Source organism: Janthinobacterium sp. PAMC25594 (assembly GCF_019443505.1).
Taxonomy (GTDB): Bacteria; Pseudomonadota; Gammaproteobacteria; order Burkholderiales; family Burkholderiaceae_D; genus Janthinobacterium.
In genome coordinates this window covers 1,953,836-2,010,237 of record NZ_CP080377.1, presented here as the reverse complement: position 1 = coordinate 2,010,237, position 56,402 = coordinate 1,953,836, and the positions used below count along the sequence as shown (strand labels likewise).

Annotated in this window: 54 protein-coding genes (2 of these 54 running past the window's edge); 26 read left to right on the top strand and 28 right to left on the bottom strand. The window is 62.7% G+C overall.

Annotation, left to right across the window (positions count from 1 at the left end):
• Together KY494_RS08900 and nhaR are read right to left on the bottom strand one after the other, a co-directional pair.
• Positions 1-301, bottom strand: the 5' end (the start) of a protein-coding gene (locus KY494_RS08900) for a chloride channel protein (RefSeq protein ID WP_219890660.1). It extends 1,043 nt beyond the left edge of the window; only the first 301 of its 1,344 coding nucleotides appear in the window; its start codon is at positions 299-301; its stop codon lies off the left edge, out of view.
• 115 nt (positions 302-416) lie between these two features.
• Positions 417-1,316: a transcriptional activator NhaR gene (gene nhaR / locus KY494_RS08895; protein WP_219890659.1), complete on the bottom strand. Its 900-nt coding sequence runs from the start codon at positions 1,314-1,316 to the stop codon at positions 417-419.
• Positions 1,317-1,473: 157 nt separating this feature from the next.
• Here nhaR and KY494_RS08890 point away from each other — a divergent pair, with 157 nt between their 5' ends.
• Positions 1,474-2,436, top strand: a complete 963-nt coding sequence (locus KY494_RS08890; protein WP_308836424.1) for a TerC family protein — start codon at positions 1,474-1,476, stop codon at positions 2,434-2,436.
• Positions 2,437-2,500: 64 nt separating this feature from the next.
• Positions 2,501-2,902, top strand: a complete 402-nt coding sequence (locus KY494_RS08885; protein ID WP_219890658.1) for a TerB family tellurite resistance protein — start codon at positions 2,501-2,503, stop codon at positions 2,900-2,902.
• A 6-nt stretch (positions 2,903-2,908) separates the two neighbouring features.
• On the opposite strand, the gene KY494_RS08880 is transcribed toward KY494_RS08885, so the two are convergent.
• Positions 2,909-3,262 (bottom strand): YnfA family protein, encoded by a 354-nt coding sequence (locus KY494_RS08880; protein ID WP_219135713.1) that lies wholly within the window; start codon positions 3,260-3,262, stop codon positions 2,909-2,911.
• An 89-nt stretch (positions 3,263-3,351) separates the two neighbouring features.
• Between KY494_RS08880 and KY494_RS08875 the strand changes: the two genes are divergently transcribed.
• On the top strand, positions 3,352-4,620 hold the full coding sequence (locus tag KY494_RS08875) for a glycerate kinase (RefSeq protein ID WP_219890657.1): 1,269 nt from the start codon (positions 3,352-3,354) through the stop codon (positions 4,618-4,620).
• On the opposite strand, the gene KY494_RS08870 is transcribed toward KY494_RS08875, so the two are convergent.
• Positions 4,621-5,637, bottom strand: coding sequence for a zinc-binding alcohol dehydrogenase family protein (locus KY494_RS08870; RefSeq protein WP_219890656.1), 1,017 nt, complete (start codon positions 5,635-5,637; stop codon positions 4,621-4,623).
• A 105-nt stretch (positions 5,638-5,742) separates the two neighbouring features.
• On the opposite strand from KY494_RS08870, the gene KY494_RS08865 reads away from it, so the two are divergent.
• The 4 genes from KY494_RS08865 (at position 5,743) to KY494_RS08850 (ending at position 10,699) form a co-directional block, all read left to right on the top strand.
• On the top strand, positions 5,743-6,639 hold the full coding sequence (locus KY494_RS08865; RefSeq protein WP_219890655.1) for a LysR family transcriptional regulator: 897 nt from the start codon (positions 5,743-5,745) through the stop codon (positions 6,637-6,639).
• A 105-nt stretch (positions 6,640-6,744) separates the two neighbouring features.
• Complete coding sequence (locus KY494_RS08860; protein WP_219890654.1) at positions 6,745-8,292, top strand: DUF1800 domain-containing protein; 1,548 nt, start codon at positions 6,745-6,747, stop codon at positions 8,290-8,292.
• 10 nt (positions 8,293-8,302) lie between these two features.
• Positions 8,303-9,493 (top strand): DUF1501 domain-containing protein, encoded by a 1,191-nt coding sequence (locus KY494_RS08855; RefSeq protein WP_219890653.1) that lies wholly within the window; start codon positions 8,303-8,305, stop codon positions 9,491-9,493.
• 93 nt (positions 9,494-9,586) lie between these two features.
• The gene (locus KY494_RS08850) at positions 9,587-10,699 is read left to right on the top strand and encodes an AI-2E family transporter (protein WP_219890652.1); all 1,113 of its coding nucleotides are present in this window, start codon (positions 9,587-9,589) and stop codon (positions 10,697-10,699) included.
• Positions 10,700-10,805: 106 nt separating this feature from the next.
• Here KY494_RS08850 and KY494_RS08845 read toward each other — a convergent pair whose 3' ends face one another.
• Entirely contained in the window at positions 10,806-11,030 is a 225-nt protein-coding gene (locus tag KY494_RS08845) for a hypothetical protein (protein ID WP_010396348.1), read from the bottom strand.
• Positions 11,031-11,171: 141 nt separating this feature from the next.
• Between KY494_RS08845 and KY494_RS08840 the strand changes: the two genes are divergently transcribed.
• Genes KY494_RS08840 through KY494_RS08830 form a run of 3 tightly spaced genes read left to right on the top strand, consistent with a single transcriptional unit; the run spans position 11,172 to position 13,672 of the window.
• Entirely contained in the window at positions 11,172-11,930 is a 759-nt protein-coding gene (locus KY494_RS08840; RefSeq protein WP_258194757.1) for a phosphatase PAP2 family protein, read from the top strand.
• A gap of 5 nt (positions 11,931-11,935) precedes the next feature.
• On the top strand, positions 11,936-12,850 hold the full coding sequence (locus tag KY494_RS08835; protein ID WP_219890651.1) for a diacylglycerol kinase family protein: 915 nt from the start codon (positions 11,936-11,938) through the stop codon (positions 12,848-12,850).
• A 3-nt stretch (positions 12,851-12,853) separates the two neighbouring features.
• Positions 12,854-13,672, top strand: a complete 819-nt coding sequence (locus KY494_RS08830; RefSeq protein WP_219135705.1) for a metallophosphoesterase — start codon at positions 12,854-12,856, stop codon at positions 13,670-13,672.
• Between the two features lie 234 nt (positions 13,673-13,906).
• Here the strand turns inward: KY494_RS08830 and cls are convergent, their stop codons facing one another.
• Together cls and KY494_RS08820 are read right to left on the bottom strand one after the other, a co-directional pair.
• Positions 13,907-15,298, bottom strand: coding sequence for a cardiolipin synthase (gene cls / locus KY494_RS08825; RefSeq protein WP_219135704.1), 1,392 nt, complete (start codon positions 15,296-15,298; stop codon positions 13,907-13,909).
• A complete protein-coding gene (locus tag KY494_RS08820) occupies positions 15,295-17,406 on the bottom strand; it encodes a site-specific recombinase (RefSeq protein ID WP_219890650.1) in 2,112 nt (703 codons plus the stop codon). Before KY494_RS08820 ends, cls begins: the two co-directional genes overlap by 4 nt.
• Positions 17,407-17,723: 317 nt before the next feature.
• Here KY494_RS08820 and KY494_RS08815 point away from each other — a divergent pair, with 317 nt between their 5' ends.
• On the top strand, positions 17,724-18,833 hold the full coding sequence (locus KY494_RS08815) for a porin (RefSeq protein ID WP_219890649.1): 1,110 nt from the start codon (positions 17,724-17,726) through the stop codon (positions 18,831-18,833).
• Here the strand turns inward: KY494_RS08815 and KY494_RS08810 are convergent.
• The 3 genes from KY494_RS08810 to KY494_RS08800 form a co-directional block, all read right to left on the bottom strand.
• Positions 18,821-19,399: a DUF3617 domain-containing protein gene (locus KY494_RS08810; protein WP_219890648.1), complete on the bottom strand. Its 579-nt coding sequence runs from the start codon at positions 19,397-19,399 to the stop codon at positions 18,821-18,823. The two genes, KY494_RS08815 and KY494_RS08810, sit on opposite strands and share 13 nt — an antisense overlap.
• 67 nt (positions 19,400-19,466) lie before the next feature.
• A complete protein-coding gene (locus tag KY494_RS08805; RefSeq protein WP_219135700.1) occupies positions 19,467-21,014 on the bottom strand; it encodes a TerC family protein in 1,548 nt (515 codons plus the stop codon).
• Between the two features lie 84 nt (positions 21,015-21,098).
• Positions 21,099-21,374 (bottom strand): hypothetical protein, encoded by a 276-nt coding sequence (locus tag KY494_RS08800; RefSeq protein WP_219135699.1) that lies wholly within the window; start codon positions 21,372-21,374, stop codon positions 21,099-21,101.
• A gap of 285 nt (positions 21,375-21,659) precedes the next feature.
• Between KY494_RS08800 and KY494_RS08795 the strand changes: the two genes are divergently transcribed.
• Positions 21,660-24,506: a pitrilysin family protein gene (locus tag KY494_RS08795; protein ID WP_219890647.1), complete on the top strand. Its 2,847-nt coding sequence runs from the start codon at positions 21,660-21,662 to the stop codon at positions 24,504-24,506.
• A gap of 70 nt (positions 24,507-24,576) precedes the next feature.
• Here KY494_RS08795 and KY494_RS08790 read toward each other — a convergent pair whose 3' ends face one another.
• The 4 genes from KY494_RS08790 to KY494_RS08775 all read right to left on the bottom strand — a co-directional run bounded on the left by KY494_RS08790 (position 24,577) and on the right by KY494_RS08775 (position 26,820).
• Positions 24,577-25,257, bottom strand: coding sequence for an OmpA family protein (locus KY494_RS08790; protein WP_219890646.1), 681 nt, complete (start codon positions 25,255-25,257; stop codon positions 24,577-24,579).
• Between the two features lie 167 nt (positions 25,258-25,424).
• Positions 25,425-25,571: a lmo0937 family membrane protein gene (locus KY494_RS08785; protein ID WP_121670992.1), complete on the bottom strand. Its 147-nt coding sequence runs from the start codon at positions 25,569-25,571 to the stop codon at positions 25,425-25,427.
• 184 nt (positions 25,572-25,755) lie between these two features.
• The gene (locus KY494_RS08780; protein WP_219890645.1) at positions 25,756-26,001 is read right to left on the bottom strand and encodes a hypothetical protein; all 246 of its coding nucleotides are present in this window, start codon (positions 25,999-26,001) and stop codon (positions 25,756-25,758) included.
• 165 nt (positions 26,002-26,166) lie between these two features.
• The gene (locus tag KY494_RS08775; protein ID WP_219890644.1) at positions 26,167-26,820 is read right to left on the bottom strand and encodes a glycine zipper 2TM domain-containing protein; all 654 of its coding nucleotides are present in this window, start codon (positions 26,818-26,820) and stop codon (positions 26,167-26,169) included.
• 177 nt (positions 26,821-26,997) lie between these two features.
• On the opposite strand from KY494_RS08775, the gene KY494_RS08770 reads away from it, so the two are divergent.
• The gene (locus KY494_RS08770; protein ID WP_257572218.1) at positions 26,998-27,774 is read left to right on the top strand and encodes a Crp/Fnr family transcriptional regulator; all 777 of its coding nucleotides are present in this window, start codon (positions 26,998-27,000) and stop codon (positions 27,772-27,774) included.
• A 78-nt stretch (positions 27,775-27,852) separates the two neighbouring features.
• On the opposite strand, the gene KY494_RS08765 is transcribed toward KY494_RS08770, so the two are convergent.
• Positions 27,853-28,071, bottom strand: coding sequence for a glycine zipper 2TM domain-containing protein (locus KY494_RS08765; RefSeq protein WP_219135694.1), 219 nt, complete (start codon positions 28,069-28,071; stop codon positions 27,853-27,855).
• A gap of 182 nt (positions 28,072-28,253) precedes the next feature.
• The gene (locus tag KY494_RS08760) at positions 28,254-30,290 is read right to left on the bottom strand and encodes an AsmA family protein (protein WP_219890643.1); all 2,037 of its coding nucleotides are present in this window, start codon (positions 30,288-30,290) and stop codon (positions 28,254-28,256) included.
• Positions 30,291-30,550: 260 nt separating this feature from the next.
• Between KY494_RS08760 and KY494_RS08755 the strand changes: the two genes are divergently transcribed.
• From KY494_RS08755 to KY494_RS08725, 7 genes are all read left to right on the top strand, one after another.
• Entirely contained in the window at positions 30,551-30,955 is a 405-nt protein-coding gene (locus KY494_RS08755) for a DUF4398 domain-containing protein (protein ID WP_219135692.1), read from the top strand.
• 32 nt (positions 30,956-30,987) lie between these two features.
• On the top strand, positions 30,988-31,887 hold the full coding sequence (locus KY494_RS08750; protein WP_219135691.1) for an OmpA family protein: 900 nt from the start codon (positions 30,988-30,990) through the stop codon (positions 31,885-31,887).
• An 87-nt stretch (positions 31,888-31,974) separates the two neighbouring features.
• Entirely contained in the window at positions 31,975-32,511 is a 537-nt protein-coding gene (locus tag KY494_RS08745) for a ferritin-like domain-containing protein (protein ID WP_070224913.1), read from the top strand.
• A 58-nt stretch (positions 32,512-32,569) separates the two neighbouring features.
• Positions 32,570-32,872 (top strand): YqjD family protein, encoded by a 303-nt coding sequence (locus KY494_RS08740; RefSeq protein ID WP_034786336.1) that lies wholly within the window; start codon positions 32,570-32,572, stop codon positions 32,870-32,872.
• Positions 32,873-32,890: 18 nt separating this feature from the next.
• The gene (locus KY494_RS08735; protein WP_219135690.1) at positions 32,891-33,277 is read left to right on the top strand and encodes a phage holin family protein; all 387 of its coding nucleotides are present in this window, start codon (positions 32,891-32,893) and stop codon (positions 33,275-33,277) included.
• 182 nt (positions 33,278-33,459) lie between these two features.
• Positions 33,460-33,798 (top strand): hypothetical protein, encoded by a 339-nt coding sequence (locus KY494_RS08730; RefSeq protein ID WP_219890642.1) that lies wholly within the window; start codon positions 33,460-33,462, stop codon positions 33,796-33,798.
• Positions 33,799-33,963: 165 nt separating this feature from the next.
• Positions 33,964-35,118: a patatin-like phospholipase family protein gene (locus KY494_RS08725; protein WP_219135688.1), complete on the top strand. Its 1,155-nt coding sequence runs from the start codon at positions 33,964-33,966 to the stop codon at positions 35,116-35,118.
• 28 nt (positions 35,119-35,146) lie between these two features.
• Here KY494_RS08725 and KY494_RS08720 read toward each other — a convergent pair whose 3' ends face one another.
• From KY494_RS08720 to KY494_RS08710, 3 genes are all read right to left on the bottom strand, one after another.
• Complete coding sequence (locus tag KY494_RS08720; RefSeq protein ID WP_219890641.1) at positions 35,147-35,449, bottom strand: hypothetical protein; 303 nt, start codon at positions 35,447-35,449, stop codon at positions 35,147-35,149.
• A gap of 44 nt (positions 35,450-35,493) precedes the next feature.
• The gene (locus tag KY494_RS08715) at positions 35,494-35,646 is read right to left on the bottom strand and encodes a DUF3309 family protein (RefSeq protein ID WP_219890640.1); all 153 of its coding nucleotides are present in this window, start codon (positions 35,644-35,646) and stop codon (positions 35,494-35,496) included.
• Positions 35,647-35,713: 67 nt separating this feature from the next.
• A complete protein-coding gene (locus tag KY494_RS08710) occupies positions 35,714-36,160 on the bottom strand; it encodes a glycine zipper 2TM domain-containing protein (RefSeq protein WP_219890639.1) in 447 nt (148 codons plus the stop codon).
• A 269-nt stretch (positions 36,161-36,429) separates the two neighbouring features.
• Here KY494_RS08710 and KY494_RS08705 point away from each other — a divergent pair, with 269 nt between their 5' ends.
• The 3 genes from KY494_RS08705 (at position 36,430) to KY494_RS08695 (ending at position 38,647) form a co-directional block, all read left to right on the top strand.
• Positions 36,430-36,984, top strand: a complete 555-nt coding sequence (locus KY494_RS08705) for a hypothetical protein (protein ID WP_071078642.1) — start codon at positions 36,430-36,432, stop codon at positions 36,982-36,984.
• An 82-nt stretch (positions 36,985-37,066) separates the two neighbouring features.
• Complete coding sequence (locus tag KY494_RS08700) at positions 37,067-37,378, top strand: BON domain-containing protein (protein ID WP_219890638.1); 312 nt, start codon at positions 37,067-37,069, stop codon at positions 37,376-37,378.
• A 177-nt stretch (positions 37,379-37,555) separates the two neighbouring features.
• Positions 37,556-38,647 (top strand): AI-2E family transporter, encoded by a 1,092-nt coding sequence (locus KY494_RS08695; RefSeq protein WP_219135760.1) that lies wholly within the window; start codon positions 37,556-37,558, stop codon positions 38,645-38,647.
• A 55-nt stretch (positions 38,648-38,702) separates the two neighbouring features.
• Here the strand turns inward: KY494_RS08695 and KY494_RS08690 are convergent, their stop codons facing one another.
• A complete protein-coding gene (locus KY494_RS08690; protein WP_219135685.1) occupies positions 38,703-39,650 on the bottom strand; it encodes a YihY/virulence factor BrkB family protein in 948 nt (315 codons plus the stop codon).
• Between the two features lie 70 nt (positions 39,651-39,720).
• Entirely contained in the window at positions 39,721-40,749 is a 1,029-nt protein-coding gene (locus KY494_RS08685) for an OmpA family protein (RefSeq protein WP_219890637.1), read from the bottom strand.
• 478 nt (positions 40,750-41,227) lie between these two features.
• Here KY494_RS08685 and KY494_RS08680 point away from each other — a divergent pair, with 478 nt between their 5' ends.
• On the top strand, positions 41,228-46,984 hold the full coding sequence (locus KY494_RS08680) for an alpha-2-macroglobulin (protein WP_258194754.1): 5,757 nt from the start codon (positions 41,228-41,230) through the stop codon (positions 46,982-46,984).
• Between the two features lie 17 nt (positions 46,985-47,001).
• Positions 47,002-49,098 (top strand): penicillin-binding protein 1C, encoded by a 2,097-nt coding sequence (gene pbpC / locus KY494_RS08675; protein WP_219891535.1) that lies wholly within the window; start codon positions 47,002-47,004, stop codon positions 49,096-49,098.
• Here the strand turns inward: pbpC and KY494_RS08670 are convergent, their stop codons facing one another.
• From KY494_RS08670 to KY494_RS08650, 5 genes are all read right to left on the bottom strand, one after another.
• Entirely contained in the window at positions 49,099-50,301 is a 1,203-nt protein-coding gene (locus KY494_RS08670; protein ID WP_375143467.1) for a hypothetical protein, read from the bottom strand.
• An 85-nt stretch (positions 50,302-50,386) separates the two neighbouring features.
• Positions 50,387-50,719: a DUF2875 family protein gene (locus KY494_RS08665; protein WP_219890635.1), complete on the bottom strand. Its 333-nt coding sequence runs from the start codon at positions 50,717-50,719 to the stop codon at positions 50,387-50,389.
• A 110-nt stretch (positions 50,720-50,829) separates the two neighbouring features.
• Positions 50,830-53,148, bottom strand: coding sequence for a DUF3274 domain-containing protein (locus tag KY494_RS08660; protein WP_219890634.1), 2,319 nt, complete (start codon positions 53,146-53,148; stop codon positions 50,830-50,832).
• Between the two features lie 110 nt (positions 53,149-53,258).
• The gene (locus KY494_RS08655; protein WP_219135681.1) at positions 53,259-53,507 is read right to left on the bottom strand and encodes a hypothetical protein; all 249 of its coding nucleotides are present in this window, start codon (positions 53,505-53,507) and stop codon (positions 53,259-53,261) included.
• A gap of 53 nt (positions 53,508-53,560) precedes the next feature.
• Complete coding sequence (locus tag KY494_RS08650; RefSeq protein ID WP_219890633.1) at positions 53,561-54,241, bottom strand: hypothetical protein; 681 nt, start codon at positions 54,239-54,241, stop codon at positions 53,561-53,563.
• A gap of 162 nt (positions 54,242-54,403) precedes the next feature.
• Between KY494_RS08650 and KY494_RS08645 the strand changes: the two genes are divergently transcribed.
• Positions 54,404-54,922 (top strand): hypothetical protein, encoded by a 519-nt coding sequence (locus KY494_RS08645; RefSeq protein WP_219890632.1) that lies wholly within the window; start codon positions 54,404-54,406, stop codon positions 54,920-54,922.
• Position 54,923: 1 nt separating this feature from the next.
• Here KY494_RS08645 and KY494_RS08640 read toward each other — a convergent pair whose 3' ends face one another.
• Positions 54,924-55,250: a hypothetical protein gene (locus KY494_RS08640; protein WP_219890631.1), complete on the bottom strand. Its 327-nt coding sequence runs from the start codon at positions 55,248-55,250 to the stop codon at positions 54,924-54,926.
• A gap of 106 nt (positions 55,251-55,356) precedes the next feature.
• A protein-coding gene (locus KY494_RS08635; RefSeq protein ID WP_219135677.1) for a sigma-54 dependent transcriptional regulator crosses the window boundary here: on the bottom strand, positions 55,357-56,402 show its 3' portion. Its footprint extends 301 nt past the window's final position; 1,046 of the gene's 1,347 nt are visible here — the last part of the coding sequence; its start codon lies off the right edge, out of view; the stop codon is at positions 55,357-55,359.

Below are 56,402 nucleotides of genomic sequence, written 5' to 3'. Positions count from 1 at the left end.
CGGCCGGGTCCAGCGTCGCCATCACTTGCGGGATGCCGGAGCCGGCCGCGCCCATGGCGTAGCGGCGCGTCAGCCAGACCAGCAGGGCGGCGCAAGCTGGTGTCCACAGCAGGGCGAACCACCAGGCCTTGCCATTAAAAAAGAGAAACAGGTCCAGCGCTTCCTCCGCCAGCCACGTGAAGCCCACGACGACGAGGCCCGCGATGGCGGCCATGCCGACGACGACGGCGCGCGACCACCACAGGCGCGGGTTGGCAAATTCATGCTTGAAGGCAGAGGGGATGTCGTGCAAGTGCTTCATTGCGGCAAGTCCAGGAAGGGGCGCGCAGGGCGTCGGGGAGGCTTGCCATTATATAGATGTATTTGTTCAAATGTATTCGCGGGGTTTTAATTGTGGAACGTCAGTTGCAGAACTGCTACACGAACAGTTCGTGCCGCGCGCTCTGGCTGATGGCGATGGTGGCGGGGTGGCTCAGCCGGCGTTCCGTGGTAATCGCGTAGACTTGCTCGACGAGGCTGTCGACCCGCCCCAGCGCCACCACGGCGTACTGTTCGCACACCTGGGGCGCGATGACGGTGGGCGCGAAGAACAGGCCGGCGCCGGACTGGCCGAAGGCTTTCATCATGGCGCTGTCGTCGAATTCGCCCACGATGCGCGGATGCAGATGGTTGTCGCCCAGCCACTGCAGCAAGCGCCCGTAAATGGCGAAGTCTTCGCCCGGCAGCAGCAGCGGCGCACCATCGAGGCATAGCGGAAAGTCCCCCGTCAGGGTGGCGGCCAGCGCTGGCGTACCGAACAGGGTCATGCCGCTTTCGCCCAGCAAATGGTTAAAGCCGCGCACGCTCAAATGGGCGGGCATGGGGCGGTCCGCCATGATCAGGTCCAGCCGGTGCACGGCCAGGTCCGCCAGCAGGCTGGCGAGCCGGCCTTCGCGGCAAATGATGCGCAGCGGTTCGGCCAGGCCCAGCGCGGGCGCGACCAGGCGGCAGGCGATCAGTTTCGAGACGGAATCGGCGCAGCCCACGCGGAACGTCGTCGTCGCCGAGCGCGACTGGTCGCGCACGATTTCCAGCAGTTCATCGCCCGTGTTGAAAATGCTTTCTGCATGGCTGAGGATGCGCCGGCCCGTGTCCGTCAATTCCAGCTGGCGCCCGCTGCGGCGGAACAATTCCACGCCCAGGGTGTCGGCAAACTCGCTGAGCTGCCCGGAGATCGATTGCGGCGTCAGGTGCAGCTGTTCGGCCGCGCGCGCGATGCTGCCCGTCTTGGCCACCATCCAGAAATAGCGCAAGTGCTTGAAGTTAAGTGTCGACATGCTTTTCCCTGAAGCTAATACATCGAGTTTTTCGATGTATTCGTCAATTATATTCGATTTGTTCGATGTTTATATTCAGACTATGATGGCTGCTCAATTCATGCAAGGAGAGTGCCATGGGCATCAGGATAGAAACAGACAGTTGCGGAGGCCACCGATGAACGGCCTGGAGAGCATTGCAACGGCACCCATGTGGGCCGGCTTCATCGCCTTTGTCCTGGTGATGCTGGCGCTGGACTTGTTCGTTTTCGGCGGCAACAAGGCGCACAAGGTCAGCGTCAAGGAAGCGGCGACGTGGTCGCTCGTGTGGGTCAGCCTGGCCCTGCTGTTCAACGGCGGCCTGTGGTGGTATCTGAACGGCACGGCCGGACCCGAAATCGCCAACCAGAAGGCGCTGGAATTTTTCTCCGGCTACCTGATCGAGAAAGCGCTGTCGGTCGATAACGTGTTCGTCTTCCTGCTGATCTTCAGCGCCTTCCAGGTGCCGATCCAGTACCAGCGCCGGGTGTTGATTTACGGCGTGCTGGGCGCGATCGTCATGCGCGCCGTAATGATCATGGCCGGCGCATGGGTGGTAAGCGAGTTCAGCTGGGTGCTGTACCTGTTTGGCGCGTTCCTCTTGATTACCGGTATGCGCATGCTGGTGGCGGCCGACTCAGAGCCGGACGTGGCGAACAACCCCTTGCTGCGTTTTGCCCGCCGCCACTTGCGGGTAGCGGACGGCGACCACGGCGAGCGTTTCTTCGTGGCAAAAGGCGGCTTGCGCTATGTCACACCGCTGTTCCTGGTGCTGATCCTGATCGAGGTGACGGACCTGGTCTTCGCGGTCGATTCGATCCCGGCGATTTTCGCCATCACGACGGACCCGTTCATCGTCTTCACGTCGAACCTGTTCGCCATCATGGGCTTGCGTGCCCTGTACTTCCTGCTGGTGGATGTGGCTGACCGCTTCCACATGCTCAAGTATGGCCTGGCGATGGTGCTGGTGTTCATCGGCGCCAAGATGCTGATCATGCCGTGGTACCACGTGCCGGTGGAAGCTTCGTTGCTGGTGGTGGCAGTGCTGATCGTATCGAGTTGCGTGGCGAGCGTGTTCATCACCCGCAGCGACAAAAAGTAAATGCCGTACCGCGCGCCCTGCAATGGCGGGGCGCGCTTTTCAAACTCACAATGGAAGAAACATTATGCGTACGTATGAAACAAACAGTCCCCAGGCAGCGGGACGTATTCTGGCCTTGATGATGGTAGTCGATGGCAACCTGGCCAGCGCCGAGCTGCAAGCCATGCACCGCAGCAAGATCCTCGAGCATATCGACCTGGCGCCGGCCGCTTTTCAACAGTTGCTGCAAGACTTGTGCGACGACATGCTGACCTCGACCGTGCATGGCGCGGTACAGCTGGCCAATGGCGTGATCGACAGCCTGCTCGATGAAATCGATGACCCGGACTTGCGCCGCAAGCTGCTGCAAGCCATGTGGAAGATCGCCGATGCGGACGACTGGCTGGCCGATGGCGAAGCCGTGCTGCTGGCCCGCGCCAGCGCCGTGTGGTCGGCGGAAACGAACTTCCGCGCGCATGCCGGCTGATGCACATCAAGCCGTCTTGTGCCCCATGGCAATGACGGCGGCGCCAGCCAGGGCCAGGCCCACGCCAGCGATGTCCGTCCAGGCGGGCGTGATGCCGTCCACCAGCCACAGCCATCCCAGCGCCGTGGCGATATAGATGGCGCCATACGTGGCATACACCCTGCCGCTGGCGGCTGGATGCAAGGTCAGCAGCCACACGAAGATCAAGAGGCTGATAGCGGCCGGCAACAGCAGCCAGGCGCTGCCCTTGTTGCTCAGCCACAGCATGGGCAGGTAGCAGCCCAGCAGTTCAGCCACGGCCGTGACGGTAAACAGCCCGAAAGTGCGGGCAAGACTGGTCCATTCGATGGCGTCGCTCATGGTGTTCCTGTGATGTGGTCAAGGCGCCATTCTAGCTGCCGGGCTGCCGGCACTGCTATGATCGGGTTCGGATATCCGAGGAGAACACCATGACGACGACCCCGGCGCCGCGCGCCTTGCTGCAAGCCATGTTCCAGGCCGCCATCGCAGCGGCCCAGCCATCGCATTGCATACCGCCCCATCTGCCGCCCGCGCCCAAGGGACGGCTGATCGTCATCGGCGCCGGCAAGGCGTCGGCCGCCATGGCGCAAGCCGTGGAGCGGCACTGGCCGGGGCCGCTGTCGGGACTGGTGGTCACGCGCTACGGCTATGCCGTGCCGTGTGACCGCATCGAGATCGTGGAAGCGTCGCACCCCGTGCCGGACCAGGCCGGGATGGACGCGGCGCGGCGCATGCTGGATCTGGTCGCCAACTTGCAGGCCGAGGACACCGTACTGTGTTTGATTTCGGGCGGCGGCTCGTCGCTGCTGGCCTTGCCGCTGGACGGCATCAGCCTGGAAGACAAGCAAGCCTTGAACCGCGCGCTGCTGGCGTCGGGCGCCACCATCGGCGAAATGAATTGCGTGCGCCGCCATTTGTCCGCCATCAAGGGTGGCAGGCTGGCGGCCGCCTGCCATCCGGCGCAAGTCATCACCCTGGCCATTTCCGACGTGCCCGGCGACAAGCTGGGCGATATCGCTTCCGGCCCCACGGTGGGCGACGCGACGACGTGCGAGGACGCGCTGGCCATCGTGCGCCGCTACGGCATGGACTTGCCGGACAGCATACGCGCAACGCTGGAAAGCGGGCGCGGCGAATCCGTGAAACCCGACGACCCGCGCCTGGCGCGCACGCAGACGACCCTGATCGCCACGCCGCAGATGGCCCTGGAAGCGGCGGCAGCCGTGGCGCGCGCGGCCGGTATCACACCGTATATATTAGGCGACAGCCTGGAAGGCGAGGCGCGCGACGTGGGCAAAGTCATGGCCGGCATCGCGCTGCAAACGGCCATGCGGGGCCAGCCGTTTCCCGCCCCGTGCGTGCTGCTGTCGGGCGGCGAAACGACGGTCACCGTGCGCGGCAACGGGCGCGGCGGGCGCAACGTGGAATTCCTGCTGGCGCTGGGCATCGCGCTGGACGGACACGCGGGCATCCACGCGCTGGCCGGCGACACGGATGGCGTCGACGGCCAGGAAGACATCGCCGGCGCGGTTCTGGCGCCGGACACCCTGCGGCGCGCCTGGGCGCTGGGCACCAAGCCGCGCGACAGCCTCGACAACAACGATGGCCACGGTTTCTTCCAGGCGCTGGGAGATTCCGTGATTACTGGCCCGACCTTGACGAATGTCAATGATTTCCGGGCCATCCTGATTACCTGATTAATTAAAATTTTCCAGCACGATCTTGCCCTTGGCCGTATTGCTTTCCAGCAGGGCATGCGCGCGTTTCAAATTTGCCGCGTTGATCGTGCCAAAGCGCTCGGCCACGGTGGTCTTGATGACGCCTGCGTCGACCAGTTGCGCCAGCTCTTCCAGCAAAGCGTGCTGCTGCACCATGTCTTCCGTCTGGAACAGCGAACGGGTAAACATCAATTCCCAGTGCAAGGACACGCTCTTGCCCTTGAACTTGCGCACGTCAATGTGCTCGGGGTCGTCGATCAGGGCAAATTTCCCCTGCGGCGCGATCAGTTCGACGATTTGCTCGAAATGCTGATCCGTCTGGTTCAGGCTGATGACGTAATCGACTGGCGGCAAGCCCAGGCGCGTGATTTCGGCGGCCAGCGGCAGGCTGTGGTCGATCACGTGGTGCGCGCCCAGTTCTTTGACCCAGTCGGCCGTTTCCGCGCGCGAGGCCGTGCCGATGACGGTGACCCCCGTCAACTGCCGTGCCAGTTGCACCAGCACGGAGCCGACACCGCCCGCCGCGCCGATCACCAGCAGGGACTTGCCCGTGAGGCTCTTGTCGCGGCTGAGCTGCAAGCGGTCGAACAGCAATTCCCAGGCCGTAATGCTGGTGAGGGGCAGGGCGGCGGCCTGGGCGAAATCGAGGCTGGCCGGCATGTGGCCGACGATGCGCTCGTCGACTAATTGAAATTCGCTGTTGCTGCCGGGGCGGTTGATGGCGCCCGCGTACCAGACTTTATCTCCCGCCTGGAACAGGGTCACGTCGGGGCCGACGGCCGTGACGACGCCGGCCGCATCCCAGCCCAGCACTTCCGGCTGACCGTCTTGCGGCGCGCGGTTCTTGCGCACCTTGGCGTCGACGGGGTTGACGGAGATGGCGTGCACGGCGACGAGCAGGTCGCGCCCCGTGGCGACGGGCGTGGGCAGCTCGATGTCGAGCAGGGCGTCGGCATCGGTGATGGGCAGGCTGTGGTGGTAGGCGATGGCTTTCATGATTATCCTTGGTCAAGAGTGGGCAGGCGATGACGTATGATGGTTGCTTTCGCGTCCGGGAAAAAGAGGGCGCGTACCGAAACACTTTCAAAGGAATGCTGAAAATTGCTGCGACTCGATGACTTGCAGGTGTTTGTGCGCACGGCCGACCGGGGCAGTTTGTCGGCGGCCGCGCGCGAGATCGGCATTTCGCCCGCGCTGGCCAGCGCCGCCGTCAAGCGCCTGGAAGGGGAGCTGGGCTTGCGCCTGCTGGCCCGCACGACCCGTTCGCTGAGTTTGACGGCGGAAGGCACGCAATACCTGGAACACGCGCGCGAAGCCTTGCGCCTGCTGCGCGCGGGCCACGACGCGCTGCTGGCCGGCAAGGACAGTTTCGGCGGAACCTTGAAAATTGCCATGCCGTCCGACCTGGGCCGCAACCTGATGCTGGGCTGGCTGGACGAATTTCAGTCGCGCCACCCGAAGCTGCAGTACCAGCTCAGCGTCAGCGACCGCGTGGCCGACATGGTGCGCCAGCAAGTCGATATTGCCCTGCGTTACGGGCAGCAGGACGATTCGAGCATGGTCGCCATGCCGATCGCGCCCGCCAACGACCGCGTGCTGGTGGCGTCGCCCGCTTACCTGCGCGAGCACGGCCCCCTGCTGGCGCTGGAAGACTTGTCGCAACGTAATTGTCTGCGCTTCGCGCTGGAAGATGGCTTGCACGACCGCTGGACTTTTTATCGCTTGCCGCAGCGCGAGCAAGTCACCGTGCAAGTGAGCGGCAACCGCAGCGCCGACGATGCCGACCTGGTGCGGCGCTGGGCCGTGGCGGGCCTGGGCATCGCCTATAAATCGCGGCTCGACGTTGCCGGCGACGTGGCGGCCGGCCGCCTGCAGGTGTTGCTGCCCGAGGTGGCGGGCGAGGCCACGCCCTTGCAGCTGGTATGCATGCACCGGGCCCAGGTGACGCCGCTGGTGCTGCAGCTGCGCGATTTCTTGCGCGACAAATGTGCGGAATGATCAAAATAGCATTATTGATTACAACTCGTTGCAAATGGCAATCATGCGCAGGTCAAGCTGGGCGTACCCTCAGGTATTCTGCATGAAACCGCTTGAAGGATTGCCATGAGCCCGAACCGACTGTTGCCGACGACCTTGATGTGCCTGCTGTTGCTGGCCGGCTGCGCCGCGACGGCACCGCCGGCCGCGCAGCATGCCGCCGCCGCGCCCGACAATGCCGCGCAAGGCATCGCCATGCTGGAACGGGTCAGCTGGGGCGTGAACGGGGGCAGCGTGCGCCAGTTACAAAAGGAAGGCTGGAGCGCCTACCTGCAGACACAGTTGCATCCAGGAAAAATCAGCCTGCCGCCCGCCGTGCAGGCGCAGATCGACGCCATGACGATCAGCCAGGTGCCGCTCGATCAATTGGTGATGTCGATGGAGCAAAAGCGCAAGGAGTCGGCCGCCGTCATGGATGACATGGCAAAGCAGCAGGCGCAAAAGGATTACCAGCAGGAACTGAACCGCCTGGCGCGCGAGGCGGCCACGCGTTCGCTGTTGCTCGACGTGTATTCGCCCAACCAGCTGCAGCAGCAACTGAGCTGGTTTTGGCTCAACCATTTCAGCGTGCACCAGGGCAAGCACAACTTGCGCGCCATGGTGGGCGATTACGAGGCGAACGCCATCGCCCCGCATGCCCTGGGGAAATTTCGCGACTTGCTGGGCGCGACCGTCCACCATCCGGCCATGTTGCGCTACCTGGACAATGAAGCCAACGCCGTCAAACGCATCAATGAAAATTATGCGCGCGAACTGATGGAGCTGCACACGCTGGGCGTCAACGGCGGCTACAGCCAGGCTGACGTGCAGGAACTGGCGCGCATCCTGACGGGCGTTGGCGTCAACCTGGGACCGGATACGCCGAAGGTGAAGCCGGCGCTGCAATCGCAATACGTGCGCCGGGGCTTGTTCGAATTCAATCCGAACCGTCACGATTACGGCGACAAGCAATTCCTCGGACAAACGGTGAAGGGCAGGGGGCTGGCCGAACTCGACGAAGCGCTGGACCGCCTCAGCCGCAGTCCCGCCACCGCGCACTTTATCAGCGGCAAGCTGGCCCAGTATTTCGTCGGCGACAATCCTCCCGCGCCGCTGGTGGCGCGCATGGCCGCCACCTTCCAGCACAGCGACGGCATGATCGCCGACGTGCTGCAGACCATGTTCAACAGTCCCGAATTCAGGCAATCGCTGGGCAAGAAATTCAAGGACCCCATGCATTATGTGGTGTCGGCCGTGCGCCTCAGCTATGACGACAAGCCCATCCTCAACGCGGGCCCCATGCTGAACTGGCTTTCGCGCATGGGCCAGCCCCTGTACGGACGCCAGACGCCCGATGGCTATCCCATGACGGATGCGTCCTGGGCCAGTCCCGGCCAGATGACGACGCGCTTCGATATCGCCCGCACCATCGGTTCGGGCAGCGCCGGCCTGTTCAAGACGGATGGCCCGCAGCCGCAGGAAAAAGTGGCGTTTCCCCAGCTGGCCAGCGCCCTGTATTACCAGTCGCTGCAGCCAGGTTTGAGCCCCGCCACGCGCCAGGCGCTGGAGCAGGCCGCTTCGCCGCAGGAGTGGAACACGTTTCTTCTTTCCTCGCCAGAAATGATGCACCGCTAAAGGAATCGCCATGAACCGTCGTGACTTGTTGAAAGCCCTGGCCGCCGCGCCCTTGCTGTCGCATGCGGGCAGCTTGCTGGCCGCACCCGCCACGGATGCCCGGCTGTTGTTCGTCTTTTTGCGCGGCGGCTATGACGCGAACAATTTGCTGGTGCCGGTCGGCAGCGATTTTTACTATGCATCGCGGCCGAATATTGCCATTGCGAAACCTGGTACGGAAAACGGCGCGCTGACCTTGAATAGCGATTGGGCCTTGCATCCGGCCTTGCGCGAAACCATCTACCCCATGTTCAACGGCGGCGAGGCGGCCTTCATCCCGTTTGCGGGCACGACGGATTTGACGCGCAGCCATTTCGAGACGCAGGACAGCATCGAGCTGGGGCAGGAACTCGGCGGCCGGCGCGACTTCCGCTCGGGTTTTTTGAACCGGCTGGCGCAAAGCCTGAATGCCAATCAGGGTAATCACGCCATTTCCTTCACGGACCAGCTGCCCCTGATCTTCCAGGGCGGCGTGCAAGTGCCGAACATGGGGCTGCGCTCGGTGGGCAAGTCGGGCATCGATGCGCGTCAAAGCCAGCTCATCGCCGCCATGTACAAGGGCACGCCCTTGCAGCAGCCGGTCAGCGCGGGCTTTGCCGTGCGCGACGATGTGACGAAGGAATTGACGGGAGAGATGCAGGCGGCCAACCGCAACGCCATCAGTACCAAGGGTTTTGAACTGGAAGCGCAGCGTATCGCCCGCTTGATGAAGGACAAATACAATATCGGCTTCGTCGACGTGGGCGGCTGGGATACGCACGTGGGGCAGGGCGGCGCCAGCGGCTACCTGGCGGGGCGCTTCGATGAGCTGGGACGGGGCCTGGCCGCGTTTTCGCAGGAGATGGGCAGTGCATGGCGCAATACCGTGGTGGTGGTGGTCAGCGAATTTGGCCGCACCTTCCGCGAAAACGGCAACCGCGGCACGGATCACGGCCACGGCAGCGTGTTCTGGGTGCTCGGTGGCGGTATCAAGGGCAAGCAGGTGGCGGGCGAGCAGGTGGCGATTTCGCAGGCGAATCTGTTCCAGAACCGCGACATGCCCGTGCTGAATGAATACCGGGCCGTGCTGGGCGGCTTGCTGCGCCGCACCTTCGGCTTGACGCCAGCGCAACTCGATCACGTGTTTGCCGGCGTCAAGCCGGTGGAACTGGGGCTGGTGTGATGTAACGAACCTCCGTGTTACGCTACGCCTGCGCAACTGGCGCGTAACTAAGCCTCCGTCCCTGTTCCCGGTGCGGGGCACGAATGGAGTGGTATGACCGATACCCAGCGCGACATCGTCAGCGCAGGCTTTTCCCTGGCCTTGATTGCCGTGACGGCCTTCGTCATGCAGCGTTTCTTTTTGCCGCTCGTGTGGGCCGGCATCCTGTGCGTGGCCACCTGGCCCTTGTACCTGCGCGTGCGCGCGGCGCTGGGCCAGCGCACCATTATCGCGGCAGCCGTGCTGACCCTGGCGTTCGCCTGCATCTTCATCATTCCCGTGCTGTTCGGCGTGGCGCAGGCCGCGCGCGAAGTGCCCGTGCTGGCCAATTTTGTCGTCCATGCGAATACCGACGGCTTGCCCGTGCCGGACTGGGTGGCGCACATTCCGCTGGCCGGCAGCGCCATCGGCGACTGGTGGCTAGCCACCCTGAGCCAGCCCCACGGCCTCGGCCACTTCTTTGCGGGCAGCGCCGTGGGCGGCTTTCATTCCGCGCGCGACATCCTGAAAATCCTAGGCGCGGACGTATTCCACCGCCTGGTCGACTTCGGCCTGGCCTTTTTGTGCCTGTTTTTCTTTTACAAGGATGGTGAAGCGCTGACGCGTCAGATCACGGCTGTCGGCAGCCACTTCTTGCGCCCCGAACGGTGGGGCCGCTATGCGCAAAAGATCCCGACGGCCATCCGCGCTACAGTCAACGGCCTGGTGCTGGTGGGTCTGGCCGAAGGCGTGCTGATCGGTATCGCCTATGCGATTGCCGGCGTGCCGTCGCCGGCCCTGTGGGCGTTTGCCACCGGCATCCTGGCCATCATTCCGTTTGGCGCGCCGCTCGCGTATGTGTGCGCCGCCGCCTTGCTGGTCTTCCAGGGCAATGTGGGCGCCGCCATCGGCGTGGCCGCGTGGGGCACCGTGGTGCTGTTCGTGGCCGACCACTTCGTGCGTCCCGGCATGATCGGCAACGCCACCCGCCTGCCCTTCCTGGCCGTGTTGTTCGGCATTCTGGGCGGCGTGGAAACCCTGGGCCTCGTGGGTCTGTTCATCGGCCCCGTCGTGATGGTGCTGTTCGTCACGCTGTGGTACGAGGCAAATGTGTTCGACAAGCTGCCGCCTGCCAACGCTGTTGCCAATACACCTGCCAGCCCGGCCGCACCGGAACGCACGCAGTAATGAGGGGTTGGCCAGCGTTGCCGCTGGCCGGTACTGAGGCGTTCCCGGCGTGGCCGGACGAGCTGACTTTACAACAGGGTGCGAGCACCTTGTTTTAAAGTCATTCTTAATGCGCCTTGGATAAAATGAGGAGCCAACGGCGCATCAGCAGCACTTCAACATAGCCCGGCTCGATGCCCGTACCGCACTCGATCAAGGGATTGACGGTGTAGTAGCGCTTGCGGAAGTCGCGGCAGACGAGGATTTCGCGCTTGCCCATGCGGACGAGGAAAGAGCTTGGGGCGTATTCCAGGCCGAACCGTGAGCCAAAACCGCTATTCAATGTTGCCATGACAATTCCTTTGAGGGAGATGTGTTGAACGAGTCATCAGAATAGCATAACTACTGTATGAAAACACAGCTACTGTATGAATAAACAGTATTTTTTTACGGGTGTGGTTTTTTTGATCATCACCAGGGACATGAAAGAGAGATGAGTTTGCAAGAGAAAAATGACATGGGCATGACCACGGGCTGGACCACGAAACTGCGGCGCTTCGTCGAGGCGCGCCTGTCGCCCGAAGGCGAGCTGGGCCTGCATATGACGGTGGGCGTGGCGCTGATGCTGGTGGCCATCGTGGTGTTCCACGAGATCGCCGAAGCGGTGATGGGTATGGCCCAAATTACCGTGATCGACCTGCAGGTGGCGCAGTGGTTCAACCAGCATGCCGTGCCGTGGATCACCAGCTGCCTGCTGGTCGTCACGCACCTGCACGGCGTGATCGGCGCCATCACCCTGGCGACCCTGCTGGGCTGGTATCTGCACCGCAAGGGCGCCACCTACTGGTTGTTTACCCTGGTCATTACCATGCCGGGCGTCATGTTTTTGAACCTGCTGCTAAAGTACATTTTTGTCCGCGCGCGGCCCAGCTTTGACGAACCCATCCTGCAGACGGCCCTGAGCACGTACAGCTTTCCGAGTGGCCATACGGCCACCTCGACGGCCCTGTACGGCTTGCTGGCTGCCTACCTGATTTGCCAGACGGCGCCGGGCGCCTGGGGCAAGCGCATCGCCATCGCGCTGGGGGCCTTCCTGATGGCGGCGCTCGTGGGTTTCAGCCGCATCTACCTGGGCGCGCATTACCTGAGCGATGTGCTGGCGGCCATGGCGGAAAGCTATGGCTGGCTGGCCATCTGCATCGCCGGCGTGTCGACCCTGCGCCGCCGCCGGCATATCCGGCAAACCACATAAGGGGAATGATCCTGAGTAAAATTGCAGTCATCATCAACGGGGGCGCCGGCTGTGGCTATGCGCCCGATTGGGCGCAGCAGCTCGAAGCACAGTTCCTGGCCGTAGGCCTCGACGCCGCCATCACCCTGGCGCAAAGCGGCGCCGACATGATCGCCACGGCCGAGCAAGCCTTGCGCGATGGCGCGCCCATCGTCGTGGCCGGTGGCGGCGACGGCACCATCAATGCCGTCGCCTCCGTCGTTGTCGGCAGCGGCACGCCGTTTGGCGTTTTGCCGCTGGGCACCCTGAACCATTTCGCCAAGGATTTGAATATTCCTTTGGCGCTTGATGCGGCCATCGCCAATGTGGCGCACGGCGTGCCGCACCAGGTCGACGTGGGCGAGGTGAATGGCCGCATCTTCCTGAATAATTCCAGCCTGGGTCTGTATCCCGATATTGTGCGCGATCGCGAAAAGCAGCAGCGCCGGCTGGGACGTGGCAAGTGGCTGGCCTTCAGCTGGGCGCTGGTGGCGGCTTTGCGCCGCTATCCGTTTCTCAGCGTGCAATTGAAACTCAACGACGCCGTGCATGCGCGCCGCACGCCTTTCGTCTTCATCGGCAATAATGAGTATCTGATGGAAGGCTTGAATATCGGCGAGCGCGAACGGCTCGATGGCGGCCGGTTGAGCCTGTACGTGGCGCAGCGTCCGGGCCGCCTGGGCTTGCTGAAACTGGCCTTGCACGCGCTGTTCGGCAAACTGTCGCAAGCCAAGGATTTCGATATGCTGACGGCCAATGACCTGGAAATTGCCACGCAACACCGCCGCCTGCGCGTGGCCACCGATGGCGAAGTGACCATCATGAATACGCCGCTGCGCTACCGCATCCGTCCCGCCGCGCTGGACGTGATCGTGCCCGCGCGGGCGCCAGCCCAGGAGTAGGCCATGCGTACCCTCGTGCATTTATCCGATTTGCATTTTGGCAAGGTCGATGCGGCCCTGCTGGCGCCCCTGCGCTCCCTGGTCGAGCGCCTGGAGCCGGACGTCGTCGTCGTTTCCGGCGACCTGACGCAGCGCGCCCGCAGCGTTCAATTCCAGCAGGCGCGGGCTTTTCTCGACAGTTTGCCGGGGCCGCAGGTCGTGGTGCCGGGCAACCATGACGTGCCCCTGTATAACGTCTTTTCCCGCTTCCTGACGCCGCTGGTGAAATACCGGCGCCATGTGACGGACGATTTGTCGCCCGAATACGTGGACGAGGAAATCGCCGTGCTGGGCATCAACACGGCCCGCTCCCTGACGTTCAAGGATGGCCGCATCAGCCACGAGCAGATCGATGTGCTGCGTGAACGCCTGGGCCGTTTGCCGCCCGGTCTGACGCGCATCATCGTCACGCATCATCCATTCGACTTGCCCGAGCATTTCGACAAGGATGACCTGGTGGAGCGCGCGCCGCTGGCGCTGCAAATGTTTTCCGAATGTGGCGTGGACCTGTTGCTGGCCGGCCATTTTCACGCCAGCCATGCAGGCGACACCTCGGCGCGCTACAAGATCGACGGCTACGCCGCCCTGATGGTGCAGGCGGGCACGGCCACGTCCACGCGGGGCAGGGGCGAGTCGAACTCGTTCAATGTCATCCGCATCGAAGACAGCGGCATCCGGGTCGAGCGCTACAGCTGGAGTGACGAGAAGGCCGACTTTGAAAAAGTCAGCACGGAAGCGTTCGAGCGCCAGGGGGGCGTGTGGGCCAGCTTGCGGCCGCTGTAGGTCGGATTAGCGCGGCGAAGCCGCGCGTAATCCGACGCTATTGTTGGCTTTGGTGGTTTTCGTGATGGTGTCGGCTTACGCTGCGCTAAGCCGACCTACGCCGACCTACGCCGACCTGCACCGGTAGCAGGAGTGGCCGGCAAAATGGCCAGGGCTAGGCGCGTTGCCGAAGACAGTACGAATAGTACGGCGAGGCAATGCAACAACGCCCTGGACTTTTTGACGGCTACTCCCTTACAGCCAATAGTTCATGAAGCGCGCCGCCCATTCCTTCATGCGGTCCGAGATGGGCCGCGTTTCCCATTTCGCCCTGGTGATCTCTTCCGAGTCGCGCAAGTCTTCCTGGAAGGCGTTTTCCATTTCGCGGCCGAAGCTGTCGCCCAGCACGATCACGTTCAGTTCGCTGTTATGCAGGAAGCTGCGCATGTCGATGTTGGTCGAACCCACGGTCGACCAGGCGCCGTCGATGACGGCCGTCTTGGCGTGCAGCACGGCCAGTTTTAAATGAAAAATGCGGATGCCGCCGGCCAGCAACTGGTCGTACAGTGCGTGTCCCGCATGGAACACCAGGCCGCTGTCCGACACGCCGGGCAGCACCACGGTGACGTCCACGCCCCGCTTGGCGGCGGCCACCAGCGCATCGACCGTCTGCTGGTCGGGCACGAAATAGGCGGACGTGATGTGGATCGATTTCCTGGCTTCCTGGATGGCTAAAATATACGCCTTGTAGATTTCAAAGCCGCCGTCCGGTTCGCTGGCTACCACGCGCACCAGCTTGTCGCCCACTTCGGACAGCACGGGGAAGTAATTGGCGTCCGGCAAGTCGGCCTGGTCTTGCTGGGCCCAGGTGCGGATGAACAGCCACTGGAAGGCGGCCACGGCCGGGCCTTCCACTTTCACGTGGGTATCGCGCCAGCCCACGTCCTTCTTGTCGGTGGGTTTCGATTTCGAGCGGAACAGCGAGCTTTTCGCATAGGTATCGCTGATATTGACGCCGCCCGTAAACGCCGTCTTGCCGTCGACGATCAGCACCTTGCGGTGGTCGCGGTTGTTGATCTTCCAGTCGTCGCCCTTCAGCTTGGCCGGATTGACGGGGTTGAAGGCCACCAGGCGCACGCCGGCCGCGCGCATGCGCTCGAAAAACGCCTGTGGCACGCCGATCGTGCCCACGCTGTCGTAGATGACGTTGACCGTCACGCCCGATTGCTGCTTTTCGATGAGCATATCGGCAAATTTCATACCCAGCGGGTCCTGGTCAAAGATGTACGTTTCCAGGTTGATGCTGTGCTTCGCCTCGCTGATGGCCTGGAACATGGCGGCCATCGTTTGCGGGCCGTCAAACAGCAGGGTCACCTTGTTGCCCTTGATCAAAGGCACGCCCGTGGCCGCCTCTTCCAGCGCGGCCTGGGTTTTCAAGTCCATGCCGGACTTGGCCCAGCGCTTGTTGAGCAGGGCGGCGCGGCTGTTGACGTTCAGCAAGGCGCCCTTGCCCGTGATCACATTCGGCCTGGCCACGGGGGCCAAGGTGGTGTTGAGGTTCTTGACATTGGGCAGCGAGGCGCATGCAGCCAGGGTCCAGCACAGCAGTAGGGCGGTGAGGCAGGATTGCATGCGCCTGGTGGTCATTTTTGAGCCTTGGTCGTGGGTGACAGGTTTGCCGTATCATCGGCCAGTGCCAGGGGTGGCGGGTTTTTCGAACCGAAGAAGAAGACGATGGGCGAGCGCAGGAAGCGCTTGCCCAGAATCTTCAACAATTGCATGCCGTGCTTGAAGCGCACCTGGCGCGAACGCAGGGCTACCCACAGGGCCAGGCCGAAGCTGACCAGCAGGTTGGCCGTGCCTATGGCGAAGATGCCCGACAGCGACTTGACGGCCAGCTGCCAGCTCATGTTGTGGTCCAGTCCCACCAGCGCCGTGGCGAAGTTGGCGGCCGAGAAGGTGATGTGGCGTATATCGATGGGCAAGCCGATCAGGAAACCCAGGGTGCCGATGGAGCCCAGCAGGATACCGAAATAGAAATTCCCCATCAGGCCGCCCAGGTTGTTTTCCAGGTACAGGCCCAGCCGCTGCAAGCGATCCTGGCCGATGACGCGGCCCAGGCCGCGCAATTGCGCGATGCGCTGTGCCCAGCGCGTGTACAGCGCTTGGTTGTCATAGTAGCCGGAAATCAGGCCGGCCACGAACAGGCACACGCCGGCAATCATGGCGTAGAAAATGGCGGGGCTGCCGATGGGGTCGATATCGTGCAGCAAGTGCATGGCTTTTTCCGGCGACACCAGGTGGTGGCCCGTGATCGCCTTGTAGCCGAGCGCGATCAGCCACGCCGTGGGGATGGCTGTGGCCAGGTTGCCCAGCACGGCCATGTTTTGCGTGCGGAAGACCTTGTTGATCAGTTCCGCCATGCTGTCGAGGTCGATATTCCGGCCATCCTTGCTGTGCAGGCCGGCGGCGATGCGCGAGGCCGTCATGGCCGGCTGCTTGGTGGCCACCGTGAAGTGCAACAAGTGGATGAACATGAAGCCGATCGAGTAATTCATGCTGAACATGAACGCTTCGACCAGCGGCGCCGAGCGCAGATACGACATCAGGATCTTGAACAACGCCATGAAGCCGATGATCACGCCCGCGCCCGCGGACGAGAGGAACATGGCGCCCATCTCGCGCCGGTTTTCCGCGATGTAGTGCTCGCCCGTGCGGCTGGCGTTTTCCGTCACATTGCGCGCCAGCAAGTTGATATTGTCGGAAAACAGGTCGCTGACCTTGTATTTGTGGTTATGCGCGCGGATCAGTTCCAGCGCCAGCCCCACGGCGCCCGCGCGGCGGCGGCTGACCGGTTGCGGGTGCAGCAAGTCTTGCGTGGCGTCCACCGTGATGGCGGCGATATCCACGTTGCTCGATGCGGGCAGCTCGCCGCTCGTGTCGACGAGGAACAGCAGCTTGCGCAGGCGGTCGATGCTTTGCGCCAGCGCCACCAATAAATAGGTGAGGGGAATGCTGGTGCCCTGGTACAGCGCCTTCTTGCGGATCTTGGCGATGACGGCATCGCACTGGTCCAGCATCACCAGCAGGTGGCGCGCATCCTCGATGTGCTCGATGTTGCCTTGCAGTAAATTCGTGTAAGCGTCCAGGTAGGCGTTCACTTCCGTGTTCTGCACCATGAATGGCGACTGGAACACTTCGATTTCATTGTGGAAACGCGTCAGCTCCGGTTCCAGTCCCATGGCGCAGACGCGGTAGGACAGGGTGCGGATCGCGTCGAGTATGCCGGGCAGCATGATATTGCCATCGCCGACGGCCAGTTCGATGTCGTCGCTGGTGAGCACGTCGAACAGCTCCAGCCAGTCCGTGGCGGGCACATTGATGATCCACAAATAATCGGTCTTCAGGTACAGCACCTGGTCGAGCGCGTCGTTCAGGTATTCGTCGCCCAAGGCGGGCGGCAGCATGCGGTAGGCGATGCGGCGTTTCAATTCGGTGAAAAAACCGCTGTTCGACAGCACGCCGATGTCCGTGTACAGGCTGGCGTGGCGGCGCGCGGCCAGCACGCGCAGCACGTATTCGTGCAGGGCGCGCGCTTGCGCGGGGTTACCTTTGAGAAGCTGGCGCAGGGTGCGCACGTTGGCGATCGCGGTAGCGCTGTCGTGCGGGCGCTTGGGACGCAGTGAGTTGAATAATTCCACCAGCAAGTCGATATTGCTGGAGTTCGGGTCAATGCGTTCGAGGATAGCTAGCATGCAGAAAAACGGGCGAGCCGCTGTCGGTAAAACCAGTAGTGTACCGCCTGCGTCAAATCGCGCAACGTTCGCCACCGAACATTGCTTTGCGGCAGGGCCTGCTTTTCACGCCATTTTGTCGCAGATTGCCACAATCATGGTCACTCTTGCGTGTTGTCAGTGTGCGACTCTTTTCCCGGGACTAAGCTGAAGTTTCTGTGGCACAACGCACGGATGGCTGGACAAAAAGCGAGGATAAGGTAACACTAAGATCAGACACACAGCGCATGTCCTGATCAATACCGGGAAGTTTCACCCACGTCACCGAGATATTTATCATGAAGACCTCGTATTTTGCGCTTGCTGTGATAGGGATGGGGCCATTCGCGCTGGGCGCAACGGCCCAGGCCGCCGATGGCGCGGGCAGTGCCGCATCCAGTAACGTTGCCGTGTACGGCGTGCTCGACGCGGGCATCGTTGCCGAACGGGGCTGTGCCGCCAATTGCGCCGGCAGCAAGGTGTCCGGCGGCGTCGCGTCCGGCTCGCGCCTGGGGCTGCAGGGCCGTGAAGCGCTGGGCAATGACGTGTCCGCCGTATTTGCCCTGGAAGCGGGCGTGCAGAACGACACGGGCCAGTCGGAAGACGGCCGTCTGTTCGGCCGCCAGGCTTACGTGGGCCTCGACAGCCGCCTGGGCGCGCTGACTCTGGGGCGCCAGTACAACCTGCAATACCTGGCGCTCACCGATGTGGCCGACCCGTTCAAGGGCGGCATGGCCGGCAGCGCCAGCAACTTGGCCGGCTACAGCGTGAAACGCTACGACAATACCGTCAAATACGTGTCGCCTGCCTTGCGCGGCGTGTCCGCCAGCGCCATCTACAGTTTTGGCGAGTCGCCGTACAGCAGCGCCAACAACCGCGCGTATGGCGCCACCCTCGGCTATTCGGCCGGTGCCGTGAATCTCAGTGTGTCGCACCAGCGCAAGAACAACTTCATCCTCGCCTCCGGCACCTTGCCCGCCATCGACATGTCGTCGCGTAACACCCTGATCGCGGCAAATGTCGACCTGAAAGTGGCCACCGCCTTTGCCGCCGTGGGCGTGAACAAGGGCTATGGCAGCTCGCCGTGGGACCCCAGCAATGCGTACAGCTCGCTGGCCCTGTCGATGTCGTCCTCGGACAGCCGCGACACCTTGCTGGGCGTGTCCGTGCCCGCGGGCGGCTTCAAGCTGCTGGCGTCCTGGGTGCGCAAGGATGACCGCGACCTGGCCAACCGCGACGCCACGCAGGTCGCCGTCGGCCTTACGTATTCGCTGTCAAAACGTAGCGATTTCTACGCGTCCTACGCGAAGATCCACAACAAGAACGGCGCCCGCTACACGGTGGGCAATGCCAGCGATGCGGGACGCGGCGACGCCGCTTTTAATATGGGCTTCCGTCACGGCTTCTGAGCAGCAGCGGTTGATGGCGCAGGGCAGCCAGCTCCCAGCCACTTGCCGTTGCTCGTCACATTCACCTGTTCCGGCGTGCCGCGCGCGCTGGTGGTCACCGCCAGCTGCATGCTGAACGCCTGGTCGCCCGTGAACATGACCTGGCCTTCGCCGCTCGATTTCGGCTTCGTGCAGCTGAATGACACGTGCATGCCGCCCGCGATGTCGCTGTTCTTCGAGGTGCAGTCGCCGGGCTGGCCCGTGGGAATCTGCTTGCGCGCGGCCATGTCCGGCGTCACGCACGCCGTCACGCGCACGGCGCCGTCGGCGCCCACGGTGGGCATGGCCATGCCGCGGCTGGCGGCCATGCTTTCCAGCTGTTTGCGTTGATCGGGAGGAAGGTTGCCCAGTTGCTGCAGCACCATGGACATGGCGTTGTCGGTGGCGGCGTCGGGCGAGGCCATCTTGCTGTCGACTTGCCACAGGCCCGGCTTGATGGTGGCTGCCTGCGAGGCGGCCATGACATTGGCGTGGGCGCCCAAGGCGGCGCAGGCCAGCAGGGTCAGGCGTAGCAGGGATCGTTTCATGTTGGCATCTCCAAAAAAGGCAGACCCCAGCATACGGCATGGCAAGCGGGGCACGCTTGCCATTGTGTTACAAACTGTGATCGGGCTCGATGCGGCGCACGTCCACGCAGGTGATGCGGCGCTCGTCCGCTTCGACGATTTCATAACGCAGATCATCGAGCTCCAGCACTTCGCCCACGGCCGGCATGTTTTCGAAGTGCGCCAGCAGGAAGCCGGCCAGCGAGTTGTAGTCGCCGTCTTCGCTGACCAGGGACTCCGTCTCGAAGACTTGCTCCAGGTAATGCAGGTCGGTGGCGCCATCGATGCGCCAGTGGCCTGGGCCCAGCACCTCCACGTCGGGCAGCTCGTCCTCGTCGGGGAATTCGCCGGCGATGGCTTCGAGGATGTCGATCGGCGTGAGCACGCCTTGCACGGTGCCGAACTCGTCGACCACCAGCACCAGTTGGCCACGCGAGCGCTTCAGGGTTTCCATGGCTTTCAGCACGCCGGCCGCTTCCGGCACGACGACGGCTTCGCGCATGCTGGCCGGGTCGATCTTGCCATGCGAGACGAGGTCTTCGATCAGGTCCTTGCTGCGCGCGATGCCGGCCACATTGTCCAGGTCATCATTGCAGACAGGAATCATGCTGTGCGGTGTGTCGCGCAGCAGTTGCAGCATCTTCTCGCTGCTGTCGTTCAGGTTGACCCACGAGACGTCGCCGCGCGGCGTCATCACGGAGCGGATCGAGCGTTCGGCCAGGGTCAGCACGCCGCTGACCATGTTGCGCTCTTCCACGCCAAAGGCGGAGACATCGGGCATTGCCTTGACTTCATGCTCTTCGACGGCTTCGCGGCCCTTGCGCCCGCCCAGCAGGCTCAGTACGGCTTGCGCCGTGCGGTCGCGCAGCGGCGCGTTCGACTGCAGCTTGAGGAAGTTGCGGCGCGCCAGCTGATTGAAGAACTCGATGACAATCGAGAAGCCGATGGCGGCGTACAGGTAGCCTTTCGGAATGTGGAAGCCCAGGCCTTCGGCCACCAGGGAGAGGCCAATCATCAGCAGGAAGCTCAGACACAGCACCACGACGGTGGGGTGGGCGTTGACGAAGCGCGTCAGCACCTTCGAGGCGAGCATCATGACGACGATGGAAATGACGACAGCCGCCATCATCACGTACAGGTTGTCCACCATGCCGACGGCCGTGATGACGGCGTCGAGCGAAAAGACGGCGTCGAGCACGACGATCTGCGCCACGACCAGGCCGAAGCCGGCGTAGACTTTCGGGCCCGTCTGGGCATGCGTGACGCCTTCGAGGCGCTCATGCAGCTCGGTGGTGGCCTTGAACAGCAGGAACAGGCCGCCGACGAGCAGGATCAGGTCGCGCCCGGAAAACGAGAATGTCCCTAGGGAAAACAATGGCGTGGTCAGGGTGACCAGCCAGGAAATCAGCGAGAGCAGGCCCAGGCGCATGACAAGGGCCAGGGTCAGGCCCAGCACGCGCGCCTTGTCGCGCTGGTGCGGCGGCAGCTTTTCCGCCAGGATGGCGATGAAGATCAGGTTGTCGATACCCAGTACGATTTCCAGTACGACCAGCGTCAGCAGGCCGACCCAGATTGTCGGGTCAAATAACCATTCCATGTGTGTAACCTTGTAAAGTCAATCAATATAAAGCGTGCCCGGCGGCGTATTGCCCCGGGCCTGAATGCGCTGCGTGCTGCGGTGTCAGTGGCGGACGCGCGGCGGCCGGGTGGCCTGCCGCGCGTCCGCCTCGGCAAGTGCCCCCGGTCCCGCCTGCCAAATGATGGCGCAAAACGGCGCCCCTTGGCGCGAGGTCGGGTATAGCGTGATGGGGTCGTTGTCGCATTCGTCGGCGTCGCAGTTGTCACCGGGCAAATCCGCATGGGCGCCGGGGTCAAGGCAATCGGTGACGAAGGCAGGCGTGGCGGTAGTGCCGGCCGCGATTGCATGCTGGAATGGGGAAGGACTGGCGTAAGCCATGCTGGCGAACGCCTGGGGCAAGGCGATGAAAACAAAAAGGCAGAGCAGGACGAGAGCTCGTCTCATATACAGGCAGATAGTTCTGGAACCGTGCAGTATAACACGGGCATATAACAGCTTGATGACAGGGACTTGCGTAACTGATAAGTATGCCGTAAATTGTGAGAGCAATGATTTCCCTGGGCAGCGAAGACGCAGCGCGGGTCCATGGCAATTCTTGCGTTCGTATTCCATTGCGCCCGCTTTTGCGCTCGTCTAATAACGTAGTGTTACCAGGATTCTGACTTGAAACCTATTACCGCCCTCTTGCTTGCCGCCGGCATCCTCTCGCCGTCGTTCATCCTGGCCGCCACCCCGGTGGAAGCCGCACCGACCCAGAAAACCGGCAAGGCCGCACCGAATCGCGGCGCCGCCGTCAAGGTCACGTCCGTCGAAGGCATCACCGAATACCGGCTGAGCAATGGCTTGCGCGTGCTGTTGTTCCCCGATGCCAGCAAGCCGACGCTGACCACCAACATCGTCTACCTGGTCGGTTCGCGCCATGAAAACTATGGCGAAACGGGCATGGCCCACTTGCTCGAACACCTGCTGTTCAAGCCCAGCGCCAACTTCGGCGTCAGGAAGGGCACGAAAACCCCCGTCGAGATCCTGAATTCGACGGGCGCGCAGTTCAACGGCACCACCTGGTACGACCGCACCAATTACTACGCCACCTTCCCCGCCAACGACGACAACCTGCGCCAGATGCTGGCCATGGAAGCGGACCGCATGGTCAACGCCGCCATCGACCAGAACGACCTGTGGAATCCCGTCACGAAAAAAGGCGAAATGACCGTCGTGCGCAACGAGTTCGAAATGGGCGAGAGCGACCCGATCGGCGTGACCAGCGAACGCATCCAGGCCATCGCCTACGACTGGCACAACTATGGCAAGTCGACCATCGGCGCCCGCTCCGACATCGAACAGGTGAACATTCCCCGTTTGCGCGCGTTTTATCATAAATATTATCAGCCGGATAACGCCGTGCTGATGGTGGCGGGCCGCTTCGATGAAGCCAAGGTCTTGAAACAGATCAATGACCTGTTTGGCAAGATCCCGAAACCCACGCGCGTGATCGAACCCACCTACACGGCCGAGCCCGTGCAAGATGGCGAGCGCGCCGTGACGGTGCGCCGCAGCGGCGGCACGCAGTTCGTCGGCGCCGGCTACCACGTGGCGCCGTCCGGTAACCCGGACGCCGTCGCCATCGAGGTGCTCGGCCACGTGCTGACGGACGCACCGGCCGGCCGCCTGCACAAGGCGCTGGTGGAAACCAAGCTGGCCAGCAAGATCGAATACAACTCCGTGAGCAACCTGGAGCCGGGCTACAACCTGTTCGGCGCGCTGGTGCCCGTCGATGGCAACCTGGATGCGGCGCAAGCGGCCATGCTGAAAGTGCTGGAAGAGTTGAAATCGCAGCCGATCACGGAGGCGGAAGTGGCGCGCGTCAAGCAGCAACTGAACAAGCAGGTGGAACTGATCACCTCGAACACGGCGCGCATGACGATCGCCCTGACGGAGTCCCTGGCGGCCGGCGACTGGCGTTTGTTCTTCCTGCAGCGCGACCAGCTGGAAAAACTGACGACGGCGCAGGTGCAGGCGGCGGCCGAGAAATACCTGAAGAGCTCGAACCGCACCCTGGGCCGTTTCATCCCCACCGATGCGCCGGACCGCACCGTCGTGCCGGCCTATGCCGACGTGGCGCCGCAACTGGCCGGCTACACGGGACGCGCCGTGGTGGCGCAGGGCGAGATGTTCGACCCGAGCCCCGAGAATATCGAAGCGCGTACCCAGCGCTTCACCTTGCCGAACGGCTTGAAGGGGGCCTTGCTGCCGAAGAAAACCAAGGGCAGCACCGTCAGCGTCGTGCTGAAATTGCAGATCGGCAGCGAAGAGAGCTTGCGCGGCAAGGGGCAAGTGGGCAGCTACACGGCCAATCTGTTGTCGCGCGGCACGGATAAACTGTCGCGCCAGGAAGTGAAGGACAAATTCGACCAGCTGGGCACGCAAGTGGCCATTTCCGGCGACGCCGAGGGCGTGACCGCCATGCTGACGGGCAAACGCGAGAATTTGCCGGCCGCCATGGACCTGCTGGCGCAAGTGTTGCAAAAGCCGGCCCTGAACGAAACGGAATTCCTGGAATTGCAGCGCGAGCAGGTCGGCCGCGCGGAGCAGGAATTGCCTGAACCGCAGCCGCAGGCCGTGAACGCCTTCCGCCGCCTGCTCGACGCCACGCCGCCAGGCCATGTGCGCCATATCGGCACCTTGCCGGAAGAACTGGCGCAATGGAAAGCCATCAAGGTGGCCGATGTGAAAGCCTTCCATGGCGCCTACTATGGCGCGTCGAACGCCACCTTTACCGCCGTGGGCGACTTCGACCCGGCCGCGCTGAAGGCGCAGGTGGCCAGCCTGTACGGCAACTGGAAGGCGCAGCAGCCGTATGTGCGCATTCCCGACGCCGTCAAGCCCGTCAGCGGCGAGAAAGTCACGCTGGAAACGCCGGACAAGGCCAACAGCGTGCTGTTTGCCTTCCAGCCGATTGCGCTCAAGGATGATGCGTCCGGCTATCCGGCGCTGGTGATCGCCAACCACATGCTCGGTGGCGGCGCCTTGCGCAGCCGCCTGGCCGACCGCATCCGCCAGAAGGAAGGCCTGTCGTACGGCGTCGGCTCGCAAGTGAGCATCCCGTCGCGCGAGCCGGCCGGCTTCTGGTTTGCCTACGCCATCAGCGCGCCGCAAAACACGGCCAAGGTGGAAGCGGCCCTGCGCGAGGAAATCGCCAGGGCGCTGGCCGACGGCTACACGGAAGCGGAACTGGCCGAGGCGAAGAAGGGCTGGCTGCAATCACAGGAAGTGGGCCGCACGCAGGATAGCGGCCTGGCGCGGGAACTGGCCGGCTACCTGGCGCAAGACCGCACCATGGCCTACGACAAGGACCTGGAAACGAAAGTGGCAGCATTGACCCTGGCGCAAGTGAACCAGGGCTTGCGCGAGTACCTGAAGCCATCGGCCGTGTCGATCGTGACGGCGGGCGATTTTGCCAAGGTGGCGAAAGAGGGCGAAAGCGGCGCCAAGGCAACGACGTCGAAATAATCCGTTTTACATAGAAAAAACCCGCTGGCAAGTCACCTTGCCAGCGGGTTTTTTATTGATGCGTGTCAACTTAGCGTGGTGCTAATTCTGCAACATAGATTTCCACGCGGCGGTTGCGTGCGCGTCCGGCCGCATCCGCATTCGAGGCGATCGGCTCGCGGGCGCCGCGGCCTTCCGTGACGACGCGCGTTGGCGACACGCCGCGCATGGCCAGGTAGTCGCGCGTGTGGGCCGCGCGTTCCACCGACAGCGGTTCGTTGATGGAAGCGCTGCCCGTGCTGTCCGTATGGCCGATGATGCTGACCGTGGTGTTCGGGTTTTCATTCAGGGTGGCGGCAAAACGGTCGAGAATGGGGCGGAAGTTGCCCTTGATGTCGGCGCGGTTGGTGTCGAAGGAAATATCGCTTGGAATTTCCATTTTCAGGCGGTTATCGGCCGTCTGCGACACTTGCACGCCCGTACCCTGTGTCGCTTGTTCCATCGCGCGCTTCTGGTTTTCCATGCGGTTCGACCAGATATTGCCGACCACGGCGCCAGCTGCCGCACCGAGCAGGGCGCCGCCGGCCGTGCGGCCGCCGCTGCCGCCGCCGGTGGTGCCGCCGATCAAGGCGCCCAGGCCCGCGCCGATGCCGGCGCCCGTGGCCGTGCCACGTTGCGTCGAGGACATATCCGCGCAGCCAGTGGCGGCCAGCGCGAGGACCAGCATGCCGATCAGGGATTTGGCGCCAGGGCCGTTTTTGAATGCTTTCATGGATTTTCTCCTTGTTTTGTTATTGGGACATACCCAGGACTACCCGTACACGTTACTGCAAAATGAAGCTGCTTGCCAGTGCGTGCCCACTGTCGGTAAATGGCGGCAAAAGAGCGGCGCCCGTTTGCACGCGCGCCGCTCTTGTCAGGCCAGGCTAACGGCCTGGGCTATAAACCGCGCCCGCTGATCAGGCGCAACAGGATCATGATGACCGCGACTACCAGCAGGATGTGGATGAAGCCGCCAATGGTATAGGAAGTTACCAGGCCCAGCAGCCAAAGAATAATGAGTACGACGGCGATTGTATACAACATGATATGTCCTCCGAGAGTAATGTGTGGATGACGGCGACTGCCTTGCCCTTGCGGGCGCTGGCGCGTGGCGCCGTCATCGGTTTTTTGTCATTGCGCGGCGATTGGGTCGCTGAACGCTGATGCCATGACTAAGTGTCTACTTTGTTTCGCTTGAGTTCTGTACGCTGTCGTACACAAGGATCAACTATCGGGACCGGTCAGCGTGGTCGTCTGCCATGCCCGGTATCCAGGCCAGCATGCCGGCCATGCCGACGGCGCCCGCCAGGCAGCTGACCATGCCGCCCGTCAACAGCAGCATCACGCCGAACACGGGGGCGCTCGCTTGCAATGGCGCCAGGTCCAGCGCGCAGAAACCCAGCGCGGTGGCCAGAATGCCGGCCCCGATAAAGCCGAGCCAGATCCGCTTACCGCCTGCCTTGTCGTTTTCCATCGCAGCTCCTTGAAGATATTCGTTGAACTTTCCTGAGTGCATCATCTCGCGGGACGGCGTACTCATCTGTACGCCAACGAACATTGCCAAAAAGAAAACGCCCGGACGGGCCGGGCGTGTGTTCGATTTGCCACGCATGGCGGCAGCGATACCGCCGCGGTTCGCTTAGCCGATGGCGCGCAAGCCGCCGTTGACGACGCGCACACGGTCGCCCTGGCGCCAGTTCGGCGCGGCGCTCTGGTGCACGGTGCGCGTCTTGCCGTTGTCGAGGCGTACGACGATGTTGTAGCTGCGCGTGGCGCGCACGCTGCCTTCGATCTGGTTGCCGGCCACGGCACCGCCAACGGCGCCCAGCACGGTGGCCAGCTGCTTGCCGTGGCCGCCGCCCACCTGGTTGCCCAGCAAGCCGCCGACGACGGCGCCGCCGGCCGCGCCCACGCCGCTGCCTTCGGCGCGCGTATTGACTTCATGGATGGCTTCGATCACACCACAATTGCTGCACACCTGCGGCGCCGGGGCGGCCGCATATTCTTGCTGTGGTTGCTGCTGTGGCTGCGGCTGGCGCACGGGTTGCTGCTGTTGCTGCGGCGGCAGGGCGGCCAGCGCTTGCGCGCCGGCAGGCTGCAAGTTCGCTTGCGGCTGGTTCGCCTGCAAGCTGGCCAGCTGTTCGGCCGACGTGCTGGCCGCCAGTGGCTGGGCATCGCGCTGGGACGAGGGCAGCCAGCCCATCAGGGCCGCCGTGCCCACGCCGCAAAACAGCAGGACGGCGACGGCGGCGGCAAGCACCAGCGGATGGAGGGATTTGGTGGTGGTAGTCATGGAGAGCTCCTTGGTTTTTTTGAAATAATGAAATGGGTAGTGCGTGTTATCCGTGCATGCAGCCAGTGTGCTGTGCCGCGTGCCCCGCTTCCGTGCGTCACCGTACATACAGGGACGGTACTGCGCCGTAGGCTAAGTAAAAATTATGTCGAGTTGTAACGACACCAAGGAAAAGCAATGCCACCAACGAACGCCAGCATGACCCTGTCCCGCGATGCAGGCCGATCCGGCCTGGGCACGCCTGCGGGCGCGCTTGATGCCGGTAACCGCTTGCTGGCCAGCCTGCCCGAGCACGACTTGCGGCACCTGACGGCGCTGTTCGATAGCGTCACGGTCGAGGTGGGCGAGGTGCTGTACGAACCGGGCCAGCATATCGGTCACATCTATTTCCCCGGCGACTGCCTGATCTCGCTGCTGGCCGTGGCGGAAGGCCGGATGACCCTGGAAGTGGGTTCCGTCGGCCGCGAAGGCGTGCTGGGCGCTTCCGTCGCGCTGGGCCATGACTTGGCGCAAGTGCGTGCCGTGGTGCAACGTTCCGGTACGGCCAGCCGCATCGGGCGGGCCGAGTTCTGCGCCGAGTTCGCCCAGCTCGATTCCCTGCAGCGCCTGCTGTACCGCTACACGGACACCTTGCTGGCGCAAGCCATCCAGATTGCCGTGTGCAGCCGCTTTCACGTGCTCGAGGCGCGCCTGGCCCGTTCGCTGCTGATCACGCGCGACCGCCTGCAGTCGGAAAAATTTCACCTGACGCATGAATTCCTCGCCCATACCCTGGGCGTGCGGCGGGTCGGCGTGACCAAGGCGGCCAGCGCGCTGCAACAGCAAAAACTGATTACCTACAGCCGCGGCAATATCGAAATCCTCGATTCGGCCGGTCTGGAAGCCGTTTCCTGCCGCTGCTATGCGCTGGTCAAGGACAGCGGCGCCATCGGCATGGCCAACGTCTTCGTCTGATTTTCCTCATCTGTGTGCCGCGGACGCAAAAAAGCGGGGTGGGCGCCTGGGCACCCACCCCGCTTTCTTGAGCGCCAATTACTTCGGCTTGACCTGGTTACCGATCACGCCGCCGACTGCGGCACCGCCGACAGCGCCGACAGCGCTGCCGCCGGTCAGCACGGAGCCGGCAACGGCGCCGATACCAGCGCCGATGGCCGTGTTTTTATCCTGGCCCGACATATTCGCGCAAGCGGTCAAGCTCAGCAGCAGAGCGACAACGGAAGTGGTAGCGGCGATTTTTTTAATGATTTGCATGATAGTTCTCCTATGAATTCGGACCTCGTGGCGCCGGCCTGGCAGGGGGCCGGTGGAATTTCGTATCGCCACGTCTTGGGTGTTTCAGGCACGATCACAGAATAGGATTGTGACAAGGCAGGGTCTGTTCGGCAACGCACATAGGGCTGTAACAATTGTAATCGTGCACGGCCAAGTGTGACTCACCGGCTTTTGCGCGGTGTCTTGCCCGGTTTCGGCGCCACCGGCTTGATGCGCGCCTGGGCCAGCAGGGCTGCGCATTCGCTGTTCTCGCCGGGACCGGCATTCACCAGCGGGAGCAGCGCCGCCACGGGCGCCACCACGGCCAGCGCCAGGGCGCCGCCGGCGCGCAGGGCCAGCACGCCCTTGTCGACGCTCACGTCGGGCTTGCTGAAGGTGCCCCGCACATACAGGGGCGAGCGCAGCGAAAAGATGCGCAAGCCCTTGCTGTCCGGCTGCAAGGTCAGGTCCAGCTGCTCGTTGGCCAGGTTCACCGTGCCGTCGATATGCAGCACGGCATCGTCCGTGTCGACGAGGAACTGGCGCGTGCGCATCAGCCCCTTGGTGACGACGAAATCGGCGGCCATGCAGTTCAGCTTGACCTGCTTGTCGCCCACCAGCTTGGTCAGCACGATACTGCCGATATTCAAGCCCATTTCTTCCAGCAGCAGCTTGCTGATGCTGCCCCGGTCGATCAGCGCGCGCACTTCGCCGTTTGAACCGCCCAGCAGGCTGGCGACGGAATTGCCCGTGGCCGACAGCGAAGCGTCGCCATTGATTTCGCCCACGCTGGCCTGCAGGGCCGGCAGGCGGGGAAACAGTTGCTGGATGTGCAGATGGCGGGCGCTGGCCTTGAGTTCGGCCGCGATGCCGTTGGCGATGACCTTGCCGCTGCCGTCCAGCTTGATCTGCGACGTCAGGGTGCCGCCCGCCACGTTGAAGTTGAGCGGCGTCAGGGACAGCACGCCATCCGTCAGTACCAGATGCGTGTCGAGCTTGCTGATCGGCAACTCGGCGTCACGCGTGATTTTATCGGCCGTGTAGCGCACGTCGGCATCCAGGCTGGTCCAGCGCTCCGTCTTGAAGGTTTCCACCGGCAGCACGCGGCCGGCCGGCTGCGTCGACGGCACGCCACGCTCCTTCTTGCTGGCGCTGGAATCGGCGCCCACCAGCGGACCCAGGTCGGAAAATTGCAGCAGGCGCGAGTGGACTTCACCCGTCAGGCGCTTGCGCGGCTTGCTGGCGGAAAACGCCAGCTTGCCGCTGATGTCGCTGGAACCCACCTTGCCGCTGAACTGGTCGTACACCCATTCGCCGCCGCGCGGCGCCAGCGTGCCCGTCAAATGGCCTTCCGTGCTGAAGTGTGGCGTTTCCGGCAGCAACACGCCCGTCAAGGGATACAGGCGCGCCATGCTGGGCCCGGATATTTTCAGGCGCACGTCGAGCGCGGCCAGGTCCGCCGGGCGCGTCAGCGTGCCTTCGATGGCCACGCTGCTGCCGCTTGCGCGCATGTCGGCCTGGATGGGGAAGGGCGTGCCTTGCTGCTGCAGCGACAGCACGCCGCCCGCCTTGCCGCCGCCCTGGACGCTTTCGCCGCGGTATTTTCCCGACAGCTTCCAGGCGATGCCGTAGCGCGCATCGTCCGCGATGGTGTCGACGTCGGCGCGCATCGCCGTGTGCGTGACAGCATCGTCCAAGGTCACGCTGCCCTTGCTGAAGACCACGCTTTGCAGTTCCAGCTGCCAAGGCGACGGCTGCTTCTGCTTGTCGAAGGTCCAGTTGTTCTTGCCATCCTTGTTGCGCAACAAGCGCACCTGCGGCGTGTCGAAGCGCAATTGCGGGATGATGATTTTCTTGCCCAGCAGGGCCAGGGGATTGAGTGTGAACGCCAGCTGGCTCACGCTGGCCAGCTGCGCCTGCTCATCCGTTCCTGCCATGGCGCTTGGGTTGCCCAGGCGCACGTCCTTGGCCTGCAAGTGCGGCCACGGCAGGTAGGCGCGCCAGCCTTGTTGCCCCGCCGTCGATGGCTGTTGCCATGTCAGCGACAGGTCGCCCGCGATGGCGAAGGGCCGGCCCAGCGCTTCGCTGGCGCGCGCATTGAGCCAGGGCTTGGCGCGGTTCCAGTCCATATTGAGCAGGACGACGGTGGCGACGACGGGTAATGCGATAAGTACGGTAGCACTGGCGAGGGCGATTTTCTGGCGGCGTGACAGTTGCATGGGGGACTATTCTTTCTGGACAAGTAGACACGATGCTACAGGAATCGCTACAAAGCCGGGCCCGTTTCTCGCTTTTACGGCCCGGCACGTGCGCTGGCGCACGTTGCCCATGCAAGTATTGTCGATTTCTTACTCTATGTGCGGCACCGAACGGATATGTGGGGAGCAAGAGCCTATAACGTCATACATCAAACGCAGTTCCTGATTCCAGATGTACCGACGTTGATACCTACCGCTTAACATTCTCCAGGAGAAAAAAAATGACAAACCGAGATTTCATCAAAACCCCCGTGACCGCTCTGGCCGCCTGCCTCACCGCCGTTGTTCTGATGACGGGCTGTTCCAGCCTGAAAACGCCAGCCACGGCCGATGTCGCCGTGTCGCGCGCCGCCGTCGATAATGCCGCCAGCGCCGGCGCCGCCGAGCTGGCGCCCGATGAAATGCGTTCGGCCCGCGAAAAAATGCGCATGGCTAACCAAGCCTTGAAAGACCACGACTACAAACTGGCGCGCGACCTGGCCGACCAGGCGCAAGCCGATGCCAAGCTGGCGCAAAGCAAGGCCAACTCGGCCAAGGCCACCAGCGCCGCCGATGAAATCAACGAGAACATCCGCGTCATGCGCGAAGAACTCGACCGTGCCAATCAGCAAGCTCCAAAACAATAATCAACAACAATAACTAATAACAGGATTCCATCATGAAAAAAGCCACTTACACCACGATTCCCGGCCTGCTGGCCATGGCCGCTCTTGTTGCCGCCTGCAGCTCCGCACCGACCACCACCAGCCTGCTTGACCAGACGCGCGGCGACTACATGGCGGCGCAATCGAACCCGCTGGTATCGACCTATGCGCCACGCGAATTCCGCGAAGCCAGCGCTGCGCTGGAAGCGGCAAACGCGGCCGCCACGCGCCAGGATGATAGCGAAAAAGTCGACAAGCTGGCCTATCTGGCCAAGCAAAAGATAGCCACGGCGCAAGAAGTCGCCAAGCAGAAAGCCGCGGAAGCCGATGTCGCCAACGCCGGCAAGCAGCGCGATCAATTGCGCCTCGATGCGCGCACGCAGCAGGCTGACCAGGCCACGGCCCGCGCCCAGTCGGCGCAAGCGGATGCGCAAGCGGCCAAGGCCCAGGCGCAAGCGGCCGAAGCGTCGGCCCGCGATGCGCAAGCCCGCGCCGCCGGACTCGAAGCGCAACTGGCCGACCTGGCCGCCAAGAAAACCGAACGCGGCATGGTCATCACCCTGGGTGACGTGCTGTTTGGCACGGACAAGGCGAACTTGACGGCCGATGGCGTGAATACGGCGCGCAAGCTGGCCGACGTACTGAAAAACAACCCGCAGCGCACCGTGCTGATCGAAGGTTTTACGGATAGCACGGGCGGCTCCGCGCATAACCTGGAACTGTCGCAACGCCGCGCCGAATCCGTGCGCAATGCATTGCTGGAACAAGGCATCGGCCGCGACCGCATCGCCACGAAAGGCTACGGCGCCGCCTATCCGGCCGCCGGCAATGACAGCGCGGCGAATCGCCAGCTGAATCGCCGTGTGGAAATCGTCTTGTCCGAAGATAACACGGCCATTCCCGCCCGCCGCTAAGCCGCGTCAGTTGACGCGGCAGTAGAAAGGCAGCACCGGCCGAAGGTTGGCCGGTGGATACCCATGCAAGACTTGAAAGGAAACATCATGACCCAAACATCTGTTGAGATTCCAGCTGGTATCGACACGGCCGCCATCCGCGCGGCCGCCAAAAACCTGGACGACGGCGCCGTGACGGCCGGCTACCAGGGCGATCGCCAGGAGTTGATCACCCTGCTGAATGGGGCGCTGGCCACCGAACTGGTGTGTATTGCGCGCTACAAGCGCCATTACTACACCGTGAGTGGGCGCGACAATGGCACCATCAAGGCCGAGTTCCTGGAACATGCGCAGCAGGAGCAGGAACACGCCGACTGGCTGGCCGAACGCATCGTGCAATTGAATGGCAAGCCAGATTTTAATCCGGCAACATTGCTTGCACGTAGCCATGCCGAGTATGATGACTCCGAAGACGTGCAAAGCATGGTGCGTGCCAATCTGATCGCGGAACGGGTGGCGATCGAGTCGTATCGCCAGATGATCGTCAAAATCGGCGACAAAGACCCGACCACGCGCCATTTGTTGATCAAAATCATGGCTGTCGAAGAAGAGCACGCCGATGATATGCGCGATCTAATGGAATAGTGTTTTTGAGTAAAGTAGGTATAGTAACTACATTCATCCACAGCTAAGGAGCTAAACCATGTTGGAAAACAATATCACCACCGTCAATAACGATGTTAAAACCCTGGTCAAGGATGCGCAAGCCCTGTTCAGCGCCGCTGCCGCCCTGACCGGCGAAAAAGCCGATGAAGTGCGCGTCAAGGGCATGAAAACCCTGGACGCCGCCCTGGCCAAGGCGCACGAAGCGCAAGCGTCTGCCATCGTTGCCACCAAGCAGCTCGCCTCCCAGGCGGACGGTTATGTCAAGGAAAATCCATGGCGCACGGTGGCCGTCGCCGCTGGCGTCGGCGTGCTGGTCGGCTTCATCCTGGGCCGCAAGTAATCCACTGTCAGGAGCGATATGGACAAGTCTGCTTCGTCTCACCAGGGGCCGGGATTGATCGGCTCGGTCGCCGGCCTGGCCAAGAATGCCGTCGGACTGATGTTGTCGCGGCTGGAACTGGCCACCATCGAACTGTCGGAAGTGCGCAATCACATGCTGCAGCTGGTGGTCATTTTCGCGCTGGCGACGGTGGCGGGCTTGTTTGCCATCGCTTACGGCAGCGTGCTGATCGTTTTCCTGGCCTGGGATAGCCTGGGCTGGAAGATCCTGGCGATCATGACGGTCGTGTTCGTACTGCTGGCCATCGCGCTGGTCATGTATGCGCGCGCCATGCTGAGTCAAGGAAAGTTGTCCATGCCCGCCACCATGGCGGAATTGAAGGCCGACCGCGACATGCTGATGTAAGAGCCTATTCCAGTAGTGAGCGTCATCTGCTGGTAGTTCATCAGGAGCGCGGACAAGGCGTGAGGAGGACGCGTGGCGAGCCACGCGACGACGATCAACGCAGTCCCCGCTTCTGAGGGGCGCCAACAGGGGATGTATTCATCTACTGGGATAGGCTCTCAGCTGCCTTACGAGGAGAATTCATGTCGGAAAACGACAAACCGGCGGCGCAAGCCGCCCGCAAGCGCATGCTGATCGCCCAGGGTGAAATGTATCGCGTCGGCATCGTGCATGCGCGCGCCAACGTAGGCTATGCATTGCGTCCCGAATCGCTGTTGCAGGGCGTGGTCGAGACGGCGGTCGGTTTTGCCGGCCACCGCGTCGAGTCCTTGCTGGCGCCGGGCGGCATGCGTTTGCAAGGCGCCATGCCCTACGTGCTGACGGCGCTATCGTTCATCGGTCGCAAGAAGCTGGTCAAGCCGGCCCTGGTCCTCGTGGCCGTGGCCGCCGTTGCCGCCAGCTGGCTGCGCCGCAAGCGCTGAACGCCAGCCATGTTGCACAGGAACGCCGTCATCGACGGCGTTTTTTTTTGCCCGCACCCAAGGTCCGACTTTTTTTTGCCCGCACCCAAGGTCCGACGCGCACCGACGCAATCCCTTACAATGATACCCGCCGCATTCCGCGCGGCGGACAGAGGGGCCATCTTGATGACGCATTCGAAGACACCGATCAATCAGTTAAATCCCTCGCGCCTGCGCATCGTGCTGGTACTGCAGGGCGGCGGCGCACTGGGTGCCTACCAGGCCGGCGTCTACCACGCGCTGCACGAACATGGTCTGGCGCCCGACTGGGTGGTGGGCACCTCGATCGGCGCCATCAATGCCGCCATTTTGGCCGGCAACAAGCACGAGGACAGGCTGGTGCGGTTGAAACAGTTCTGGCAGCGCGTGGCGCACCGCGACAGCGTCGACATGAATATGATTTCTGATCAGCAGCGCCGCTCGAACATCTGGCTGGCCACGCTCGATACGGTGCTGCGCGGCGTGCCCGGCTTCTTCAAGCCGCGCACCTTCAGCCTGTTTCCCGCCGGAATCGCCGTGAAACCGGAGGAAGCCAGCTTCTACGATACGGGCGAGCTGGCCAGCACGCTGGAGGAACTGGTCGATTTCGATTACCTGAACCAGCCGGGCGGCATGCGCCTGACGGTCAACGCGCTGCGCGTCAAATGCGGCAGCCTCGTCAGTTTCGACAGCCAGCAGCAAGCGCTGACGGCCGAGCATATCCGCGCCAGCGGCGCCTTGCCGCCCGGCTTTGCCGGTGTGCGCGTCGATGGCGATTTATATTGGGATGGCGGCCTGTACTCGAACACGCCGCTGGAAACCGTGCTCGACGACACGCCCCACGTCGACACCCTCGTCTTCATGGTGGATTTATGGAGTTCGGAAGGCCCGGAACCGACCACCCTCGATGAAGTGCAGACGCGGCAAAAGGACGTCACCTTCGCCTCGCGCTCGAAACGGCATATCGAAGATTACGTCAACACGCATACCTTGCAGCACAAATTGCGCGAACTGTACGCCAAGCTGCCCGACAGCGCGCACAACCGCCAGCAGACGGAAGAGCTGGTAGCGCTGGGCTGCGACAGCACCATGCACATCGTGCGCTTGCCGTACGCGGGGCGCGACTGGCACATGGCGGCCAAGGATATCAATTTTTCCAAGGGCTCCATCGAATGGCGCTGGGAGCAGGGCTACCAGGACGCCTTGCGCGCCATCAAGGCGGCCGGCTGGCTGGCCTTTGTCACGGAAGACACGCCGCTGGTGGTGCACGAACTTCCCCCATACGAACGCGACGCAGCCTGATCAGGCTGCGTCGCAACGGCACGGCGCATCACTGCGGATGCGCCGCCTCGCGCAGTTTTTCCGCGTTCGCCATGTCTTGCCGGTAAGTATCTTGCGCATCCTTCAGGCAGCTGGCCCGCGTGGCGGAGGGTTCTGAACGGCAGGCTTTTTTGGCCTCGGCCAGGGCTGCGGCGATTTCCTTACGCAAGGTGCGCAGCTGGGCTTGCGCCGTGCTGTCTTCCTGGTACCAGCGTTGCGGGTCGCCCGGTTGCGGTGTGGCCGTCTGGGCCAGTGCCAGTGGCGCCAGGCTGCAGGCGAACAGGGTGGCCAAGAGTGTCTTGTGGATAGTCATGATATTTCCTCCTTGAAATAGAAAAGGCGCCGCAGCGCCTTTTTTTACAACCTGCCCGTCAGTAATAGCAGGATCAGTATCACTACGACCAGGCCGGCGATGCTGCTGGGGCCGTAACCCCAGTTGCGGCTATGCGGCCAGGTAGGCAGGACGCCGACCAGGGCGAGGATCAAGATGATCAGAATGATGGTGCCCATGGCAACTCCTTGTTATCGTACGACTTATGCGGGATGGCGGACGCTTGCTGGCAAGCGCCGCCGAAAATTAATAGCGGTAGACGCGGCCGTCAACGACGCGCACGCGGTTGCCCGGGCGCAAATCATTCGCGCTGTCCTGCACCACGGTGCGGTATTCGCCGTTGTCGAGGCGCACGCTGATCTGGTAGGCCTGCGCTTGCTGCTTGCGGCCTTCCACCTGGTTGCCGACCAGGCCACCGGCGACGGCGCCCGCCACGGTGGCGGCCGTGCGTCCGCTGCCCGAACCGATGGTATTGCCCAGCAGGGCGCCGGCGATGCCGCCGACCACGGCGCCGGCGCCGCTGCTCTGTCCGCCGCCTTGCACGATCTGGATGGAGTCGACAGTGCCGTACATGGCGGACTCAGGCTGGTTGGCCGGGTAATACTGTTGTGACTGGGTAGGGCCGGTGGCGCAACCGCTGAGCACGGCGGTGGCAGCGAGCATCAGTGCAGCCAAGGTGGCGTTGGTTTTCATTTTATTCTCCTGACGAGGTGAGGGTGTAGTGCCATCTTAGTCACGCCCCTGTCCCCGGTCTGTACGCTGCCGCACGCACTTATTTGCTGTCGAAAATGGCGTTGTGGGTTGGAGCGACCCAGCAAAACGTTGTTATTTCTCCCTGACTGCCTTCCGCGTTCAAAATAAATTACTTGTGTACGGCAGCGTACAGAAGAGCGGCGGCGATCCACGTAAAACGGTAGTCATGCCAAGCAGACATGCTTGCTACCACCAGGGAGAAATACAACATGAACAAGAATAAGCTCTTCACCGCCATCGTCGTCAGCCTGGCATGCGCCGCCTGGGGCGGCCAGGCAGTGGCCGCCACGCCGGAAGCGAAAGCAGCCTACAAGGCGGCCAACGAACAGGCGGGCCTGAATTACAAGCTGGCACATGCCGAGTGCGAAAAAATCACGGGCAACCCGAAGGATGTCTGCATCGCCGAAGCGAAGGCCGTACGCGCCTACGATGAAGCAGTTGCTCAGGCGCAATATACGAATACCCTGCGTGCCTACACCAAGGCGCGCATCAAGATTGCCGATGCCAATTACGACGTCGACCTGGCCCGCTGCAATGCGCTGACGGGCAACGACAAGGATGTCTGCGTCAAGCTGGCCAAGTCCACCAAGGTGGCGGCCCTGGCTGACGCCAAGGCAGACAAGAAAGTCATCGAAGCGCGCAGCGATGCGCGTGAAGCAAAAAGAAAAGCCGAGTACAAGGTCGCGACAGAAAAATGCGATGCATTGGCCGGCGCAGCCAAGGATGACTGTATCAAGGCTGCAAAAACCCAGTTTGGCTACTGAGCTCCCTCCGGCGCGCAGTCACCACACTGGTATAAGAAGCTCATTGTGAGCACATTGATTGACCACTCCTAAGGAAAAAACCATGAAATTCACTAAATCTATCGCTACTGGCCTGTTCATCGCTTCCCTGTTCGCCGTTGCAGGTTGCGCTTCGACCCCAACCAAAGAAGGCACGGGCGAGTACCTGGACGACGCGGCCATCACCACCAAAGTGAAAGCCAGCATCTTCAATGAGCCTACCCTGAAATCGACGGAAATCAACGTTGAAACCTTCAAGGGCGTGGTTCAGCTGAGCGGCTTCGTTGCCCAGCCAGCCGATGCCGCCAAAGCGGGCGAAATTGCCCGTGGCGTCAAGGGCGTGAAGTCGGTGAAAAACGACATCCGCGTCAAGTAATGGCCTGACCTGCCGCAGTGCCCAGCCCCAGGGCTGGTCCTGCGGCCCTCCACCGACCGTCGCGGGAATCGCATGCATATCCAGCCTACAGATACCCCGCCCGAGCCGGTGGCGGCTGCCTCCACCGAGCCTGCCGGGCCACCTCCCGGCGCGCCCGTGGAGCAGCCAGACTCAACCTTGCGCCTGCCGCTGCATGTCAATGCGCGTGGCCTGGCCCTGGGCATCATCGCCACCGTCAGCTTCATCTATGCGCTGCAGTGGGCACAGAAATTCCTCATTCCCGTCATCTTCGGCATTTTCATTGCCTATACCCTCAATCCCGTCGTTACCTGGCTGGAAAAGCTGCGTCTGCCGCGCGCCATCGGCACCACGATCGTCACGGCCCTGATACTGTTCGGTTCCGTCGTCGTGATCGAGCGCGTGCAGGGCGAATTTGAATCCATCGTGGAAGAGTTGCCGGCCGCCACACAAAAACTGTCGCGGCTGATCGCCGAGAACACGGGCGGCAAGAACAGCACCTTCCAGAAGATGCAGGCCGTGGCCAATGCAATCGAGCAAGTGGCCGCCGGCGCCGAGGCCCGCCGCAACAACCGCGCCGCCGCCGCCGCCGAGGCGCCCAACTTCAAGATCATGGACTGGGTCTGGGCCGGCTCGCTGGGCCTGGTGGGCTTTCTCAGCCAGGCGACCATGGTCATCTTCCTCGTATTTTTCCTGCTGCTGTCGGGCAATACCTTCAAGCGCAAGCTCGTCAAGCTGACGGGACCGTCGCTGAGCCGCAAGAAGGTCACCGTGCACATCCTGGAAGACATCAATACCTCGATCCAGAACTATATGTTCATGCTGCTCGTCACGAATGTCTTGCTGGCCGTCCTGATGTGGATCGCCCTGCGCATGATCGGCCTGGAAAACGCGGGCGCCTGGGCCATCGTGGCCGGCTTGCTGCACATCATGCCGTATTTCGGCCCGCTGCTCATCACCATCGCCACGGGCCTGGTCGCCTTTTTGCAGTTCGAATCGCTGCAAATGGTCTTGCTGGTGACGGGCACGTCGATGGCCATCGCCACCCTGGTGGGCACCTTTGTCACCACCTGGATGACGGGACGCATCGCCCGCATGAATCCCACGGCCGTGTTCATCAGCCTGCTGTTCTGGGGTTGGTTGTGGGGCGTCTGGGGCTTGTTGCTGGGCGTGCCCATCATCGTCATGGTGAAGGTGGTGGCCGAGCGCGTGCAAGGCATGGAAGTGGTGGCCGAGCTGCTGGGCGAGTAGTTCTCTAACATGCAAACGGCGCCCGTGGGCGCCGTTTTGACATGCGTCAGTCCGTTCAGGACTGGTGGCGTTTCAGTATCTTGACTTGCACGTCGCCGTCGTCCGTCTTCGGCATGTCCTTCATGCTGCCCAGCTGCAGGGCGAACTGGCGCGTGAATTCGGCGCCCAGGAAGAAGATTTGCGCCGAGTAATACACCCACAGCAGCAGGGCCACCAGCGAACCGGCCGCGCCATAGCTGCTGGCCACGCCGCTATTGCCGATATACACGCCAATCGCATATTTCCCCAGGGAAAACATGAAGGCCGTGCCCACGGCGCCGATCAGCACGTCGCGCCAGGACAACCGTACGCGCGGCAGCATTTTATAGATGACGGCAAACAGGCTGGCGATGACGGCAAAGCCGATCAGGTTCGACAAAATGGTAAACAGCACGGCCGTGTCTTTCCACACGCCTTCCCAGAAGTTGGCGAGGATGGCCATGGCGGCGTTCACCACCAGCGACACCATCAGCAGGAAGGCCAGCACCAGCACCAGGCCGAAGGACAGCAAACGCGTGCGCAGCATGTCCCAGGCGCCCGCTTCCTTCAGCGGCGGTACTTGCCAGATTTCATCGAGACTGGCTTTCAGTTCGGCAAACACGCTGGTGGCGCCAAACAGCAGCAGGGCGCTGGCGATGAGGGTGGCGATGCGGCCCTGCTCATGGTTCTTCGCGCCGGCCAGTACCAGCTGGATGGCTTCGGCGCCCTGCGTGCCCAGCAAACCCTGCAGTTGACCCATCAGCTCGCCGCGCGCGGCGGCCGGACCATAGAAAAAGCCGGCGATGGCAATCACCAGCACGAGGATGGGGGCGATGGAAAACAGGGTGTAGTAGGCGAGGGCGGCGCCCTTGCTTGAAGCGCGGTGCTCCAGCCATTCGGTGACGGAACAGACGATGACGCTGCGCATTTGCTTGCCGAACGGCGCCAGGCCGGCCAGTCGGGGATAGCGGGTAGAAAAATTCATGATGACTTTCAATGCAAAAAAGGGGCGCGAGCCCCTTTTTTTATTCACAAGTGGCGTACCACTGTTGAGTTTACTGCACGCGGCGTTCGATGGTGATTTGTTCCACTTCAACGCGGCGGTTAGGTTCCAGGCACTTGATCAGGTCGGCACGCTTCTTGTTATCGCAGGTGACGACAGGATTGGTGGAACCCTTGCCTTCGGCCGTCAGGCGGTTGGCGGCCACACCATGGGCGACCAGGTATTCCTTGACTGCATCAGCGCGCTGCTGCGACAGTTTCAGGTTGTACTTGGGCGAGCCGATGCGGTCGGCATAACCACTGATGACGACGTTGTTGACGTCCGGCGCTGCGTTCAGCACGCGGGCGATTTCGTCGAGCTTGGTCTGTGTCGGACCCAGCTTGGCGCTGTCGAACGCGAACAGTTCCGTTGCCGCCATCGTCACTTTTTCAAAGCGTGCTGGCGGTGGTGGCGGTGGTGGTGGCGGCACGACCACGACGACTTCCTCGCGCACTGGCGGCGGTGGCGGTGGTGGCGGCGGTGCAGGCGGTTTGTCGAACGCGAAGTTCAGGCCCACGGTGACGTAGTAGTTGTTCGACTTGCTGCTCGGGTCGAAGGTATTGCCGCGCAGGAAACCGTGCACATTGCGTACGTCAGCCTGGAGGGACAATTGATCCGTGATGCTGGACTGGAAGCCCAGGCCCACGCTGGCGTACGGCGAACTCTTCGTGCGTTCACCGAAGGCGGAGCTGGTGTCCTTGTCGCGCTGCATGCCGGCACCGACCAGCAGGAAGGGACGGAAGGTTTTACGCGAGAACATGTACAGGCCGTCTACGCCCAGCGTATTTTGCTGGTAGCGCTGACCGCCATCCTTGGAGCGGGCGTACGTGGTGCCCAGCTGGATATCCCAGTCCGGGGAAACAGGTTTACCGAAACGCAAGCCTGCGCCATAGCCGGTTTTATCCGTGGCAAAGTCGGAATCTGGCTTGAGTGCGTTGATGCTAGGTTGAATGTACCAGGAGGGATTGATTTCCTGGGCCTGTGCGCCGAGGGCGGAGCACAGTACTGCGGCGGCAACGGCGATTTTTTTTAGATTATTCACAAGTAACTCCCAACGTTGATAAGAGATTTTCTCTGCTGCATCAATGCGACAACTGCCAGACATGCTATTGCTAGAGATAGACGATAGACAACAATTCCAGGTGCGCTTTCTTGCGATAAATGCACTGCTGTTGGACTAGAGAATACGGTTGCAGGTTCAACCAGTCGGTGCGTTGGCGCACAAAGCATTGTGGTATATCAATGGTGTTGCAGATTCACGACAAATACTTTGCTGTTGAAAAAAACTAATTCGCCTCGGGAAAGTTTTGCAATCACGGCCACTTCCGGGCGCCGCGACGGGAGGCAATCGTACGACTTGTTACTGGCATGCCACTGTATATTAGCAACAATGATGAGCTTGATAACTAATATTACATTGATGTTGTATTCCTGCCGCATTCGCTTGCCTTGTCTGGCTTCCTCCAGGCAACTTTTGCGCGCCGCAGCCAGCTCCGCCACTTTTCACCAAGGAGTTACCCGTGCCTGACCTTCCTCGTGTTTTTTCTTTCCCGCTGTCTGGCAAGCTGGGCCGGCTATGTCTGTCGCTGTCGCTGGGCCTGGCTATGCCGGCCTGGGCCGATAGCGGCGTGGCCCTGTTTTCACCGAGTGGCACGGTCAAGGCCGTGCGCCAGGTGCGGGCCCAGTTCGCCACGCCGATGGTGCCGTTCGGCGACATGGGCTTGCCCGCACCGTTCGCCATCGATTGCGGCAAGGCCGAGCCTGGCGTCGTGGCGGGTGCGGGGCGCTGGGCCGACGAGCGCAACTGGAATTATGATTTCGAGCGCGACTTGCCGGCCGGCGTGGCCTGCAGCTTCAGCTTGAAGCCGGGGTTGAAGGACCTGGCGGGCCAGCCTTTGCAGGGAACGACGTCGTACCGCTTTTCCACGGGCGGCCCGGCCATCGTCGAGGCCGTACCGTATGACGGCCAGCCGTATATCGATGAAAACCAGATCTTCGTGCTGGGCCTGGATGCCGCGCCGAACGAGGCCAGCGTGGCCGCGAACGCGTATTGCCGCGCCGACGGCATCAATGAAAAGATTCCCGTGCGCTTGTTCAAAGGCAAGGAACTGGAGCAGGTATTGACCCTGCGCAAGAGCTTCCTCGACCGCTACCTGACTGTCTACTTCAAGAAGCGGGGCACGGTCTGGAAAGTGGGCATGCCCGTCGCCAGCAAGGGCGCGCCGCCGCTGCCCGTCACCGTGCTGCAATGCAAGCGCAGCTTCCCCGCCAACGCCAAGGTCTCGCTCGTATGGGGCGAGGGCATCGCCAGCGCCAGCGGCATCGCCACGGACAAGGCGCAAACCCTGCAGTTCAAGACGCGGCCCGATTTCACGGCCAAATTCAGCTGCGAGCGCAGTAATCCCAAGGAACAGTGCATCCCCTTCCTGCCCATGCGCGTGCAATTTTCCGCGCCCGTGAGCGCGGCGCAGGTGCGCGCCATGACCCTGAAGGGCGGCGGCAAGACGTATGCGCCGACGATTTCCAAAGACGAAGAAAAAGCGGAATTCCTGTACGGCGCCACGTTCAACGGCCCCTTCCCCGTGCAAGCCAGTTTTGTGCTGAACTTGCCGCCGAAGCTGACGGATGACGCGGGCCGCGCCTTGCTCAACCGCGCGCGCTTTCCGATGACGGTGCGCACGGGGGAACAGCCGCCGCTGCTGAAATTCCCGGCCCCGTTCGGCATCATCGAAGCCAAGGGCGACGGCTTGTTGCCCGTCACCGTGCGCAATATCGAGCCCGTGCTGTCAGGCAAGGAAGTGACAACGCCATCGGCAGCCGCCACGGGCGCCACCTTGCGCGTGCCCGACAATGACGACAAGTTCATCATCGAGTGGATGCAGCGCCTGGCCGGCAATGGCGACGGGGGCGAGTACTGGCAACCGTACGCCCAGTATGCGGGCAACATGAGCAAATCCGTGCTGGCGGACGCCGCCGGCGCGCGCCCCATCAGCCTGCCACGTCCCGATGGCAAAAAAACCTTTGAAGTGATCGGCATTCCTTTGCTGAAACCGGGCTTCTATGTGGTCGAGCTGGCCAGTCCCATCCTCGGCAAGGTGTTGCTGGGCAAACCGACCACGGCGTACATCCGCACGGCCGCGCTGGTGACGAACCTGGCGGCGCATTTCAAGCATGGCGCGCAATCGTCGCTCGTGTGGGTGACGTCGCTGGACAAGGGCGCGCCTGTTGCGAAAGCGCAAGTGGCCGTGCGCGACTGCGCCGGCAAGCTGCTGTGGCAAGGCGCCACGGGCGCGGACGGCGTGGCGCACATCCCCGGCGAGCTGGCCAATTCCAGCTGCAAGAACAATGGCGGCTACTTTATCAGCGCGCGCAGCGGCGGCGACATGACGTTCACCCTGTCGGACTGGGTGGGCGGCATCGAAGCCTGGCGTTTCAATTTGCCCACGGACGACACGCGCGCCGACAACACCCTGCTGGCCACGGTATTCGACCGCACCCTGCTGCGCGCTGGCGAAACCGTGCACATGAAGCATTTCATCCGCAAGCACACGGCCGAGGGCATGAGCCTGGTCGACAAGAACAACGGTCCCGGCAGTGCCACCTCCGTCGTCATCACGCACCAGGGCAGCGACCAGAACTATCAATTACCGCTGCGCTGGTCGGCCAGCGGCACGGCGGAAAACGACTGGGGTATTCCCGCCGACGCCAAGCAGGGCGAATACAGCGTCACCATGGCGGGCCGCCCGTCCGGCAGTTTCCGCGTGGAAGCGTTCCGCGTGCCGACCATGAAAGCCGTGCTGCAGGGACCGAAAGCGCCCGCCGTGCAGGTCAGGCAGCTGGCCCTCGATGCACAAATCACGTATCTGGCCGGCGGTGCCGCCACGAATGCGCCCGTCAAGCTGCGCACGCTGCTGCAAGACAAGAGCGTGACGTTTGCCGACTATCCCGATGTCAGCTTCAGCAATGGCGACGTGAAGGAAGGCCTGGTGAAGCAGGGCACGGGCTACGACGACGATGAGGGCGAGTGGCAGGACGAAGGCCGTGGCGGCCCCTCTGGCGCCGGAGCGGCTGCCGCGCGCACGCAAAGCTTGACCCTGGACAAGGCCGGCGGCGCGCGCATCGTCATCGACCAGCTGCCGCAGCTGTCCGTGCCGCGCGACCTTGTGGCGGAAATGGCGTTCCAGGATGCAAATGGCGAGACGGCCTCGGTTGCCACGCGCGTACCGCTGTGGCCATCGAATGTTGTGATCGGCATCAAGCCCGACGCCTGGGCCTTGAGCAAGGATGCCTTCAAGTTCACGGTGGCCGTGCTCGGTACCAATGGCAAGCCCGTGGCGAATGCGCCGGTCGCCGTCGACTTCTTCCAGCGCAACAGTTACTCGCACCGCCGGCGCCTGATCGGCGGCTTCTATGCGTATGAAAACAGCAGCGAAGTCGTCAAGCTGGGCCCGGCTTGCTCTGGCAAGACGGACAACAAGGGCCTGTTGATGTGTGATGTGAAGGCGCCCGCCAGCGGCAATCTGATTTTGCGCGCCCGCACGCAGGATGCAGCCGGCAACGCGGCCGTCGCCAACCGCGAAACCTGGGTGGCTGGCAGCGGCGACTGGTGGTTCAACGCCAGCGACAATGACCGTATCGATGTATTGCCGGAAAAGAAACGCTATGAGCCGGGCCAGGAAGCGAGCTTGCAGGTGCGCATGCCGTTCCGTTCGGGCACGGCACTGATCACGGTCGAGCGCGAAGGCATCCTCGACACCTATGTGCGCCAGCTCAATGGCCGGGAACCGGTGGTGAATATCCCGGTCAAACCGAACTACGCGCCGAATGTATATGTGTCCGTGTTTGTCGTGCGCGGGCGTGTCGATGGCGTGCAGCCGACGGCTCTGGTCGACCTGGGCAAGCCGGCCTACAAGATGGGCATCGCACCGCTGAACGTGGGGTGGCAGGCGCATGAGCTGAACGTCATGGTGGTGTCCGACAAGGAAGTGTACAAGACGCGCGACAAGGCGGAGGTTTCCGTGCGCGTGCGCCGCGCCGACGGCAAGGCCTTGCCTGCCGGCGCTGAAGTGGCGCTGGCGGCCGTCGACACGGGGCTGCTGGAACTGATGCCCAACGATAGCTGGAAGTTGCTCGATACCATGATGGCGCAGCGCAGCCTGCAGGTGGAAACGGCGACGGCGCAGATGCAGGTGATCGGCAAGCGCCACTTCGGCCGCAAGGCCTTCCCGGCCGGCGGTGGCGGCGGCAAGGGTGCCAGCCGCGAACTGTTCGACACCTTGCTGTTCTGGAAGGGCACCGTCAAGCTCGACGCCAAGGGCGAAGCGACGGTGCAAGTACCGCTCAACGATTCCTTGACGGGCTTCCGTATCGTCGCCATCGCCAGCGCGGGCAAGGAATTGTTCGGCACGGGCAGCACGGACATCCGCAGCTCGCAAGATTTAATTTTGATGTCGGGCTTGCCGACCCTCGTGCGCGAAGGCGACCAGCTGCGCGCCGGCTTTACGGTGCGCAACACCTCGGCCGCCTCCTTGAGCGTGGAACTGAACGCCACGGCGGCCGGCAAGGCCTTGCCGCGCCAGAGCTTGACGTTGGCGGCCGGCGAAGCGCGCGAAACGGGCTGGGATTACCAGGTGCCGCTCGGCGCGCAGAATATCGTGTGGGAGATCGTCGCGAAGGCGGGCAGCGGGCTTGGCAACACCTCCGATAAACTGAAAATCACGCAAAAAGTGGGCCAGGCCACGCCCGTGCGCACGTACCAGGCCACCTTGCTGCAGATCGACAAGCCCGTCAATATGTCCGTGCAAATGCCGGCCGGCGCCTTGCCGGGCAGGGGCGGCATCCAGACCAGCTTTGTCGCCAAGCTGGGCGGCGAGCTGCCCGGCGTGCGCGAATACATGGCCGCCTACCCGTACACCTGTTTCGAGCAGAACACGTCGAAGGCCATCGCCCTGCAAGACCAGGAGGCGTGGAACAAGCTGGCCGCCAGCCTGCCCGCCTACCTGGACAGCGACGGCTTGCTGAAATACTTCCCCATCATGGAGCAGGGCAGCGACAGCCTGACGGCGTATGTACTGTCGGCCACCAGGGAAGCGGGCTATGCGATTCCCGAACAGACGAAAAACCGCATGGAAGCAGCCTTGACGGCCTTCGTGCAGGGCCGCATCGTGCGCCATTCCGCGCTGGCCACGACCGACCTGGCCGTGCGTAAACTCGCTGCGCTGGAAGCGTTGTCGCGTTCCAATAAAGTGCCGCCCGATGCGCTGGAGAGCATCAGCATCAGCCCGAACCTGTGGCCGACCTCGGCCGTCATCGACTGGAGCTTGTTGCTGCAACGCACGCCAAGCCTGGCGCGCCGCGATGCCTTGCTGGCCGAGGCGCAGCAGATTCTGCGTTCGCGCCTGAACTTCCAGGGCACGACCATGGGCTTTTCCACCGAGCGCAAGGATAACTGGTGGTGGCTGATGGTCTCCGGCGACGTCAACGCCAACCGTTTATTACTGGCCGTGATGGACGACCCGGCATGGAAGGACGATATCGGCCGCCTGGTGCGCGGCAGCATGGGGCGCCAGAAGAAGGGGCGCTGGGATACCACGGTGGCCAACGCCTGGGGCACCCTTGCCATCAATAAGTTCTCGGCCAAGTTCGAATCCACGCCAGTGACGGGCGCCAGCGCCGTCAAGCTGGGCGGCGATACGCAAGCGCTCGTGTGGAATGGCGCGGCGAAAGTCGGCCCCGTGCTGCAGGCGTGGCCGAAGGGCACGGACACGCTGGGCCTGGCGCACAGCGGCACGGGTAAACCGTGGGCCACGGTGCAAAGCCTGGCGGCCATCCCGCTCAAGGCGCCCGTGTCCAGCGGTTACACGATCAAGAAAACCATTACGCCAGTGGAACAGAAAACCACAGGCCTATGGTCGCGCGGTGATGTCTACCGCGTGCGCCTGGATCTGTCGGCGCAAGCGGACATGAGCTGGGTGGTGGTCGACGACCCGATTCCCGCCAGCGCCACCGTGCTGGGCAATGGCCTGGGGCGCGATTCGCAGCTGCTGACGGCCGGTGAAAAATCCACGGGCTGGGTCTGGCCCACGTTCGAGGAGCGGGCGTTTGATGCTTTCCGCGCCTACTACGCCTTCGTGCCGAAGGGCAACTGGAGCGTGGAATACACGGTGCGCCTGAACAATGCGGGGGATTTCAGCCTGCCGGCCACGCGCATCGAAGCCATGTATTCGCCCGAGATGTTTGGCGAGTCGCCGAACGCGAATGTGAAGGTGAGGCAGTGAAAGGGTTTGTTTTACTGATGGGCTGCCTGCTGGCCGGCCCGGTCTTCGCTGAAGCGATATTGACGCCGGCCCAGGTGCAGGCTGCCTACCGCAGTTCGGAAGCGCAGTTGCTGGACCGCAGCGGCGCGCCCTTGCAATCCTTGCGCGTGGACATGAAAGTGCGGCGCTTGCCGTGGGTGCCGCTGGCCGACATCTCTCCCGCCGTGCAGCAGGCCGTGCTGCTGGCGGAAGACCAGCGCTTCATGCGCCATGGCGGCGTGGATGTGTCCGCGCTGGCCACGGCTGCCTGGGATAATCTGTTTTCCAAGAAACCTCGCGGCGCCTCGACCATCACCATGCAGCTGGCGGGCCAGCTGGACGCGGACTTGCAGGCGTCCTCGGGCGGCCGCAGCCTGCGCCAGAAATGGGACCAGATGCGCGCGGCGCAAGCCATCGAGGACAGCTGGAGCAAGGCGCAGATTTTTGAAGCGTATTTGAACCTCGTATCGTTCCGTGGCGAGCTGCAGGGCATCGCATCCGCCTCGTACAGCCTGTTCGGCAAGGCGCCGTCCGGCCTGAATCAGACGGATGGCATCATCCTGGCCAGCCTGGTGCGGGCGCCAAACGCGCCGCCGGCCACCGTCACGCGCCGTGCCTGCGCGCTGGCCAAAGAGTGGCGCATGGACAGCAGTTGCCAGCTGATTGGCCAGCGCGTGCAGACGGCCTTGCAGCGCACGGCCCTGTACGCCGACCTCGCGCCGGCGCCGCAGGTGGCGCAGCAGCTGCTCAAGCAATCGGGCGCGTCCGTGCGTAGCACCCTCGACGGTCCCTTGCAGCGCTTCGCGCAGGAAAACTTGCGCCAGCAGCTGGGATCTTTGCGCGAGCGCAATGTCAACGACGGCGCCATCATCGTGCTCGACAACCGCAGCGGCGACATCCTCGCCTATGTCGGCAATGCGGGCGGCAGCCACGTCGATGGCGTGACGGCCCTGCGCCAGGCGGGTTCCACCCTGAAGCCTTTCCTGTATGAACTGGCCATCGAGCGCCGGCTGATGACGGCCGCCTCCGTCATGGACGACTCGCCGCTCGACGTCGCCACCGCGTCGGGCATGTATGCGCCGCAAAACTACGACCGCAATTTCAAGGGTTACGTCAGCGCCCGCACCAGCCTGGCCAGTTCCCTCAACATTCCCGCCGTGCGCACGGTGCTGCTGACGGGACAGGACGGCTTCTACAACCGCCTGAAGGACGTGGGCCTGTCCAGCCTGACGGAACCGGCCGAATACTACGGCCCCTCGCTGGCGCTGGGCTCATCGGAAGTGACCCTGCTGGAACTGGCCAACGCCTACCGCGCGCTGGCCAATGGCGGGTTGTACAGCACGGCCAGCCTGCAGCCGGGGCAGGCGGGCAAGGACCGGCGCCGCGTGATGGAAGCGGGCGCCGCCTTCATCGTCGGCGACATCCTGGCCGACCGCGCCGCGCGCAGCATGACCTTTGGCTTGCGCAACGAGCTGGGAACGAATTTCTGGAGCGCCGTCAAGACGGGCACGAGCAAGGATATGCGCGACAACTGGTGCATGGGCTACTCGGAGCGCTATACGGTGGGCGTCTGGGTGGGCAATTTCGACGGCAAGCCCATGTGGGACGTGTCGGGCGTGACGGGCGCCGCGCCCGTGTGGCGCGACGTGATGGATTACCTGCACAAGAACGTGCCCAGCCACGCCCCGAAAGCGCCGTCCGGCGTGCTGCAGCAGATGGTGGCGTACCAGCCCGCGCTGGAAGCGCCGCGCCGCGAATGGTTTATCACTGGCACGGAAAGCCCCGTCATCGCCGTGCTGGGCGACACCGTCAAACCGCCCGCCATCGTCTATCCGGCCGAGGACAGCATCCTCGCCATCGACCCCGACATCCCGCCCGCCCTGCAGCGCGTGTTCTTCCAGGCGCAGGGCAGCCGCGGCTTGCGCTGGGTGCTCGACGGCAAGGATATGGGCGCGGCCCTTGACAGCATCAGCTGGCGCCCTGTGCCGGGCAAGCATGCGCTGGCCCTCGTTGACGATGCCGGCAAGACGGTGGCGCAGGTGGCGTTCCAGGTGCGGGGCAATGCGCTGGCGCAGCTTGCCGTACAGGGTAAATAATCAGTTCGCTGGATAATTCGCCGGGTCGATGGCCGGCGTGGCGTAATGCCGCAGCACGTCGCCGCCGTGCGGGTGTTTTTGCGTACGGCGTTTTTCGTCCGATGGCGGGCTGACCAGCACGATGGTCGCTTCGTCCGGGTTGCGCAAATTCACCACCGCGCTGACGCCGCCATCGCGGTAGCTGCCCATCACGGCGATGGCCATCTGCACGAACAGGGTGGCCGCGCCCGTGTTGCCCAGGCGCTGATCCGTGTCTATCCATTGCGCCGTATTGCCGCTGTCGAGTTCCGTGCCGCCATCTTCCGCATGTTTCAGCAAGGTCTTGTGCAGTGTCACCAGTTGGGCCTGATTGCCGCCCGTCGCGGCGACCAGGCGCGCCGGCGCGGCGGGACGCTCCGCTTCCGGCAAGCTGCGCAAGGCTTGCTGCCAGCCCGCCTGCAACGCTTGTTCGCGCTGGTCGCGCCGCGCGAGCGGCTTGCCGTGTTCATCCGTCATCTTGATAAAAGTCGGCCGGTGGATGAAGCCGAAGGTCGGCAGACGATCCAGCTGGGCCAGTTGTTCCTTGTTGAAGGGCAAGGGAAACCAGGGCGTGGGTTGCCAGTCTTTGGGTGGCTGATAAGTCTTGTGCTGGAGCCTGTCGACCATGCTGAACGTGCCCGTGCCGCGGATGTCGGAACGCCGGGCGAATTGAGCGGCGACGGGCAGCCATTCGGCGATGCTGGGCTGGCGCCGGGTGATGGCTGTCGGATCAGTTTCCAGACGTGCCTGCGGCACGGTTCCCATCAACTCATAGTAAGCCAGGTATAGCCGCCGCGCCACGCCGTAGGTATTCAAATCGTCGACGCTGTCTTCAGGCGGGGCGTCCTCATACGCAAACTTTCGCACGGCATCGATGCGTTCGCGCCGCGCCAGCACGAACAAGGCGGAGGCGTCGGGCATTTCGGGGATGTAGCGGCCGTCTCTTGTGAGCGGTGGCGAGTTGTCCGGGCTGTACAGATCGCGCGTGGGCATGCTGTCTTCCGAATTGAGCACGATGTAGGGCACGTCGGGATGGGTATCGAAGAAGGCGAATACGTCTTCCAGTATGCGGTCTGGGTGTTCGCTCAGACGGCGCGGACCGGAGGCAAACAAGTGCCAGTGCATACCTGATGACGTGGCGCCACCGGCCAGGCCTATGGCTGGCGAATCTGGGCGATCCAGCATGCGCGAATTAAAGATAGGTGGTTCCGCGTTAAAGACGGGAACACCGAAATACATGGGGGTATCCCTCGCCCCATTTTCCAGCGTGTCACCACCGGCCACCTGCTATCCCAGCTCTTTGCATGGCATCCCAGGTGTATTTTTCCTTGTCCTGTTCGCGGATGCTGGCATAGGCATTACCCTGTTGCAGCGCTTCCCACAGTTTGCCCTGCCGGTATTTGTCCAGGGTGACGCCCAGACCGATCACTTCCAGCACATATTCACGCTTGTCCTGCTCGGTGGGTGCCGCCTGTTGCACTTGCGGCTTTGTGACGGCCACAGGCTCGGACGAATGCAGCCAGCGAGAACCGAGCAATGTGGCAGCTACAATGGGTGGGATCAGCAACAGCCATTGCAGGTGGTGCCATATTTTGCTGCTCATCGTGGACTCCAGTAAATAAGAAGGACTGATCAATACAGACCCAAGCAATAGCAGAGTCATCAATGCGAGGGCTACGCAGACGGGGTAGAGCAAGTTTGGGAAAAAGTTTCTCATCTTGGAATGTCATCGCTGGCTTTATGTACGAAAGGAGTGACGACCGATTCGGTACGCCTGCCATTCACTGTTTCACAAACGACGGTAGACGGCAGGCCTGCTTGCAATGCGGGCACAAAGGCCGGTAATTCTCCCGAACTGTAATAATGGGCATTACCTTCAATGATTTGCTTGCGTTGTAGAGGTTCTGCAGCCCAATAGATTTCAAATTTTTTCATGAAATCCTCCCATCTCAGGATGGATTTTCTTATAGGATTTTTTTTGTCGTTTTGCAGCCGCCAATCCGCCACCGCACACAAATACTGGTAAAACTTCGGATCGCTGCTCGCCTTGCCGCTACCGATGGCCACGTCATATGCCGTCACGTTGCGGTGGTTTTCCGCATTGCCGATGATGGCCCCGTGGAAGGATTTTGGGCTGACCTCGTTCTGCCAGCGTTTGCGCGCCTGGTTCGGGGTTTCCAGTGGATCGATGTACAGCAGGTCGCCGCCGCGCGGGTAGCGGGCGACGCGTTCCAGCTTGCGCCAGTCTCCCGGTTCTTTGCCCCGATTGAGAGCTTGCTCCACCTGTTTGAGTGCGGACGGACTGAAGGGGCCATAGTTGTATTCCGATTTCCGGTCGTGCAGGGGGCGAGGATCGTCGACGACTTCCCTCGGAAGTTTTCGCACGCCTTTTTTACTGGTAATGGCGATGGCCGCATCGATCGGATCGACCTCTTCGCACGGTCCTTGCTGGTCGCGCGGCAGCTTGGCCTGGTCGGAATCCTTGGGGAATTGCCCAGGGCGGATCTCGCCGCCGTCCAGCACGGCCGCCCTGGGCGCGCGCAGCGCTTCGCCATTGATCGTGCGCAAGCCTTCGCGCCGGCCCGCTTCCGTTGAAAAGATATTCCATTTGCCGGGTTTGACGGGCGGCCATGGTGCCTCGTCATGGTTGCCGCGATGGCCACGGTTGGCGCCGGCCACGTGGGCGTGGTCGTCCTCGCCTTCCAGGCGCAGGGCGAAGTCGTGCGGCGGCTGGCCGACCAGCACCGGCCCGCTATTCTTGCCAGCTGCATTGGACCGCTGTTTGTTGGTAAAGACCCGCTGGTAAAATCCCGCCCCTAGTTCCGCCAGCGGCTTGCGCATTTGATACTCCTTTTCCCAAGTAGTGGGACCGGCGCCCCAGATACCTCCCTCCTTCTTGCCCTTGCTTGTCGACAGGCCATGGCCGTTCTGATGATCGGGTACGCCCTGCCAGCCGATGCCCTGCATATTGTCCAGCGCCACCGTCATGTCCTCGGGACAAAAGTACAGGTAGACCTTGCCCCGGTTGTCGCGGTCCGCCTCCGCGCGCCATGCCGCGCCCGCCATGCCGTGACAGACGGCGTGATCCTTGATCTGCGCAAAAGCGGGTGTGGCATGTTTTTTTGCCACCACGCCCTGCACGATCTGCACCAGCGTTTGCAGGCGCGCATGGAAGGTCTGGCGGTCGTTGATGGCCATGTACTGCTTGCGCATGACCGCATCCTGGCCACCGCCGAAGATGCGGCTCGCCTCCGCGGTACCGAAAAACATGGTGGTGTCTTCCACCAGGCTGTAGGGTGGGTGCGTGAGGATCAAGGTGTCGGCGGGCCGCTTGCCTTCGTCGAGCAGGAAGGCCTGCGCCAGCAGCGAGATCAGACAGCCCTGGCTGTGCGCGACGATGGAAACCACGTCGTTGCTGTCGTAGTCACGGATCATGGCAATGAGCGCGGCCAGGCGCTTGGCGGCCAGCACCATGTACATGCGGCCCGGCGCCGTCATCAGTGGGCGTACGGGGTCGCCGCCCACGTCGTACGGCGAGAACAAGCCCTTGTTCCACATGTCGGGCAGGGTATTGGTGGCATTGCCGAACGGGCCGCCATTCTTCGACATGTCCTTGTCCAGGCGGTTGCCGTAGCGGTCCGTGTTCTGGCCGTTGACCACTTTGCTGGCGTTGCCTTGTTCGCGAAAGCCCCAGTAAAACGGGATCACGGGGCTGTACGTCGTATCGTCAGGCTGGCGCTTGAAATAGATGGCGTCCGGATCGGCGATCACTTCACGCTTATCGGATTCCTGCGGCATACGGTAAGCGGCCGGGGTGAACACATGGCCGCCGCCATACATGCGCGCGTCGAGTCCCTGGCATAAACCCTTTTCCACGGCGCCAAAACTGGTGCCCACGTCATTGACGCCATGGATGACGATGATGTTGCCGGGTAGTTCGGGGCGGATGCGCACGATGGCGTCCTGCATGCGGTCGCAGTGCAGCAGGGCGTTACTCTTGCCGCTGACATACGGAAGTTTGGGATACGCCATCGCCGCTCCATGCTGACCAGACAGGACAGTGTAGAGGCGCGCGATGGCGGATTAGTTGTGCTTGCGCAAACTTTGCCGGAAAGGAGGCAGCGTTGCCGTGGATGCAGCCTCTACCGGCTGGCCGGCTTGCCCTTGGCCAGCTTGCTGTCCGCCAGCCCCGGCGCGCCCCATAGCAGGCCCATCCAGATGCAGAACGACAGGCCGCGGTGCAGTGATGCGAAGCACAGGCCGAAAATCAGGCTGCGCGCGAACAGGTTCGTGTTTGGCACGTTGGCACTGTCGAGCAGGAACAGGGTGGCGACGGCGGCGACCGTCATGACGGGCAGCATGAACCACCATTTGCGTTCGATCGGCGACATAGTTTGCTGATAAGAAGTGTGTCACCGATTCTAACGCAATATTGTCAAAGTATTTAGGGTGCGCTGATGATGTTCGTCAATGCGATGCGATACGCGGGCTGCACCTCGCCATCCTGGCCCAGCTTGTCCGTCATGATCACGCCGTAGCCCTGCGCATACCACACGTATTCGCCGCTTTTGCCTTTGCTTTTGCCGCCCACGTCACGCAGTTCGAACTTGCAGGCGTCGGGGAAGCGGCGCCCGCCCAGTTCCAGGCGTTCCCTGCCCAGGAAGGTGATCGAGAAATCGCGTTTATCCGTGCGCGTGGAGGTGGTGATCTTGTCGGACAGGCCGGCCAGCGGGTAGTGGGTGCTCGTTTGCGTGTCCGTGAACTGCACGCGCACTTCCTGGCCGGGGCGCATGGCGGCGGGTATGGCGGACTGCGGCGTGTAGACGTTCTTGCTGCGCACGCTGCCGTCTTCGTTGTAATGGACCATGCCGGTCAGAAAGACCTGGCCGTCGCGGATGTCCTGGTAGGACGTGGCCAGCAAGACGCCGCCGTCGAGGATCAGCTGGATACCCTTGAGTTTCTTGCCTTCGAAGACTTCCTCGACGTTGACTTGCGCATCGCCATTGTTCTTGCTGAACTTGATGCCCGTCGTCAGTTCCATGCACTCGCCCACCGTCGGCGCCGCCTGTACGCCCGCGGCGGCCAATACGCCTGCCGCCACCATCGTTTGCCATGCTGCTTTCATTGCCATCCTTGTTATTTCTTAATGATGCGATGATAGCGTGCGGCTACTGTTCACTTGTGCACGATTGCCTTATGCTTGAGCTGCAGGCGGCATCAGGACCACCTGCGACTGGCATCAGCGGGCCGCGCGTTTCGCGGCATGGATCGTTGCAGGAGTTAGCCCATGACATTACGATTATCGATATTGCTGTCCCTGCTGTGCGGCGCGCTCGCGCTGCCAGCCGCGCAGGCGGAAGATGCGCCGTATGCCATGCGCGCCGCTTCGGCGCCTGTGCCAGGCGCGCTGGATCTGGCTTTTATGGAGGAGGCGCCGAATCGGAAATTCAAGCGGCGCGTGGACTTGTCCGCCATCACCCGCGCCGACGACCTGGCGGTTGTCAAGGCGGCCATCAATCCGATCGTGCAATTTTTCCAGGTGACAGGGCAGGTGCGCCAGCCTGCGCATGCGATACGCATGGTGACGACCTACAACGGCGAACTGGCCTTGATCAAGCCGCCGCGTATCGATGACTACAATTATCTGCTTGCGCGCCGCTTATGGAACTGGACCGTGCATGACGCACAGACCATCAGCTTGACGGTCGAGTTCGTAGGGCTCAGCAATACTCAGCCCCACTATTCCAACACCTATGTCTTTGTCGAGCGCTACGGCACCTGGCTGTTCGACCGTCACATGCTGTAGTTCAGCGCGTCGTCGCTGGTGGCGAGGTGGCCGTTGCGCTGGCGGCCGGCGTGGCCGTGGGCTTGCCACTATATGGCTTGTCCACGTCATCCGCCGTGGGCTTGCCACGCCGCGTGCGCTTGTCCGTGCGCGCCTTGGCTGGCTTGGCGTCGTGCACCAGCTTGCCCTTGTTGTCGAGTTTGTCGGATTCGTCCGATTGCTGTCCCGGATCATTCGGATTGTTGGTGTGGTTGCCCGTCTGGTTGACATTCGTCGTCGACTGGGCTTGCACCCAGGCGCCGCCGACGGTCATCAGGGTGGCGGCCAGCAAGAGCGCGGCGGTTTTCATGGTGGTGTCCTGTGCAAAGTGTTGATGTGAGATGGCATTCTCACACAGGAGAGCGCCGGCAAGGGTAGGACGCCGCCGCATGGCTGTGTCGGCTAGTTGCTACTGATTATCGGAATTGCTCCGTCGAGATATCGAAGCGCTTGAGCTTGTCGTACAGGGTTTTCTTCGGGATATTCAAGGCAGCTGCCGCATCGATGACGTTCCCATTGTGGCGGCGCAAGGCTTCCTCGATGATGGAAATCTCGAAGGTGTCCACCTGCTCGGCCAGCGAGGCTTCGCGGCAGCCGGCCGGACTCAGGGTGTCGTCGAGCAAGCCCAGCACGAAGCGGTCGGCCACATTGTGCAGCTCGCGCACATTGCCGGCCCAGCGCTGCGCCATCAGGGACGAGATCAGCTCGCCGCTGACGAGGGCGGCCGGCTGGCCATAGCGCAGCGCCGCCTGCAGCACGAAAAATTCGAACAGCAGCGGGATATCCTCGCGCCGGTTGCGCAGCGCGGGCAGGGTCAGGCTGGCCACGTTCAGGCGGTAATACAAGTCGGGCCGGAATTTCCCCTGCTCGGCCAGCACATTCAAATCTTCCTTGGCGGCGGCGATGACGCGGAAATTCACGGATATCAATTTGTTCGAGCCGAGCCGCTCCACTTGCCGTTCCTGCAGCACGCGCAGCAGTTTGACTTGCAGGGCCAGCGGCATGCTTTCGATTTCATCGAGGAACAGGGTGCCGCCGTTCGCGTATTCGATCTTGCCGATGCGCTGGCGCTGCGCACCCGTAAACGCGCCTTCCTCATGGCCGAACAGTTCCGATTCAAAGATCGATTCGGGCAGGGCGCCGCAATTGATGGCCACGAAAGGGTGGTCGCGCCGCTCGCTGAAGTCGTGCAGGCAGCGCGCGATCAGTTCTTTTCCCGTGCCCGTTTCGCCCAGGATGATGATGTCGGCCGACTTCGGCGCCAGGTTCAGCACCAGCTGGCGCACCTTGGCCATGGCCGCGCTGCGGCCCACGATGCGCGCCTCGATGCCGACCCGCTGTTCGAGCTGGCGGCGCAAGTTCATGTTTTCCAGCACCAGGTGGCGTTTATCCAGGGCGCGGCGGCACACTTCCACCAGCAAGTCGGCGGAAAACGGTTTTTCGATGAAATCGTAGGCGCCAC

Coding starts and splice junctions, on each gene's coding strand:
- KY494_RS08785 (WP_121670992.1), bottom strand. CDS start 25,571: ATGTTGTATACAATCGCCGTCGTACTCATTATTCTTTGGCTGCTGGGC.
- KY494_RS08755 (WP_219135692.1), top strand. CDS start 30,551: ATGACAAACCGAGATTTCATCAAAACCCCCGTGACCGCTCTGGCCGCC.
- KY494_RS08660 (WP_219890634.1), bottom strand. CDS start 53,148: ATGGCGTATCCCAAACTTCCGTATGTCAGCGGCAAGAGTAACGCCCTG.
- cls (WP_219135704.1), bottom strand. CDS start 15,298: ATGACCACCAGGCGCATGCAATCCTGCCTCACCGCCCTACTGCTGTGC.
- KY494_RS08730 (WP_219890642.1), top strand. CDS start 33,460: ATGTCGGAAAACGACAAACCGGCGGCGCAAGCCGCCCGCAAGCGCATG.
- KY494_RS08760 (WP_219890643.1), bottom strand. CDS start 30,290: ATGCAACTGTCACGCCGCCAGAAAATCGCCCTCGCCAGTGCTACCGTA.
- KY494_RS08750 (WP_219135691.1), top strand. CDS start 30,988: ATGAAAAAAGCCACTTACACCACGATTCCCGGCCTGCTGGCCATGGCC.
- KY494_RS08765 (WP_219135694.1), bottom strand. CDS start 28,071: ATGCAAATCATTAAAAAAATCGCCGCTACCACTTCCGTTGTCGCTCTG.
- KY494_RS08665 (WP_219890635.1), bottom strand. CDS start 50,719: ATGAGCAGCAAAATATGGCACCACCTGCAATGGCTGTTGCTGATCCCA.
- KY494_RS08715 (WP_219890640.1), bottom strand. CDS start 35,646: ATGGGCACCATCATTCTGATCATCTTGATCCTCGCCCTGGTCGGCGTC.
- KY494_RS08775 (WP_219890644.1), bottom strand. CDS start 26,820: ATGACTACCACCACCAAATCCCTCCATCCGCTGGTGCTTGCCGCCGCC.
- KY494_RS08710 (WP_219890639.1), bottom strand. CDS start 36,160: ATGAAAACCAACGCCACCTTGGCTGCACTGATGCTCGCTGCCACCGCC.
- KY494_RS08770 (WP_257572218.1), top strand. CDS start 26,998: ATGCCACCAACGAACGCCAGCATGACCCTGTCCCGCGATGCAGGCCGA.
- KY494_RS08725 (WP_219135688.1), top strand. CDS start 33,964: ATGACGCATTCGAAGACACCGATCAATCAGTTAAATCCCTCGCGCCTG.
- KY494_RS08830 (WP_219135705.1), top strand. CDS start 12,854: ATGCGTACCCTCGTGCATTTATCCGATTTGCATTTTGGCAAGGTCGAT.
- KY494_RS08840 (WP_258194757.1), top strand. CDS start 11,172: ATGAGTTTGCAAGAGAAAAATGACATGGGCATGACCACGGGCTGGACC.
- KY494_RS08690 (WP_219135685.1), bottom strand. CDS start 39,650: ATGAATTTTTCTACCCGCTATCCCCGACTGGCCGGCCTGGCGCCGTTC.
- KY494_RS08835 (WP_219890651.1), top strand. CDS start 11,936: ATGATCCTGAGTAAAATTGCAGTCATCATCAACGGGGGCGCCGGCTGT.
- KY494_RS08640 (WP_219890631.1), bottom strand. CDS start 55,250: ATGAAAACCGCCGCGCTCTTGCTGGCCGCCACCCTGATGACCGTCGGC.
- KY494_RS08720 (WP_219890641.1), bottom strand. CDS start 35,449: ATGACTATCCACAAGACACTCTTGGCCACCCTGTTCGCCTGCAGCCTG.
- pbpC (WP_219891535.1), top strand. CDS start 47,002: ATGGGCTGCCTGCTGGCCGGCCCGGTCTTCGCTGAAGCGATATTGACG.
- KY494_RS08885 (WP_219890658.1), top strand. CDS start 2,501: ATGCGTACGTATGAAACAAACAGTCCCCAGGCAGCGGGACGTATTCTG.
- KY494_RS08845 (WP_010396348.1), bottom strand. CDS start 11,030: ATGGCAACATTGAATAGCGGTTTTGGCTCACGGTTCGGCCTGGAATAC.
- KY494_RS08875 (WP_219890657.1), top strand. CDS start 3,352: ATGACGACGACCCCGGCGCCGCGCGCCTTGCTGCAAGCCATGTTCCAG.
- KY494_RS08705 (WP_071078642.1), top strand. CDS start 36,430: ATGAACAAGAATAAGCTCTTCACCGCCATCGTCGTCAGCCTGGCATGC.
- KY494_RS08800 (WP_219135699.1), bottom strand. CDS start 21,374: ATGGCTTACGCCAGTCCTTCCCCATTCCAGCATGCAATCGCGGCCGGC.
- KY494_RS08890 (WP_308836424.1), top strand. CDS start 1,474: ATGAACGGCCTGGAGAGCATTGCAACGGCACCCATGTGGGCCGGCTTC.
- nhaR (WP_219890659.1), bottom strand. CDS start 1,316: ATGTCGACACTTAACTTCAAGCACTTGCGCTATTTCTGGATGGTGGCC.
- KY494_RS08820 (WP_219890650.1), bottom strand. CDS start 17,406: ATGCTAGCTATCCTCGAACGCATTGACCCGAACTCCAGCAATATCGAC.
- KY494_RS08810 (WP_219890648.1), bottom strand. CDS start 19,399: ATGAAACGATCCCTGCTACGCCTGACCCTGCTGGCCTGCGCCGCCTTG.
- KY494_RS08850 (WP_219890652.1), top strand. CDS start 9,587: ATGACCGATACCCAGCGCGACATCGTCAGCGCAGGCTTTTCCCTGGCC.
- KY494_RS08805 (WP_219135700.1), bottom strand. CDS start 21,014: ATGGAATGGTTATTTGACCCGACAATCTGGGTCGGCCTGCTGACGCTG.
- KY494_RS08815 (WP_219890649.1), top strand. CDS start 17,724: ATGAAGACCTCGTATTTTGCGCTTGCTGTGATAGGGATGGGGCCATTC.
- KY494_RS08870 (WP_219890656.1), bottom strand. CDS start 5,637: ATGAAAGCCATCGCCTACCACCACAGCCTGCCCATCACCGATGCCGAC.
- KY494_RS08655 (WP_219135681.1), bottom strand. CDS start 53,507: ATGTCGCCGATCGAACGCAAATGGTGGTTCATGCTGCCCGTCATGACG.
- KY494_RS08780 (WP_219890645.1), bottom strand. CDS start 26,001: ATGGAAAACGACAAGGCAGGCGGTAAGCGGATCTGGCTCGGCTTTATC.
- KY494_RS08670 (WP_375143467.1), bottom strand. CDS start 50,301: ATGCTGGATCGCCCAGATTCGCCAGCCATAGGCCTGGCCGGTGGCGCC.
- KY494_RS08860 (WP_219890654.1), top strand. CDS start 6,745: ATGAGCCCGAACCGACTGTTGCCGACGACCTTGATGTGCCTGCTGTTG.
- KY494_RS08790 (WP_219890646.1), bottom strand. CDS start 25,257: ATGAAAGCATTCAAAAACGGCCCTGGCGCCAAATCCCTGATCGGCATG.
- KY494_RS08700 (WP_219890638.1), top strand. CDS start 37,067: ATGAAATTCACTAAATCTATCGCTACTGGCCTGTTCATCGCTTCCCTG.
- KY494_RS08645 (WP_219890632.1), top strand. CDS start 54,404: ATGACATTACGATTATCGATATTGCTGTCCCTGCTGTGCGGCGCGCTC.
- KY494_RS08855 (WP_219890653.1), top strand. CDS start 8,303: ATGAACCGTCGTGACTTGTTGAAAGCCCTGGCCGCCGCGCCCTTGCTG.
- KY494_RS08650 (WP_219890633.1), bottom strand. CDS start 54,241: ATGAAAGCAGCATGGCAAACGATGGTGGCGGCAGGCGTATTGGCCGCC.
- KY494_RS08740 (WP_034786336.1), top strand. CDS start 32,570: ATGTTGGAAAACAATATCACCACCGTCAATAACGATGTTAAAACCCTG.
- KY494_RS08745 (WP_070224913.1), top strand. CDS start 31,975: ATGACCCAAACATCTGTTGAGATTCCAGCTGGTATCGACACGGCCGCC.
- KY494_RS08735 (WP_219135690.1), top strand. CDS start 32,891: ATGGACAAGTCTGCTTCGTCTCACCAGGGGCCGGGATTGATCGGCTCG.
- KY494_RS08880 (WP_219135713.1), bottom strand. CDS start 3,262: ATGAGCGACGCCATCGAATGGACCAGTCTTGCCCGCACTTTCGGGCTG.